This window comes from Halanaerobium polyolivorans, assembly GCF_020711195.1.
GTDB classification, from domain to species: Bacteria; Bacillota; Halanaerobiia; order Halanaerobiales; family Halanaerobiaceae; genus Halanaerobium; species Halanaerobium polyolivorans.
The window spans coordinates 57672-115342 of record NZ_JAJFAT010000009.1 but is presented as its reverse complement, the minus strand read 5'-3'; the positions used below and the strand labels follow the sequence as shown (position 1 = coordinate 115342).

The window sequence follows — 57671 nt, the reverse complement described above, 5'->3', positions numbered from 1 at the left end:
GAGAAAATGGAGTTATCACCGTTGTAGGCTCATGGTGGGATATTACAGAAGAGCGTCAGGAACAAAATAAAGAAATTAATGCTTTGCTATTTAAAGATAATTTAAGTGGATTACATAACAGAAAATTTTTCAAAAAGACAATGGCAGACTTTGATCTAAAAGATAATCTGCCTTCCAGTATAATTATTGCTGATATAAATGGTTTAAAGATCGTAAATGACAGCTATGGTTTTGAAAAAGGAGATCAACTTTTGAAAGAAACAGCTGCTATTTTAGCTAATTTTATTAGAGACAAAGATGTTTTAGCCCGCTGGGGTGGTGATGAGTTTATTATCTTAGTGCCGGGCAGCACTAAAGAACAGGCATTAAATATAATTAAAAGCTTAAAAGCACGTTTTGCAGCAAGTAAAAAAGTCAATATCCCTATTTCTATTTCTTTTGGTGTGGCAACAGCGGAAAAAGAATCTGCTGATTTTTCCGATTTATTACAGGCTGCGGAAAAGATGATGGACCAGAATAAATTATTAGAAAACAGCAGCGCTAAAAGCAAAATTGTAGAAAATATTTTAAGTACTTTAGGAGCCAAAAGTTATGAAAGCAAAGAGCATGCTCTTAGAATGAGTAGTCTTGCTCATAAATTAGGTAAAAGAGTGGGGCTTTCTAACTATGATTTAAATAGGCTGTCACTGCTGGCCAGACTGCATGATATTGGTAAAACAACAATTTCTGAGGCCATATTAACTAAACCAGGACGATTAACTGAGTCAGAATGGAAGATTATGCAGGAACATCCACGCAAAGGATTTGAAATAGCCTCAGCTATAGAAGAGTTTTCTGTAATCGCAGAAGAGATTTTGTCTCACCATGAACACTGGGATGGTAATGGTTATCCCCGTGCTTTAAAAGGAGAAGAAATTCCATTTTTAGCAAGGATAATCTCTATTATCGATGCTTATGATGTGATCACAAATGATAGACCATATACAAAAGCACAGCCTCCAGAAAAAGCTCTGGCAGAAATAAAAAGGTGTGCAGGTTCTCAATTTGACCCTCAACTTGCTCGAGATTTTTTGCTAATGATGGAAGAGAATTAATTAATTCCATTTAAAACAATCAAATAATGAATTTTTGCAACAGCTTTCTGTTTTTTGGAAGGCTGTTTTTTTTATTTTAAGCTAATTTCAAAAATAGAGCATATTGTTGAAAAATGTAGTTTTAAAGCAGATAACAATGCTAAAAGAATTTAATCACTTGTCAGAAGCTTTAAATTTTTTAAATTATAGCAAAAAATTCCGATAATTAATATAGCTCATGATAGGAGGTAAAATTCTATAAAAATTGCGAGGTATCAATCGAAAAAAGGAGGAAAGTTAATGTTTTCAAAAAAAGGGAATAAGAATAAAAAGGAAAAAATTAAAACTGACGGTTTAAGTTTTGCTTTTAAATTAACAGCTGTTTGTCTTTTGCTCAGCATTGTACCTGCCTTAGTAATAGGACTTCTAAGTTTAAATAATGCTTCTGATGCTCTAGAAGAACAAGCATTTAATAACCTAAGAGCTGTAAGGGGAATAAAAGCAAATCAAATAGATTCTTTTTTCAATGAAAGATTGGGGGATGTAGAAATATTAAGTGCTTCAGGTGATGTCGAGTCAGCTATGAATACTATTCCAAGTCTTTTTGCTTCAGGAGGTATTGAAGGAAGTCTATATGAGACTGTGGTAAGTCGCTTTGATGGATTTTTTAATACTTACATAGAAGAATATGGCTACTATGACTTGTTCTTAATCAATACTGAAGGAGATGTAGTTTACACTGTTGCCCGCGAAGATGACCTTGGCACAAATCTTCTTGAAGGCCCTTATAGTGACAGTAATCTGGCCCAGGCTTTTAGAGATGGTAGAAGTAATACTACTCTGGTAGATTATCAGTATTATGAACCTTCAGATGAACCGGCTATTTTTGTTTCAAGTCCTGTGATGGAAAATGGTGATTTAATTGGTGTTTTAGCATTACAAATTGCAGATGCAGATATCAATGCAATTATGAACGAAAGAACAGGTCTGGGAGAAAGTGGAGAAACCTATCTGGTTGGTTCAGACCAATTAATGCGTTCTAATTCAAGATTTTCTCAGCAAGCCACGATTTTAGATCAAAGAATTGACACAGATGCAGTTGATGAAGCTTTAGCAGGCAGGGAAGACAGCAGAGTAATTGAAGACTATAGAGGGGTAAATGTTTTAAGCTCTTATACACCTATAGAAACAAGTGGTTTTAACTGGGCTTTAATAGCAGAAATTGATGAAGATGAGGCCTTTGCAGCCGTAAATAATTTAAGAACATTTTTTATGTGGATAATGTTGATAGTTGTAATTGTCTCAGCTCTTACTGCTTATTTCTTCTCTAAAAGTGTTACCAACCCGATTATTAAGGCTGTTAATTTGGCCAATAATATTGCAGATGGTAACTTAAGAGCTGCTGATTTAAATATTAAACGTAAAGATGAAATTGGAGTTTTAGCCAATTCCTTAAATGCAATGAAGGCAGATTTGAATAAGATTATAACTAAGGTTGCCGATATTGCAAGTAATCTTTCTGCTTCAAGTGAAGAACTAACAGCCTCTGGAGAAGAAGTAGCTACAGCAGCTCAGCAGGTAGGGGATTCCATCCAGCAGGTAGCTTCTGGAGCAGAAGAACAATCTGCTCAAGTTGAAGAAACTAATTCTAAGATCAATGAACTGATAAATGAAATAGAAGCAGTAACTCTTATGTCTGAAGAAATGGATCAACAGGCAGATAATGTTATGGATAATATTGAAGCAGGTAATGATTCAATAGAGAATTCTGTTAACCAGATTGAAGATGTTAAAAGTAATTCAAAAGAGGTAGCTTTTACAATCAATAATCTAGGAGAGCTCTCCAATAAAATAGGTGAAATCGTACAGATGATCAATGATATTGCTGCTCAAACTAATCTTTTAGCTTTAAATGCAGCTATAGAAGCTGCTAGAGCTGGCGAAGCAGGCCGAGGTTTTTCAGTTGTTGCAGATGAGATAAGGCAGCTGGCTGAAGAATCCGAAGATGCCACCAAACAAATTGGTAGTCTGGTCAAAGAGATTCAGGGTGGGGTTAATAAAGCAGTAGATAAAATGGATAATACCGAAAATGTCGTAAATGATAGTGTTAATGCCATTCAAAATACTGGAGAATCTTTTGCAGAGATAAATAATGCTGCTCTGAGATTAAGAGATTTAATAGAAAATATCAATCAGCAGTCAGAAAAAGTTAACCAGAATGGAACTGAGGTCGAAGCAACGATTAGAGAGATTGCTTCTGTAAGTGAAGAAGCAGCCAGCAATTCAGAAGAGGTAGCTGCAGCAAGTGAAGAACAAAGTGCATCAACTGAAGAAATAGTAAATGCAGCTGAAGAATTAGCAAATATGGCAAATGATCTAACTGAATCAGTTAATAAATTCAATTTATAAAAACCAGAGAAATTTAAATAAAAAAGGTCAATACATTTTAAAATGTATTGACCTCTTTAGCTTAGAGAATTTAAATCATAGAAAAAACTTAGCATTTCAGCAATAACAAGATATAATTCTTCAGGGATTTCATCACCTATTTCTAATTTGGCTAAAACTTTGACTAGATCCTGATTGTTTTCGATCGGTATCTCCGCCTCTCTGGCTTTTTCAAGTATTTTTTGGGCAATCAGGCCCCTACCTTTGGCAGTTATTTTAGGAGCGTTGTCTTTTTTGTGATTATATTTTAAAGCAACAGCTTCTTTATTCTTTAAATTTATATTATACTTGTCTTTCTCTGACATGTTAAGTCCTCCAATCTAAAATTATTTAAGCTTTGATATCTAAGGGGGTGTATCTAATTTCAGTTTTACTTTCTTTAAATTCTGATAAAACAAGCTGATTAAAAAAATTCCTTTCATTTTGCTCTTTCTCAGCAAATTTTTCTATTTTAGGCTTATTAATTGTTAAGCCCTGGGCTTCTAGTTTATCTTTAAGTAGAGCAAAATTATTTCTTATAAGTTGAGCTGTCAAATCAGAGCTGCTGTAAAATGTTGTTGAAATATTTTTGGCTTTGATTTTAACAATGCTTTTGATGGTTCCTAAATTTGCAGTTTGTATAATTAGAGCAGCTTCATAAATTCTTTCAGCTTGATATTGTTCAGCTTTAGCTTCACTTTCTGCTTTGATTTTCAAAAAGACAGGTACAGTTTTTTCTCTATTTATAAGCAGCGGTATTTCTAAAGCAAGTAATATGGGGGAGCTGTTCTCCTGAAGGTCTAAATTTATTAATTTTTGACCAAGCAAATTATTGTATATTTCATTTTTATCCCCATCTTCTCTAAGATAGCTGTTGATAAAATCACTTATTTTATCAGTGAAATTTTTAAGTGCCTCTTTACTGTTATCATTAGAGATTATTATTTCTTTTAAAAGCAGGTCATCAATTAAAAGGGGGTCTTTTTGAGCAGCATTTGCCTGCAGCAAATTATTTAAAGAATCACTTAAAGAGCTTTTTTCTGCAAATATAGAACGGAGAGCATTTAAAAAAACCTCTGAATAAGGAAGGTTATTCATTTCTAAAAAAGCAAAGGCTTTAATAACTGATAGTTTATCATTCTTTGTATCAGCAGGATTGTCAGTTAAATATTGCAAAAGATTATCAATTGTTTTTTCATTCAAGACTAGCTCCATTTTAGCCCAGTTATCCAAGAGCATTTTTTGGGTATTGTCTTCTAAGGAGGCCAGCAGCCTAAATATTTCAGGCAGGTCTTGATGCTGCTTTTGAACAGAACTTTTTTCCTCTGAAGACAAATTCTCATTATTCAGCAGTTCTTTTAAAAGACCGATATCTATTTTTCTAATTGGAGGCAGAGCTGGTGTATGCATTTAGATCATCCTAATTAGTGATTTAACTTTCTTAGAATTAGTATAACATAAGAATTCAGTGTTATGCTAGAAAGATATTATTTACTTAGTCTTTTCAATAAAATTATAATTAAAAGCAAAAAGAAAATTAAAACTTTAATAAATTAATTAAATTTTTTAGGAGGTTAAAAAAGTGAATTTAGTAAATATATTTAGATTTTCCAATCTAATAATAATTTTAACTACAGTAATCATTACATATTTTGCTTTAAATTATTTAAATAATAAAGAATCAAAAACTAAGCCAAAAAAAGCAAATATCACTAAAGCAAAGAAATCAGATAATATTGGGTCAGATCTACTCGAACTATCTGAAGCGGTATCATTTAAATCTCAGAATTTAATCTGGGTTATTAAAGATAATAGTGCTGAAGCTGAAAAGCTGGCATATTTATTTGAAGATATAGCCAGGGCAGTAGAAAATAATGCTGCAAGTATTGAAGAAATTTCTGCTACCATAGAAGAACTTTCCGCTTCATCTGAACTTATCAATAAAGAAACAGATAAGGTGAGTCAGTTTACAGAAAATGCATTAGAGATTTCTAAGGAAAATAAAAAGTGGATTGAAGAATCAGCTTCAACCTTAATCGAACTTTCTGAAAATGTAAATGGTTCAGCCCAGTCTATCAAAACAGTAGATAAAGCACTACAGAATACCACCCAATTGTTAAAGGGAATTAAAGATATAACAGATCAGATCAACCTACTTGCTTTAAATGCTTCAATAGAAGCAGCTAGAGCTGGCCAAGCTGGCAGAGGATTTAAAGTTGTGGCAGGTGAGATAAAAAAACTTTCAGGTGAAACAGAAAAATTAACAGAGGAAATTTCAGAAGCTATCTCTCAGATGAAGCTTAAGCTTAATAATACTGAGGAAATAATTAGTGAGGGAATAGAAAATATAGCAGGGGTTGAAGAACTTGCAGCTAAATCAGTTAAGTCATTTTCTGAAATGAGCGAGAATTTAAAAAAGGTTGTTAACTCTACTGCAAAACTTTCTAATAATACCGAAAATCAGGCAGAGGCAGCCAGGCAATCTACTAAAGCTGTAGAATCAATTGCAGAAGAGTCACAATTGATTTCAGAAAATATAACAGATATCAATAATGGGGTTAGAAAACAAAGTGAAAACAGCAGCCAGATTTATGATCTTTCAGAAAGTTTAACTGATATATCATATAAACTGCATAATATTGCGGTAAAAAAGAAAGAAGAAAATATGCTTATCTTTGGAGTTAATCCCTTTACAAAACCAGAGCAGGTTAAAAAATTATATCTGCCGATCATAAATAAGGTAAGTGAATTGGCTGCTCGAAAAGCAAAAACAATTATAGTTCCTGATTATGAATCTTTGCTAGATTATATGGGAGAAGGCTTAATTGATTTTGCCTGGTTTTCACCAATGGCTTATGTACAGGCCAAAGCTAAATTGGAGATTATTCCTTTAGTTACCCCAAAAATAAATGGCAAAGCAAGTTATAACGGTTATATATTTAGCCGTAAAGATTCTCAATTCCAGCAATTAAGTGAACTACACAACAGCAGCTTTGCTTTTGTCGATAAGCTTTCAGCTTCAGGTTATATTTATCCTAAATACTTATTAAAAGAAGCTGGTATAGAAGTTGAAAGAGATTTAAAAGAAATTGCCTTTTTAGGTAACCATGATAAAGTTATCCAATCGGTAATAAATTCTAATTTTGATGCTGGAGCAAGCTATAATGAAGCTTGGGAAAGGGCAGCAAAAGCAGGTTTAAATCTGGACAGCTTAAAGATAATTAAAAAAACCGAAGCAATTCCCAAAGATGTTATTGCAGCTAATTCCAGTATTGAAAGTGAATTAAGAAAAACGATTCAAAATGCATTCTTGAAAGTTTCGACAAAAAAAGACATAGAGGAGGCCTTAAATCAGACTAATATAACAGATTTTATTAAAACTGAAGATCAGAACTTTGATGTGATCAGAAAATATCAACTTTAGCTCTTAATAAAACCTTAATTATACCTCCATAATTAACCTTTAAAAATAAAAAATTACAATAAATAAATAAATTGTTAGAAAAAACATCAAAAATAAAGCTAATTCTAAAAAAGTAAAATTATTTGTCGAAATTTCTGTATTTTTCTAAATAAATGTGTTAAAATGTAAAAAATCCAGAAAATAAATTATTTTATATTATTTGGGTTGATTTAACTTTAATATCTTAATTTGCTTTATTTTAAAACAATATAAGTTGTTGTAATAATTATCACAAACTAACAATAAATTAATTTATTTTAATATTTACAAAAAAATGCCTAAAAGAAATACTAATTGTGATTATTAAACATTAAGCAGCTGAGGATGGTTAATTATGGAGAAAAATCTTCATTATCAAAATGCTCTTTATTTAATCAAAAAAAATAATATTTCAGAAGCACTTAAGGAATTGAAACTATCTTTAAAGTTCAATCCTAACAGCACTGCTGCATTAAATCTGATTGCCTTAACATATTATTTAAAATGCAGATTTGATAAGGCTGAAAAACATTGGCGAAAAAGTTTAGAGATAAGGCCTGAAAACAATAAAGCAAGGGATTACATAGAACTAATTACAAAAAAAGATTTTTATGAACTTAGAAAGCAGTATAAAGAGATACTATTTAATGATAAATACTCAGGCCAGAAAAAAATTGACTTTTTAAAAGAAGTTATTTCTCAATACCCAGAACTTATAGAACCTTATATAATCTTGGGTGTCTTTTATAAAAAGCAAAGAAATTTTTCTAAAGCTCTAGAATACCTTTATCAGGCTTATGAACTAGATAGTGGTAATCAGAATATAAAAGATTATATTTTTGCTTCTGAAAAGCATAAAGAAGGTAATTTTAAATCTTTTTTGACCAAAATAAAAAATATAGATTTTTCTTTTCTTAAAAAAAGCCTTTATTTAACAGCTATTTCGGCTTTTATAGTTATATTTTTTATTTTTTCAATTTTTTATCAAATCAGTAGTGTTGATTCTTCAGAAAACAATTCTGCAGCAGGAGATAACAATAATACTGTAGTCCAGGAAGAAAATTTAGAAGCTAAAGTTGATTGGGATTCTGTGAGTTTTGAGCGGGACAATTATAACCCGATTTTAGATAATGATGATTTAGAGTTAGAAAATACTTTGCTGCAGCAAAGAATAAATGAATTAGAGCTTAAACAAGCTCAACTAAGCAGAGCTGAGCCAGAGAACATAAATGAGGAAAATTCAAAATATATAAGCTATCTTGAAGAGGGCAGAGAACAAGAGCTTTTCGAAATGGCAATGGAAGAATTTAGCCTTGAGAATTATCAACAAGCAGCTGAAATTTACAGTTTTATCCATGATGTCAGCAGTGTAAATTATTTGCAGAGAGAAAGCCTATTTTTGCTGGCGAGATCTCAAGAACATTTAGAAAATTATCAAGCTGCAGAAAAAAGCTATAGATTATTTTTAGAGCAGTATCCGGAAAGTAATTATTATGAAATAGTTTTATACAATCTGGGTTTGATGTTTTATAATGAGCAGCAAATATCAAAAAGCAGAAATATATTACTCAGATTAAGAAATGAAAAACCTGATAGTATTTACAATAACTCTAAGGTATATGAGATATTAGCAGAAAATTAACTTTTGTTTTAAAGCAGTTTTTGCTTACAAAATGGTGAGGAGTGATTTTTTGGAAATCATGACAAGAGATTTCGGTAAAATAGAAATCAATGCAGAAAAAATAATAGTCTTTCAAAAAGGGCTGCCTGGTTTTGAAACTATCAAAAAGTTCGTATTGCTGCCTTTTCCTGGAGATGCTCCTTTTGTTATTTTTCAGGCAATAAAAAAGAGAGAAGTTGCCTTTACAGCAGTTGATCCAGCAGATTTTTTTGCTAATTATCAATTCGAAATAAATGAGCAAACAGAAAAAGAATTAAAAATTAATTCTAGAAAAGATTTAATGATTTTAAATATTATTAACATAAAAGATGAGGTCAAAGAAAGCACAGTAAACTTAGCTGCACCTCTGGTAATTAATCTGAGAGAAAAGTTAGCCAAACAGGTTATTTTAGATGATAACACTTATCAGCTGCGCTGCAAGCTTTTTAATAGAGAGCAAATGCAGAATGAGGTGGCTGAATAATGCTTGTTTTATCAAGAAAACTAAATGAAAAAATAATAATTGATGGAAATATAGAAATTACTGTTTTAGCTGTAGAAAATGGTAGTGTAAAGCTTGGTATCAAGGCTCCTAAAGAAATAGAAATTCTCCGCAAAGAGCTTTTAGAAGAGGTTAAAGCTGAAAATAAAGCCGCAGTTCAAAACAAAAGATATTTAAAAAAGCTGGAAGATTTTTATGGTGGTTCATTGTAAACTATATCGATAATCTTATATAAATAAAAGGGAGGGATTGAATTGCAGGACAATGGATATTTAGATCTATTTTTTGCTGAAGCCAACGAATACATAGAAGTTTTAAATAATGGCATATTAACACTTGAAAATCAACCGGATGATGAAGATGCAATAGCTGCAGTCTTTAGAGCGGCTCATTCTTTAAAAGGTATGGCGGCTGCAATGGGTTTTGCTAATTTAACAGAATTAACTCATCAAATGGAAAACAAATTGGAAGAATTGAGGGCAGGAAAACTTGTTGTAACAACCGAATTGATCGACCTCTTATTTGCTGCTCTAGATAATGTTCAGCTTTTAGTTAAGCAGATAAAAGAAAATGAAGGAGAAGAGCCAGCAGAGTTTAATTTTGGTGATTTGATTGTTAAGTTGTCCGCCTATTCTGAAAACCACGAAAAAGAAGGCAGCAGTCAAAAGCAAGATTCAAGTACTGAAAAAAGTCTAACTTTAAGTTCTGAAGAGGAAAAAGAGCTTGCAGTTGAAAAGAAAGCTAAAGAAAAAATTTATCAGTTGGGTGTTTCAATAGCTGAAGCAGATTTTGCAAATGTTAGAGCCTTTATGGTTTTTAAAAAATTAGAAGAACTGGGAAGAGTATTTAAATCAAATATTGCTAAGGCAGAAGTAGAAGACTATGAAGAAGATATAGATGAGCTAGAATTTTATTTTCTTTCCTGGCTGGAAAAAGCAGAATTTGAAGCAGAGTTAGAGGCCCTCAGTAATGCCAGCCTTAATTATCTGCAGGAAGTTAAACTTCAAGATTTTCAAAGCAGTTCAGAAAGAGAAAGTGGAGAGCTTAAAAAAACAAATGCTTTGAATTCTTTTCAGAGTAATTCTACAGTTAGAATTGATATAGCAAAACTGGATAAATTAATTAATATGGTTGGTGAACTTTTGATCAACAAAACCAGGCTGCAGTCATTAAATATAGGGAAATCAAAATTCAATGAGATAATTCCTCAGCTGGATAGATTGACAATGGAATTACATCATATTGTAATGCAGATTAGAATGGTACCGGTTGGAGTTATGTTCAGCCGTTTTCCCAGGATGTTAAGAGATCTTTCTAATGATATGGGAAAAGATATAGATTTTATAATGAGTGGGCAGGAAACAGAATTAGATAGGTCGATTATTGATGAATTAGCAGATCCCTTAACCCATCTGCTTAGAAATGCTGTTGACCATGGGATTGAAGCAGCTGAGATTAGAAAAGAAAAAGGTAAAACTGAGCAGGGGAAAATAGAATTAAAAGCCTATCAAAAGGGAAGTGAAATTATCATCGAGGTGGTCGATGATGGAGCAGGTATAGATGCTGATAATATTGCTGCTAAAGCTGTAGAAAAAGGCATTATAAGCCAAGAAGAAGTTGAACAGCTTGATAAAAGAGAAATACTTGATTTTGTTTTCCATCCTGGTTTGAGTACTGCTTCAAAAGTTACAAATGTTTCAGGTCGGGGAGTGGGAATGGATATAGTTAGAAATACTGTTAAAAAATTAGATGGTCAGATAAGTATAGAATCTGAGCTTGGTAAAGGCAGCCGCTTTACTATCTCATTACCACTTACATTGGCCATTACTCAAGCTTTGATGATCAAAATTGCAGGTGATGTTTTTGCCATCCCCATTAATGCTGTAAGTGAGACCCTAACCATGGAGACTAAAAATATTAAACAGCTGCGGGGTAAAGATTGTATTGTTTTGCGGGAACAGACTATTCCCCTTGTTTCGGCGGCAGAAATCTTTGCTGAAGAAGACTTTGAAGCTCCAAAAGAGGAGACAGATAAGTTATCAGTAGTGATAATAAAAAATGCTGACCGTCAGATAGGTTTGATAGTGGATCAGCTTTTAAATCAGCAGGAAATAGTGATTAAATCTCTTGGTAATTACCTTCAAGATATTGACTGCATAAGTGGTGCTACTATTATCGGTGATGGTGATGTAGCATTGATCTTAGATGTAAGGGATATCATAGCATAATATTTGAAAAAAAGATAAGAAAGTGGGGTTGCAGATGCAGTTAGAAGCTCAAAATATTGCTTTAAAAAAAGCAAAAGAAGATAAAAAGGCCGGCAAAAATCAATATGTGGTTTTTAATATTGCTCAAGAAGAATATGGTGTAGAGATTTCTTATACAAGAGAAATTATTAAATCTCCACAAATCACAAGAGTTCCCAACTCAGCTCAACATATAATTGGAGTTATAAATTTAAGGGGAATTATAGTACCTGTGGTTAATTTACATGATCGTTTAGATATTTCAGAAGACAATTTGAACTTTGCTGAAGATGAAGAAAGAATTATAACTATAGAAATAAATGATTTAACCTTAGGCTTAAGAGTGGACTACATTGAGGGTATAGTCTGGCTGGATGAAAACAAAATTACTGATCCACCTGAATCAAGTGATGGTCCTCGCCGGGATTTTCTCAAAGGTGTATGTCCCCGCAATGAAAATCATCTCTTAATCTTACTCGATCTAGAAAAAACACTTATGTATGGGGGTGTGAACTTTGCAGATTGAAAATTTTGGCAGTCAAAGAGAACAGTACATAGTATTTCAATTAGCAAAAAAGAAATTTGGAGTTAGTATCACTCAAACCAGAGAAATCATTTCTGCTAAAGAGCTTACCTATGTTCCTGATAGTCCAGACTTTGTGAAAGGAATTATAAACCTTAGGGGAGCAGTGGTACCGGTTATTGATCTTCATCTGCGTCTGGATATAGAAGCAGATAAAGGTCAGCAAAGCAAAAAAATAATTATTATCGAACTTGATTCTTTAACTGCTGGGATGCTGGTAGATGATGTTGAGGAAATCAAGGGGTTAATGAAAGAAGAAATTTCAATCTTACCTAAAATTGCTAAAAAAATAGATAGTAATTATATAGAAGGTGTAGCCAGAACTGAAGCTGAGGAAGAACTGTTACTGCTGCTTGATTTAAACAATGTTTTAACAAAACAGCAAAAAGAAACCCTCAGATCAGTTGAAGAAGAAAGTACTGCCCAAGAGGTGCAGAATTGATGAAACTTAATCCGATTAGAAAAGATATGCTTAAAGAAGTTGCTAATATTGGAGCAGGTAATGCTGCTACTTCTTTCTCGAAAATGATCGATAAAGAGATTGCCATGTCTGTACCAGAAATTGAATTAATTGAAATGCAGGATCTACCCCTAATAACCGGTGATGAAGAAGATTATATAGCCTGTGTGATGATAAACTTTAAGGGAGAGATTCAGGGCAAAATATTGATTGTTTTAGAAATAGAAGCTGTAGAAAAAATTTTAAGGTATATGTTTTTTCTCGATTCAGAAGATGAACTTCCATCTGAAGATATGCAGCACTCGGCTTTAAATGAATTGAGCAATATTTTAAGTGGTTCCTACCTCAAAGCTATTAATGATTTTAGTGGTTTAGAGTTGAACCAGGAAATTCCTCTTAGTGCTTTTGATATGGCTGGTGCAATTTTGAGCTCTTCTCTAATCGATCTTTCAGAGAATGAAGATGAAATTTTGCTCTTGGAGACAGAATTCAGCCTGGCAAATGATAAAGTTGAATTATTTTATTTGTTTGTCCCAGAACAGGAGTCTTTAGAAATCTTATTTGATAAATTGGAGGGTGGTAGCTTTGTCTAATCTAGTTGATCTAGAACAGGCAGTGGAAAAAAAAGTTGTTAAAATGGCCGGTTATGCAGTAGCTGAAGATAAAATGCTCTTGGCCACCCTTGGACTTGGTTCTTGTATAGGAATTGCCTTATATGATAGATATCAAAAAATAGGGGCATTAGGTCACATTATGCTGCCTGAGAATCCAGGGGGTAAGATAATAACAAAATATGCAGATACAGCCATTCCTTTTCTGGTAAAAAAGATGGAAGAGCTTGGGGCAAAAAAAAGACGTTTAACTGCTAAGATCGTTGGTGGTTCAAATATGTTTAAAAGCGAAAATGGAGAATCTGTAATGAAAATTGGGCAGAGAAACATCGAAGCAGTCAAAAGATATTTAAAAAAAGAAAACATTTATTTAAAAGCCGATGATGTTGGCAGGGATTATGGCCGTTCAATGTATTTTTATACAGAAGATGGCAGGGTAGAAATTAAATCTTTTAAAAAAGAATTGATAGTAATATAAATATAAAATTATTAGCTAAGTGATTAAGGAGGTACAGACAAATGGCAGAGATTTTAATAGCCGATGATGCAGCATTTATGAGATTAAATCTAAAAAATATTTTAAAAGATGATTTTGAAATCACAGGTGAAGCCGAAAATGGTCAGGAGGCTGTAGAACTATATCAAGAATTAAATCCAGATATTGTAACAATGGATATTACAATGCCTGTGATGGATGGTTTAGAAGCAATTAAAGCAATTAAAGATATAGATCCAGATGCACAGATAGTAGTTTGTAGTGCTATGGGACAGCAGAAAATAGTAATTCAGGCCATAGAATTAGGGGCAAAAGACTTTATAGTCAAGCCCTTTAAAAAAGATCGTGTAGTAGAGTCATTAAAAAAATTACTTTAATGGGGTGATTATTTGAGTACTTATCTAAATTTACTTTCTTCTGCACTTGATGGTTCAGCCAAAAGAGGTGAATTAATAGCAAATAATATAGCCAATGTAAGTACCCCGGGCTATAAAAGACAGGATAATAATTTTAAGTCATATTTAGCTACTGAGCTAAATGGCAGCTCAAAGCTTCAATTAAGCCGCAGCACTAATAAACACTTAGCTGGAGGGGAAAAGCTTAATAATCAAAATAGAGCTGCTAATACTAGTTATAGAAATGATCAAAATAATGTGGATATTGAGGTCGAAATGGCTGAAATGGCAAAAAACACAATTTATTATAATGTTATCAGCACAAGGGCAGCAGCTCATTTTAGAACTGTCAATCAGGTTGTTCAGCAAGGGGGGTAATTAAAATTGTTTAAAGGTATAGATATCAGTGCTTCATCATTAACTGCTCAAAGACTGCGGATGGATACTATTTCTTCTAATATTGCTAATGTAGAGACAACCCGAGGTGAAAACGGAGAGCCCTACAGGCGTCAAATCCCGGTTTTCAGAGAAAAATTAGAGGCAGCAGCATTGAACAACAGCAGTAATAATAATTCCAACTTTAATAATGGTGTGGTGGTAGATGCTGTAATAGAAGATGAGAGCCCATTTAGAATTGAATACAGACCAGAACATCCAGATTCAAATGAAGAAGGTTATTTAGAACTGCCAAATATCAGTGTTATGAAAGAGATGGTAAATATGATAGATGCCAGTAGAGCTTATGAAGCAAGCATCCAGTCAATTTCTAATTATAAGGCGATGGCAAATAGCGCCTTAAATATAAGTACTTAAATGAGGTGAGAACTTGAATAATATCAATCCTGTTCAATTTCAAAATAATTTTTTTAACTTAAAGCAGAGTCAAAGTGAAGCACCGGAAAGTTCTTTTAGAGAAATGTTTAGGGATCAACTGATGCAGGTTAATCAGCTGGAACAAGAGGCGCAGACAATCACAGCCGATTTTGCTGCTGGTAAAGTTGATAATATCCATGATGTGACAATTGCTGGAGAAAAAGCAAATTTAGCAGTTAATCTAAGTACTGCAGTTCAATCTAAAGTTCTTTCTGCTTATGAAGAAATTATGCGTTTACAGGTTTAGCTAATTTTAACTTAATGAAAGAGGTATTCAGATGGCCGAACTTTTCGAAAAATACAAAAAAGAAATAATTGCATTTTGGGAAAAACTAAATAAAAGCAAAAAACTTATGCTAATAGCTCTTATTGTTGCCATGACTTTCTTTTTCGGCTATCTAATTATTCGGGGTAGTTCTTCAAATTATCAGGCTCTTTATAGAGACCTGACTGCAGCAGATGCAGGTGCTGTAGTAGATATATTAGAAGAGCAAAATGTAAGTTATCAAATTGAAAGCAATGGGAGTACAATCTTGGTTCCCGAAGCGGAGCTTTATCCACTCAGATTAGAGCTTGCCAATCAGGGCCTACCCAGCCAGGGTGTTGTGGGTTTTGAAATATTCAACAGCAGTGAATTTGGCAGCACCGAATTTGAGAGAGAGGTCAATTATTATCGAGCTCTGGGGGGAGAATTGAGTCGTTCTATTCAATCGATATCTGGAATTTCTTTTGCTAGGGTTCAAATAAGTCCACCTGAACAGAGTCTTTTTCTGGCAGAGGAAAAAGCGGCCAGTGCATCTGTGATTCTCGATTTAGAAAGAGGTTTCAATATTGACAATAATCAGGTACAGGCTATTCAAAACCTGGTTGCAAGTGGTGTGCAGGATTTAGCTGTAGCAGAAGTAACAATAGTTGATACAAGTGGTGCTCTTTTATCAGCTAATAGTTCAAGTGATGAATGGGGCAGCAGTTCTGACCATTTTGCTTTAAGTCAAGAATTTGAAAATTCTTTGGAAAATGATCTTTCAGTTTTATTGAATAGAGTTTTAGGTCCGGATAATTTTGTGGTAAAGGTTAATGCAGATTTGAACTTTGATCAGCTTGAATCAGAATCAACTACCTTTACACCTGTGGTTGATGATGAAGGCATTATCCGCAGCCAAGAAATGACAAGCCAAAGTCAAAGTGGGGGTATGACAGGTGGAACACCAGGTACTGACAGCAATATTCCCCAGTATCAGGCAGTAGAAGGTCAGGAGAGCAGTTCCGAAAGTCAAAGCACTATCACCAATTATGAGATCAATCAGCGCATTGAACGACAGGTTTATGCACCAGGTGAACTGCAGAGACTTTCTGTTTCGGTTATTGTTGATGAAGAAACAGATCAGCAGACAATTGATCAAATAAGGGGTGCTGTTTCAGCTGCAGTTGCTTATGATGAAGGACGGGGAGATGAGCTTAATGTTTCGGCAATTAGATTTGATAGGTCTCTAGAAAGAGCGGTAGAAGAAGCTAGACTTGCCCAGGAAGAATCACAAAGAAGAGAAAATTATATTTATGGTGGATTAATAATCTTTATTTTAGTTATTACAGCGGGCTTAATAACCTTCCTATATCGCAAAAGATCTGCTCAGCCTCAAAAAGGAACTCAAGTTGATTTAAGGGCTGCAGATGAAGAGGCAGAAGAAGCACTATTCCAAAAAGATGCGGAAGCAGAAAAAACAGCAAAGGTAAAAAGGGAGTTAGAAAATATGGTTCATGCTGACCCAGAAAGTGCAGCTAAACTTTTAAGAGGTTGGTTAGCAGAAGATTAAAAACAGAGGAATATAAAGGGGTATTTTTATGAGGGAAGAATTAGATGGAAAAGAAAAAGCAGCAATTTTGCTAATATCATTAGGACCTGATGTCTCATCAGATATTTTTAAACACCTTGATGATGAAGAAGTAGAAAAACTAACTTTAGAGATAGCAAATAAAAATAAAATAAAGCCAGAATTAAAAAAGAAGGTACAGGAAGAATTTTTAGAGCTGCAGAGGGCCAATGATTATATTAATTCTGGAGGGATTAGTTATGCTAAAAAGGTGCTGGAAAAATCCTTCGGTAAAGAGAGAACAAAAAATATAATCAACCGTCTAACTGCTACTCTTCAGGTACGACCTTTTGATTCTATTCGCAAAACCGAGGCAGCTCAAATTTTAAACTTCATTCAAGAAGAACATCCTCAAACTATTGCCTTGATTTTAGCTTATTTGAGTCCCAGCAAAGCCTCACAAATTCTTTCTGCTCTACCGGCAGATGTACAGAGCAAGGTTGCCAAAAGAATTGCTGTAATGGATAGAACTTCTCCGGAGATAATCAAAGAGGTAGAGAGGGTCTTAGAGAAAAAGCTTTCTTCAGTTGCAGCAAACGAATATGCTAGAGCGGGAGGAATAGAGTCAATTGTAGATGTGCTCAATAATGTTGACCGCGGAACAGAAAAAAATATTTTAGATAAGTTAGAAGAAGATAATCCAGACCTTGTCGAAGAAATCAAAAAGAGAATGTTCGTTTTCGAAGATATTGTACTGCTTTCTGATCGGGCAGTTCAGCTTGTACTGCGTCAGGTGGAAACTCATGATCTGGCCCTGGCCCTTAAGACATCAAGTACTGAAGTAGAAGAAATAATCACAGGAAATATGTCCAAAAGAGCTGCTGAGATGCTGCAGGAAGACATAGAATATATGGGTCCTGTAAGGATTAGAGAGGTAGAAGATGCTCAGCAGAGAATCGTAAATGTAATTAGAGAGCTAGAAGAAAGTGGAGAGATAGTAATTGCAAGAGGTGGGGAGAGTGAATTAATTGTCTAAAATAATTAAAGCAGCAAAAATTAATGGTAAAAATAAAGAGATAAACCTTAATAGTTTTATTATTGAAGACGAAAATGAAAATAGCTCTAAAGATTCTTCTGTCCCAAATAAAGCAGCTGAAACAGAAGAAAAGCTTTCTGAAGCAAAACTGAAAGCAGAAAAAATTATTAAGCAGGCGGAAGAAGAAGCTGCTGCAATAATTGCTCAAGCAGAGGCAAAAAAGGCAGAGCTTATGGCAGAAAGAGAAGAACTATATCAAGAAATTAGCCAAAAAGCAGAAGAAGAAATTAGGCTAGAAAATGAGAAAAAAATTAAAAGCCTAACACAAAACTTTCAACAAGCAACTGCGGAGATCAGTTCAAGTTTTGCCAAAAAACAAAAAGCTTTTAAGGTGGAAACGGTAAACTTAGCAATAAAGATTGCAGCTATGATTATTGATTATAAAAATGAAGCTGAACCGGAAATGATAAATAAGATTGCGGCCTCAATTTTTTCTCAGTTAGATGAGACCCACAGCAATATAAAAGTGAAGGTAAATCCAGAGCTGACAGCTTATCTTGATAAAAGCAAATACTTACAGAGAGATCATTTAGATGAGGTTGAATTAATCGCTGACCCTTCTCTTAAAAAAGGAGATTGTATTGTTAAAACTAATCTAGGTGGCAAAGAATCAATTATAGAACATAAATTAGAGCTGATAAAAAAAGAACTTTTAAAAGAGGTAAAAGCAAATGCTGGATATTGATTTAAACAAAATTGAAGCTAAAATCTCTGCTCAGGATATGACCAGAGATTTCGGAAGGATCAGCAGGGTGATTGGTCTGGTAATAGAATCAATTGGCCCCCAGGTTTCGATTGGGGAACTCTGCTTTATAGAAGGGAAAAAACGGATCAAGGCAGAAGTTGTTGGATTTGATGATAATAAAGTTTTGATGATGCCGATCGGTGATATGGAAGGGATCAGACCTGGCTCAAAGGTTATTGCAACCGGGGAAAAACTGAAGGTTAAAGTAGGTAGAGAGCTTTTAGGGAAGATCTTAGATGGTAGTGGTAATATTTTGAATGGGGAAGAAATCAAAAAATATTCTGAAGTAGAAGTGAACCAGAATCCTCCAGATCCTCTGCAGAGAAAAAGAATCAAAAAGCCCCTTTCACTGGGGATAAGAAGTATCGATGGTTTTTTGACCTGTGGCAGGGGGCAGCGATTAGGTATCTTTGCCGGGAGTGGGGTTGGTAAATCAACTCTATTAGGTATGGCAGCCCGCAACACTAATGCAGATATTAATGTAATTGGTTTAATCGGTGAAAGAGGTAGAGAGGTTAGAGATTTTATAGAAAGAGACTTGGGTGAAGAAGGCTTGCAAAGATCTATAGTTGTTGTTGCAACATCTGATCAGCCGGCTCTGCTCAGAGTAAAAGCAGCTAATATAACTACAGCTATAGCAGAATATTTCCGTGATCAAGGAGAAGATGTGCTTTTGATGATGGATTCTGTAACCAGGGTGGCTATGGCCTTAAGAGAGGTAGGACTTGCAGTTGGTGAACCGCCAGCAACTAGGGGATATCCCCCCTCTGTATTTGCCAAATTACCAAAACTTCTGGAAAGAAGTGGTACAAATCAGACGGCTTCGATTACAGCCCTTTATACTGTACTGGTTGAAGGTGATGACTTCAATGAACCGGTTGCTGATACGGTAAGGGGAATCCTTGATGGGCATATTAGTCTTGCTAGAGAACTGGCAGAAAGCAGCCATTATCCAGCTGTTGATATTTTAAGCAGTATCAGCAGGATCATGAAAGATATGGTCAGCAAAGAACATATAGAGGCTGCCGAAAAGCTCAAAAAAATGATTGCAGTCTATAATCAATCTAAAGATTTAATTGATATCGGTGCCTATCAAAAAGGCACAAACCCCGAACTTGATAAAGCAATAGCCAAAATTTCTGATATAAATGATTTTTTAACTCAGGGCATAAATGAAAAGGCAGAATATAAAAAAACATTGAGCAGGCTTAAAAAATTAGCTGCCAAATAAGAACTAAAAGCTTAAAAAATACTTTATTCTAAGATTATTTTAAAAAAGAGATAAATTAAAATAAGCAGGGTGATTAATGATGAATAAAAATTTTAAATTTGCCAAATTACTTAATATTAAAATAAGGCAGGAAGAAATAGCCGAAAAAAAATATCTGGCTCTTAAAAAAGAAATTTTAAGCTTAGAGGACAAAACAGAAGCTTTAACAGCAGAACAGCAGCAGCTTTATCAAAAAATGAGGGAAGAACAGGCAAAAATTACGCAACAGTCTCAATGTCAGAGGTATTTAAAAAAATTGCGTCAGCAAAAAAGAGAATTAATACAGGCTAAAAAAACTAAAGAAAAAGAACTAGCAAAACAGATGAATGTACTGCTGCAGCGGAAAAAAGAGCGCAAAACTTTTGAAAAGCTGGAAGAAAAAGCTGCTCAAAAAGAATTTGAATCTTTTTTAAAAAAAGAACAAAAAGAATTAGATGAGCTTGGTAGATGTGCAGCCTTAGGTGGTAGTTTAAGCTGATGAAGAAAACAATTGTATTTTTAAGCTTATTTTTAATCCTATTTTCGATGTTAAGCTGGTCCTTTAATGCCTTAGGAATTATAGATGTTAGATCAACCGCCTATGAAATTGCAGATCGAGTTCCCATTTTAAATAATTATCTGCTCAGCCGTGAGGAAATGACTCAACTAGAAACTAGAAACGATGAACTTGAGGCAGAACTTAGGCAAAAAGAAGCAGAACTAGCAGAAAAAGAGAGAGAAATAATTAGCTTAGAAGCTGAAATAGAACAGAGAAAAGATCTTTTTGCAAATTTAGAGTCAGAATATGATCAACTTTCAAATCAGAAGTTATCAAGACAGGAACGTTTAGCTAAAATAGCTAATATTTATCAAGAAATGGATGAAGCTGCAGCAGCAGCTGTAATCCAGGAATTAGAAATTAGCTTTGCTGTAGAAATTTTAAATGAACTTTCTGAAGAAGAAGCAGCCCATATTTTAGAACAGATGCCCCAGAATATTGCTGCAGAATATATCAATCAACTGCAGAATATATAAAATAAAGTAAAATGGGAGTATTAAAGTGGAAGGGGGTGAAAAAATGCAGGCGGTGCCCTTAGTGGAAAATTTCAATTTTCCCGAAGCCAGAGATTCACAGCTAGAAAAAGGTCCAGCAAAAGATATTCAGAACTCACCTTTTTCAGAGCTGCTGCAGCAGCAGTCAGCAAAAAACTCTTCATCTGAGCAAAAAGAAAGCAGAGAGCTGCAGTCTTTTTTAGCTGATTTTAAAGAGCAGTTAAAAGCAAGTTCAAAAGAAGAAGATCAAGCAGCGGCTGAAAAAGCAGCTGAACTCCTAGCTGGACTTGAAAATGGCAAGCTAGAACTTGCTGAATTGGAGGAGTTTATCGAATTAGCTTCTGAGATAAACTTAAGCCCAGATCAAAACTTAGCTCTTTTAAGAGATATATTATCTCAAAAAGTCTTGTCAGAAGCTCAAAAGCTGGATAGTAAAGAGATTGAGTTTAAAGAAGAACTACTAACTGAAGCTGAGACAGAAAAGCTGAATGATAGTGAAATAGCTGCAGAAGAATTTTCAAAAAAAGAGCAAAAGCTGCTTGAAATTAAGGCTGAAGTTGTCCGAGAGAGAGAGCTTAATCAGGCGGAAGAGATTCAATTGGAAAAAGAGTTATTTAAGCTCTTTGGGGATTTGAAAAAATTAGATTCAGCTGAAATCAGTGAAAATGAGCCAAATAGTGCAGATTTGCTTTTAGAAGATTTTGATTTGCTTGATCAAAAGATTCTAATTAAGCTTTTAGATTCTGAAAGCTTAGAGCTGATCAATCTAGAAAGAGATAAAGCTATCAATGAACCATTACTTGATCTAGAAAATAAGGCTCACTCAGAACTAAATTTAGACTTGGAAGATAGCAAAGCAGAAGCTGAAAGAGAAAGTTCTCAAGCTAATTTAGAATCTGAAAAAGCAGAAATCTTTAGCCAACTGCAAAAAACAAAGCAAAAAATGAGTGCTTTTGCAGAGCTTGAAGATTTAGAAATTGATGATCTAAAAGAGAGCAACTTTTTAAATCAGCTAGCTGATCATGATTCAAGCCAAGCAAGTTCTAAGCTCAATTGGCAGCAGCTTGAGATTAGTGCAGAAAGTGAAGTCTATCAAAATGCAGATGTTGAAACTCAAATTATTGAAGGCTTTAAAGCTCAATATTCGGCTGAGACAAAAGAGATGAGCATTCAGTTGGAACCTGAATCATTGGGAAAAATAGAACTCAAACTCTCTCATCAAAATGATAATTTAAGAGCTGAAATTTTAGTGGAAAACGAATCGATTAAAGCCAATTTAGAAGAGAGTTTAAACAGCCTAAAAAATGATCTGATCAGAGACGGAATTAATATCGAGGAGTTTAGAATAGAACATTCTCATTCTGCTCCTAGAGAAATTGAAAATCAGGCTGGCTTTTCTTTGAGTTCACAACAGCACAACAATGGTCAAAGCAGCCAAAATCAACAGCAGAACTGGCAGCACTTTAAAGGGATCTATTATCCTGAGCAAAGAGCTGGTGCTGAGCCCAGTTATTCTGAACTAAAAGAAAGTTCTAATCAACTCAGAAGAATTTATGGGAGTTCAACCTTAAATCTATTAGCTTAAAGGAGGTAGAGAATGATTGATCTAGCCACAGATAATAGTGTAGAGATAGCTCAAAGTCAGCAGAATGAAGAAAATCAATTTGATAATCAACAGGAACTAGGTCAGGACGTATTTTTTGAGCTTTTAATAACTCAGCTCAATAATCAGGATCCTTTAAAACCGATGGAAAACACAGAATTTGTTTCCCAGATGGCAGAATTTAGCAGCTTAGAAAAAAGTGAAAAGATATATCAATTATTAGCAGACAAATTAGACACAAATCAAGTCTTAAATAATGCTAATCTGATCGGCAAAGAAATAGCTGCAGAGTTTAATGGCATAGTTTTAAAAGGTGAGGTAACTTCGGTCATGGCCAAAAATGATCAGACAGTGGCAGTTTTAGACGATGGCTCAGAAATAGAAGTGGAAAATATTAAAGCAGTAAGTGCCAAAGAACAAGGGTGATAAAAATGGATAACCGAATTAATATTAACCATCCGTTAAAAATAAATCAGAAGCAAAAGACAGAACAGAAGAATAAGCAAAATGAAGTTTCAGATTCATTTAAGGATATTTTAGAGCAAAAAATAGCAAAAAAAGATCTATCTTTTTCTAAACATGCTAAAAAAAGGGTAAACAATCGTCCTATTCCCTTTACAAAAAGCGAGTTCAATAAACTGCAGAGCGGTGCAGAAAAGGCAAGGGCAAAAGGAGCCAAAGATTCACTGATAATGGTTAATAATACTGCCTATATTGTCAGCATCGAAAATAATAAGGTGATTACTGCAGTTGATGAAGAAAGCATGGAAGATAATGTTTTCACCAATATCGATAGTGCGGTATTTATGAAATAAAAAAAATAAAGTTATAAAGCTGGAATGAGCTGGACCTTTTTCAGGAAGCTCTGTGCTGCTGTCGACTACAGCAGGACCCGCTTTGATACTGAGGAGGAAAATAATAATGCTAAGATCAATGTATGCTGGTGTTTCTGGTTTAGATTCACACCAGGAAATGATGGATGTAATCGGTAATAATATTTCAAATGTTAATACGGTGGGCTTTAAAAGCAGTCGGGTAACCTTTCAGGAAATGCTAACCCAGACAATACAGGGTGCTTCAGCAGCCGATGATGCCAGGGGAGGAACAAATGCCCAGCAGGTAGGTCTGGGAACCTCTGTTGCTAGTATAGATAATAATATGACTTCAGGTAATCTTGAATCAACAGGCCAGGGCTCAGATGTTGCTATTCAGGGTGATGGATTTTTCGTCTTAAGAGAAGGCCAGACCCAATCTTATTCAAGAGCCGGTAATTTCGGTTTTGATGAAAACGGTAATCTTTACTCACTCAGCAATGGTAAATTAGTTCAGGGTTGGCTGGCAGATGCAGATGGTGAATTTGGTGCTTTTAATAATGATAGTTTAGGTGATATAGTTCTGCAAAATTCCATCAATGCCCAACAAACAAGCCGGATCGATTATGGTAGAAATTTAGACTCTGCTTTAGAAAATGAGCTAAATGTTGTCAGTCAGAACCTCAATTTAGAGGCCAACGGTTTAGAAGATAGCTTAAGATTTTCTCTAGAGCCGGCTGATAATTCGGAATTCAACGAGTGGAACTTCAGTTTAGAGGCAGATGATGAAAATACAGATATCAATGGGAATGTAAACCCTTTGACAGGAATTATCAGACTTGATGCAGATGGTAATTTGCTCAGCTTTGCAGATGATGATGGTAATGACCTAATAGATAATATCGAAGTAACATTAAGTGATGGTACTACAACAGGAGATATTGACCTTAATACCGCTGCCATTGATGAATCTTTAAATGCTGGCAGCTTACTGGAAGTTGATGGTGATCCTGACAGCAATTTGGAACTAGGCTATCAGTTAAATACCGAGCGTAATATAGCGGTAGATGTTTATGACAGTCAGGGTGAAAAACACACTGTAGAACTGCTGATCAAAAAAACTGATAATAACACCTGGGAAATAGAAGATGAAAGTTTAGAAGTAAGTGGGACAAATGATGGTTCAGTTGAATTAGAGGGTGGTAACCATGAGATTATCTTTAATGATAATGGTAATATTATCTCTGGTGAAACAGCCAATATCGCATTTATTCCTAATGGACCCGAGGTGGAACAGAATATAGAGCTTGATTTCAGCCGCTTAACCCAATTTGCAAATTCTATGACAGCAACTTCGGAAAATGTAAATGGTAATTCAAATGGAGTCTTAGAATCATTTTCTTTTACTGAAACTGGTAATATCGAGGGTTCTTATGATAATGGCTTAAATCAAACTCTGGCCAAACTGGCCTTAGCCGATTTTTCTAATCCTTCAGGTCTGCAGAGAAAAGAAGGAGTTTTTGAAGATTCAGCTAACTCTGGTGATCCAGATATAGGAGCTGCAGCTCAGGATGGCAAAGGTAGTTTAGCTCCTGCTAATCTTGAGATGTCAAATGCAAATCTCTCCGAAGAATTTACAAATATGATTACTGCCCAGAGAGGTTTTCAGGCAAATTCTAGAGTTATCACAACCTCAGATGAAATGCTGCAGGAACTGGTAAATCTGAAAAGATAAATAACTTCAGTCAGGCTGTAGTTTGCTTTTGTAAATTACAGCCTGAAAGAAAAGGAAGTGGAGTATGATAAAAGCAACTAGAACAGATGACAGAGAATTAATCATCAATGCTGAGCTAATTATTGAAATCCAGGAAACTCCCGATACTATAATTACGATGAGCAACGGCAAAAAAGTGCTGGTTAAAGAAAAAGCAGCAGAAATCGTAAGCCGGGTAATAGAATACAGACAAAAAATTATGAATGGTATTGAGAAAGCAGGGGAGGTATAGGCATGGATATTGCAACGATATTGGGTTTTATAGCAGGAGCTATAATATTTTCTACAGTAGCTATTTTAGGTGGAAATGTAATTATTTTTGTTAGTATCCAGTCTGTTCTGGTAGTTTTGGGAGGAACCATGGCTGGAATATTAATCAGCTATAATTTCACTGCCTTAAAAAAGATTCCAGATCTGCTCAAGGTTGCTTTCAAAAATGATAATGTCGAGTCTGAAAGAGTTATAGAAGAATTGGTTTCTTTTGCTGAAAAAGCAAGAAGGGAAGGTCTGCTGGCTTTAGAAGATGATGCAGCAGAAATGGAAGATGAATTTTTGAAAAAGGGAATACAGCTGGTAGTAGATGGTACTGATCCTGAACTTGTGCGTAATATTCTGGAAACCAAATTAACCTTTTTGGCAGAAAGACATTATAAGGGGAGAAGTATCTTTTCTACCATGGGACAGCTGGCTCCAGCCTTCGGGATGATAGGTACTTTGATCGGTTTGGTGCAGATGTTAAGTCAGCTGGATGATCCAGATCAGCTTGGCTCTGGAATGGCTGTGGCTTTGATCACAACACTATATGGAGCCTTGCTTGCTAACTGGATATTTATCCCTCTTGCTAAAAATCTCCAGACCCAAAGCAACCATGAAATTCATGTTAAAGAGGTAATAATTGAGGGAATACTTTCTATACAGGCTGGAGAAAATCCAAGGATTGTCAAAGAAAAGCTCAATGCCTTTCTTTCCGAAGGTGAAAAAACAGAGGTTGAAGAAAGAATAGGTGCTGAAATGGGAGCTGCAGAAAATGTCTGATAATAATAATACATATAATAAAAATGAAGAAGATCAGGGAGGTGGCTCACCTGCCTGGATGACAACTTTTGGAGATATGATGACCCTGCTTTTAGTTTTTTTCGTGCTGCTCTATTCTTTTTCTGTGATGGACTTAGATAAATTTCAGGGTTTTATATCTGCTCTGCAGAATCAGCTAGGGGTTCTAGATGGTGGGAGAACGGTAACTGATCATCCCAATATAGATGCTGGAACCATAGATGATAATTTTGCCAGGCCCTTAGAAAATATTACAGAGATAATGCAGGAGATGGAAAGCTATATAGAGCAAAATAATTTAGAAGGTATGGTAGATATTGAAGTAAAACGCAAAGGTTTGGTGATCAGCTTCAGAGGTGAAATATTATATGAGATCGCCAAAGCTGATTTAAGACCAGAAGGCAGGGAGGTTTTAACTAGAATCTCGGCTAACCTACTTGAGATCCCCAATGATATTATGGTTGAAGGCCATACAGATAATCTGCCCATTAATACAGATGAATTTCCCTCTAACTGGGAACTTTCAACTGCCAGGGCTGTAAATGTTGCCAAATATTTGATTGAAGAAAAAGGCTTTGACCCCAATCGTTTATCTGCAGCTGGCTATTCAGAATATAGGCCTATCAGTGATAATGATACTGCAGAAGGCAGGGCCGAAAACAGAAGGGTTGAAATTGTTGTTTTAAATTCAAGCTATTTAGCTCAGAGTGGGGAAGCAAGAGACAGTTAATTTTTTCAAAGGAGGAAGTTAAAATGGCAGAGGGAAAAAGGGATATTAAGAAAATAATAATCTTGGCTCTTTTGATCATTGTAATTTCAGGGGTGGCCAGCTTTACATTTTTCACTTATTTTTCATTAGCCCAAGATGAGGGAAATGAAGAAAGTATTGATGATATAAGTCCCAATTATAATGCCGGCAGTTTTGTTGTAAATATAACCGATAATAATCGGCTTAATTATGTTAAAGCAAGTATTGTTTTTGAATTAGAAAGTTCAGATTTAGTAGATGAATTAGAGAGAAGAGAAGCTCAAATTAGAGATAGAATTATCACGGCCTTGCGTAATCAAAACGAAAGTATTTTAAGAGATGCGGAAGCCAAAGAGGTTAGAAATGCAATCAAAGCAGAAATAAATGGACTATTGATATCAGGACAGATAAAAAATGTCTGGTTTACAGAATTAATGTTCCAGTAAGGGGGATTAATGTGGCAGATGTATTAGATCAAAATGAGATTGATTCACTTTTATCTGCTATCAGCAGTGGTAATTTAGATGTAGAAGAAGCAAAAGAACAATCTGAAGAAAGGGCTGTTAAAGATTATGATTTCAGAAGGCCTGACAAACTATCTAAAGAGCAGATGAGAACCCTGCAGATGATTCATGAAAATCTAAGCAGGATATTTACCACAACCTTATCAACGAAATTAAGGACCATGGTAAATTTTGAGATAGCTTCTATAGAACAGCTTTCCTATTCAGAGTTTATTAATTCTCTGCCTGAACCAACCATTATTGGGATCAGTGATTTAGAACCTTTGAGCGGTCAGTTCATATTTGAAATCAATCCTGAAATAGGATTTGCAATTATAGATAGGCTTTTCGGAGGTTTTGGAAAAGCTATTAGCAAGGTCAGATCTTTTACAGATATAGAACAGGTTGTAATCAAAAAGGTAATGAAATGGCTTTTAAATGATTTTACAGAAGCCTGGCAGAACATAGAGCACCTCACACCAGAGCTTTTAGAATTGGAGTCCAATCCCCAGTTCACCCAGATAGTACCTGATAGTGATATGACGATTATCATAACCATAGAAGCTAATATAGGTGAAAGTGATGGTTTGATAAATATATGTTTGCCCTATATTATGATCGAGCCGATAGTGGGGAACCTTAATGCTCAATCCTGGTTTTCTGCAACTAGAGAAAAACAGACCCCAGAACATATTAAGAACTTAAAGCGGAGATTAAATCAAGCTTTGGTTGAGGTTGAAGCTGTACTGGGGAGTGCAGAATTAACAGTAGATGATTTTCTCCATTTAAGACCTGGAGATGTGATCAGATTAAATAAAAAACTGAAAGAAAATGCAGAATTAAAAATTGGCAGCAGCAGAAAATATAAAACGGTTGTCGGAACTAAAAATAATCATAAAGCAGTTCGTGTAGTTGGTGTAGCAGAGAATGTTTTAGAGGAGAGTGAAAATGATGAGTAATGATGGTAGTTTTTTATCACAGGAAGAAATAGATGCCCTGATGAATCAAGATGATGAAAGTACAGCCTCAGATAGTGCTGAAGAGCAGGAGATCAGCCTAAATGATGAGGAAAAAGATGTGATTGGAGAAATAAATAATATAGCAATGGGCTCATCTGCTACAGCTTTATCAACTTTATTAGACCAAAAAGTTTCAATTACAACTCCTAAGATAGAGGTAGTAGCTTTTCAAAAAATTATCGAAGAGTATAATAAACCCTGTGTATTGGTTAAGGTAGAATATGTTGAGGGTATAGAGGGTTTAAGCCTTTTAGTTATAGACACTAAAGATGCAGGCATTATTGCCGATTTAATGATGGGTGGCAATGGTTTAGATGATATGGATGAAGAGATGTTAAATGAAATTTCCATTAGTGCAGTTGGTGAGGCAATGAACCAGATGATGGGAGCTGCTTCAACTGCGATGTCTAGTATTTTAGATACCCTGGTCAATATTTCTCCTCCAACAGCAGAACTGATAGAGCTTGATGATGTAATAGATGAGGGGAGAGATTGGTTTGATCCTACTGAGGAGATTGTAGTGACCTCCTTTAATTTAAAAGTAGGAGAATTGATAGATAGCTCATTTAAACAGCTTTCTTCTTATAATTTTATTAAAAAATTAGCTAATTCACTTTTAGTTGGCCAAACAGGTTTGATTAATAACAGCACAGATGAAATGCAGAGTGAGAAAAGAGAAGATTCAGCTAAAAGTGCAGCTGAAGAAAATATTGAAACAGAAAAAAGCCAACAGCCTCAAACAGAAAAAAACCTTGGCCAAAGTTCTTCCCCGGCAGCAAATACATCTTCCGCTCAAAACAAGAGCGGTCAACAGCTAAATCAGGCTGCTGAAGAGCAGAAAAGTGCTGATTATACCCAGCTGCAGGCAGAAGAAGAAAAAATCGATATCCAGTCTGCTCAATTTCCTAACTTTTCGGAGAGTCAAGCCCAACCACTGCCAAATAATATGGAGCTGATCAAAGATGTTCCCCTCCAGGTTACTGTAAGATTGGGTAAAAGCATCATGAAGATCAGGGAAATTCTTGATCTGGGTGATGGCTCTATAATAGAACTTGATAAGTTGGCTGGAGAACCGGTAGATCTTTTGGTTAACGGTAAATTGGTTGCCAAAGGTGAGGTTGTTGTGATCGACGAAAACTTCGGTTTCAGGGTTAAGGATATAATTAGTCCTTCTGAACGTTTAAATAAAATTTAGGCTGGTGATTTAATGAATTTTTTCTGGGAAATGTTTAAGATTACTTTTTACCTTATTTTAATAATTGCATTTATACTGGTTGTATATTATTTTCTTAAAAATCGGGTTAACTTTAACAAAACTAAAGAGATGGAAGTTTTAGATAGTATGAGGTTGGCCAATGGAGAAACCCTTTATCTGCTCAAAATATTCGATGAGATCATCCTGCTTGGTGGGACCAAAGAGAGTTTGCAGAGGCTTTATTCATGGCCTGAAGCTGAGCTGGATATCGATTTTGAAGAAGATTCAACTTCTGAAGAAAAAAGCTTTAATTTTAAGCAGACCTTTTTAAATAAGCTGCAGGGTTTTGATAAAGAAGAGATAGTTAAACGGAAGCAGGAAAGTGATCTGGATGAAAAATAATATTTTAGTTCTTTTTTTACTGCTGATCATGCTCTTAAGTTTTGTCAGAGTCGGAGAGGCTCAGGAATTTAATCTGCCCGAGTTTTCTTTTGAGATGAATACTGGAGAAGCACAGGAAGGTGAAGATCTGGTATTATCTTTGAGGATTTTAATTTTGCTGACAGTTTTGTCACTGGCCCCGGCAATTATCATCCTATTTACTTCTTTTACCAGGATAATAATAGTCTTTGGGATTTTAAAAAGAGCTCTGGCTCTGCAGAATATGCCGCCTAATCAGGTTTTGATTGGGATAGCAATATTTTTGACAATCTTCATAATGGCTCCGGTCTGGCAGGGGGTTGATCAGCAGGCAATACAGCCCTATTTAAATGAGGAAATTGCCATGGATACAGCCTTTGATAATGCAGTTCAGCCTATGAGAGGCTTTATGTTAGATCAGGTTGATGAACGATCATTAACCCTCTTTGTTAATCTAGCCGAAATTGAGAGACCGGAAACGGCTGCTGATATTCCTACTCATATTTTGATTCCAGCCTTTTTGCTGAATGAGCTTAAGATAGCTTTTCAAATTGGCTTTTTGTTATATATTCCTTTTTTGATGATAGATATGATAGTTGCCAGTATTTTGATGTCGATGGGAATGATGATGCTGCCACCGGTAATTATTTCATTACCCTTTAAAATATTACTTTTTGTTTTAGCAGATGGCTGGCATCTGCTGCTTGCCTCGATGGTAGAAACCTTTAATTAAAAATTTAAATGTGTTCACTTTTTTAAAAATCTGATGACTTTTGGTAGGGGGTTAGTTTGATGAGTGAAGGATTGATTTTAGAAATAGGCCAGAATGCTATATATACTGTTTTGCTTGTTGTTGCGCCAGTATTAGGTGCTGGTTTAATGGTTGGCTTAATGGTAGCAATATTTCAGGCAACAACGCAAATCCAGGAACAGACACTGGCCTTTGTGCCCAAAATATTTGCCGTTTTAGGGGCTTTAGCCCTTTTAGGTAGCTGGATAATGCGGACAGTAGTAGAATATTCTATTAACCTTTTTTCTAACCTGGCCCTATATATAGGGGGCTGATCAGTTTTGCCTGCAGTTTTAGAGATTAATAATTATCTATATTTGTTTTTTTTAATATTTAGTCGCTATCTGGGTATGATGATGATAACCCCAATTTTTAGTTCTCAGGTGATACTTTATCGAATCAAGGTGCTGCTGGTCTTAACACTTTCTGTTCTAACATTTCCAATTCTTCTCGGGAGCTTTGAGGCAGCTTATCCAAATTCAAATCTGGTCTTGATAATGGAGTTGATATCAGAAGCAGCTGTCGGTTTTTTGATGGGCTTTTTAGTTTTTTTAATCTTTTCTGCGGTTCAATTTGGCGGCCAAGTTGTTGATATGCTGATGGGCTACAGGATCGCCAATGTTGTTGACCCTTTTAGTGGTTTTAACTCACCTGTTATCGGTCAATTTAAGAATATCTTACTGACCCTGATCTTTTTGGCGGTTAATGGCCATCTTTATTTGATCAGATTATTACATGAATCATTTTTGATAATACCACCTAGGGGAATATTTTTTACTAATCAGCTCTGGCAGTTTTTTTTCCGCCGCAGTGCAGATATGTTCGTCTTAGGTTTAAAAATAGCTTTACCGATTGCAGGAGCCATTTTCTTTTTAGATATTGTTCTGGCTTTTTTGGCCAGAACAGTCCCTCAGATGAACCTTTTCGTAGTTGGTTTGCCATTAAAGATATTAGCGGGCCTGCTTTTGCTCTATTTATTATTACCTGTTTTGAACACCTTTTTTAGAGAGATTATTTTTGAGCTGATCCATGATATACCAGATTTATTTAGAATACTAAGTTTAGAGTAGAGGAGTTATAATTATGCCTGATGATGGAACAGGAGAAAAAACAGAAGAGGCGACCCCTAAACGGAAAAGAGAAGCCAGAGAAGAAGGTAATGTTGCCAATGCCAAAGAGATCAATCAGGCGATAACCCTGCTGACAAGCTTTGCCGTACTTTATGTTTTGATGCAGCGGATTATTTTTCAGCTCTTAGGTGAAATTAGATATTATTTTAGTGATTTTATTGTCCAGGGTTTGAGTACTTTTAGTGCTTATCAAATTTTATATGAAGCTTTTTTTAAGCTGGTGATGATAATTCTTCCCATCATGGCATTTACTGCTCTAGCTGGAGTTGTGGCTAATTTTATTCAGATTGGTGCCCTTTTTACAGCTAAACCGCTGGTCCCAGATCTTAAAAAAATAGATCCGATTAAAGGGTTTAAGAAAATATTTTCTCTCAGAGGTCTGGTAGAACTATTAAAATCACTTTTCAAATTAGCTTTGATCAGCTTTGTAGCTTATAGACATCTGATCAATAACCTTGAAATTTTTGAAAAAAGCACTTTGCTGGGTCTAGAAGAATCTTTAGTTAATATTGCAGCTCAAATCAGCAGGATGGGTTTTAATATTATTGCTCTGCTGATCATCTTAGGGATCTTTGATCTGCTTTATCAGCGCTGGCAGCACAATAAAGACCTAAAAATGTCAAAGTATGAGGTTAAACAGGAGCGTAAAGAGATGGAAGGTGATCCCATGCTGCGTCAGAAAAGAAAACAGAAACAAAGGGAAATGAGTATGAACAGGATGATGAGCAATATCCCTGATGCTGATGTAGTGATTACAAATCCTACCCATATTGCTGTGGCCCTGAAATTTGATCTAGAAGAGATGGAAGCACCTGAGGTTATAGCCAAAGGTGAAGGCTTAATTGCTCAAAAAATCAAGGCCAAAGCTCGTGAGGCCGAGGTAGAAATAGTTGAGAATAAGCCCCTGGCTCGTTCTCTCAACGAGATGGCAGAAATAGGAGATCAGGTACCTGTAGAACTATATCAGGCAGTTGCCGAAATTTTAGCCAGAATTTTTAGAGAAAAAGACCGCTATTAGTTTGAATTTAACAATTTAAGCTGACAGCCATCTTAAAATTTATTAGAGTTATGGAGGTTTACTTTACTTTTGGATAATACAGCAGTACTTTCTAATATTACAAATAATATGGATATAATTTTTGCTTTAATGGTGGTCAGCATCATTGTTATGTTTATCATCCCGATGCCGACTGTTTTGATGGATATGCTCTTAGCTGCCAATATAACATTTTCTATGGTAGTTATTCTGGTCAGCATCTATACTGTAGAGCCTTTAGATCTTTCTGTTTTTCCATCATTATTATTATTTGCCACCCTTTTTAGGCTGGGCCTAAATGTTTCAACAACCAGATTGATCCTAGGTCAGGCATATGCGGGAGAAATAATAATGAGTTTTGGAGATTTTGTAGTTGGAGGTAATTATGTTGTTGGTCTGATCATCTTTTTAATCCTGGTCATTATTCAATTTGTGGTAATTACCAAAGGTGCAGAAAGGGTTGCAGAAGTTGCAGCTAGGTTTACCCTTGATGCTATGCCTGGTAAACAGATGAGCATCGATGCAGATTTAAATGCAGGAGTTATTGATGATAAAGAGGCCAAAAGAGAAAGGGAAAAAATCCGTCAGGAAGCAGATTTTTATGGAGCTATGGATGGTGCCAGTAAGTTTGTTAAAGGTGATGCGATTGCAGGGATAATTATTACCTTTATCAATATTATCGGTGGCCTTGTAATTGGAGTTCTGCAGCAGGATATGAATATTGCCCAGGCCTCACAAACATATATTTTATTAACAGTTGGAGATGGACTTGTTTCTCAAATTCCAGCCCTTTTAATCTCTACTGCAACAGGTATGGTAGTTACCAGGGCTGCTTCAACAAAAAATATGGGAAATGAGATGACAGAACAACTTTTAAAACAGCCGAAAGCTCTTTTAGTAGCTTCGGGAGTGCTCTTGGTTCTGGGCTTTGTACCCGGGCTGCCAACTCTACCCTTTATTGTCTTGTCGGTCTTAATTGCTTCGATTGCCTATTTATTAATTCAAAAAGCTCCAGCAGAAATGGAAAAAGAAGCAGCAGAAAAAGATCAGCAGACTCAACTGACAGCTGCAGAGCAAAAAGAAAGAGAAGCTAGAGAAGTAAAAGAGCTGATCAAGGTTGATAAATTAGAAATAGAGGTCGGCTATAATTTGATTCCTCTGGTTTTACCTGAACAGGGGGGAGATTTTCTGGATAGGGTCAATAATATCAGAAAACAAATTGCAGTTGAATTAGGTATAATACTGCCTTCGGTCAGGATAGTAGATAATCTACAGCTTAATCCTAACACCTATAAGATCAAATTAAGGGGGGTAGAGATCAGCCAGTATAAAATTCAGGTTGATAAATTTTTAGCCATGGATCCAGGTAATACCTTAGAAGAAATCGAGGGTATAGAAACTGAAGAGCCTGCTTTTAATACTCCTGCCCTCTGGATAGATTCAGAACAGAGAGATAGGGCTGAGATGGCAAACTATACTGTTGTTGATCCAGGCTCGGTGATGGCAACTCACCTAACCGAGATTATCAGAAAACATGCCTCAGAACTTTTAGGTAGAGAAGATGTTAAAAAGTTAATAGATAATGTTAAAGAAGATAATGAGGCGGTTGTTAAAGAACTAATACCTGATTTGATGAACTTAGGTCAGATTCAGAAGGTTCTGCAGAACCTGCTTTGGGAACAAATTCCGATTAAAAATTTGGTTTTGATTTTAGAAACCCTTGCTGACCATGCAGGCAGAACAAATGATATCAATATTTTAACTGAATATGTAAGGCAGGGTCTATCGAGACAGATCAGCAATCAGTTTAGCAAAAATAATTTGCTTAACGTATTTACAATCGATCCAGAAACAGAAGAAGAGCTTATCAATTCTTTGGATCAATCAGATCAGGGTAATTATTTATCTTTAGCCCCAGCTCAGGCCCAAAATTTGATCAATAAAATAGTCAATCAGGCCAAAAATTTATTAGAATCTGGCTATGAACCGATCATTTTAACTTCACCGATGATCAGAAAGCCGCTTAAAGAGCTGGTTAATAGAAGTTTTTCCGAATTAATTGTACTTTCTTTTAATGAACTAGAGCCTTCGATTGATCTACAGGTACAGGGAGTGGTCAAGTAAATGAAAGTAAAAAAATACAGTGGAGAAAATATGCAGGATGTAATCTTTCAGGTTAAAGCCGATCTGGGACCAGAGGCGGTTATCATAGAAAAAAGAAAATATAACAAAGGTGGTATTTTCGGTTTTTTTGGTAAAACAGTTTTTGAGGTTCTGGCAGCTTTAGAAGAGCCAAAAACAGCCAACCCGAATCCAGAATCAAAAAATGCGATCAAAGAGTTTATCGATGAGATCCAAAACACTGAAATGGGAGCAGAGAAAAAAAATGAGCAAAGTGAGACAGATACAATAGAAATTTCTGGCTCCAAAAAAAGCAGCCGTGATTTCAAAAAAGCTATGGAACATTATCGAGCAGAAGAAAAAGCTAAAAACACTAGAAGAGAAAAGCAGCAATCTAATTCCAAAAAGCAAAAAGTTAAAGCTAAAAGCACTGTTAATGATTTTAAAGATATTCAGCTCCAGGATGAAAATCAGCTCTATAATTATCTTTTAGAACAGGGAGTTGAAAGCAGAATTGTAAACAAATTGATCAGAGAGATCAAAGCAGGAAGTTCTGTCGAGGGAGAGGATTTCAAAACCGAATTAAAAGAGTTTTTTAGAGATTATTTTATCCAAGATCTAAATAATTCTAAAACAGCTCAGAAGGTGATTGCTCTAGTTGGACCTACAGGAGTAGGGAAAACAACAACTATGGCTAAATTAGCAGCAGATTTTGTGATCAACGAAAATAAAAAAGCGGCTTTAATAACAGCTGATACCTATAGAATAGCTGCTGTAGAACAGCTGAGAACCTATGCTGATATATTGGATATAGCTTTTGCGGTCTGTTACAGCAGTTCTAAATTGGAGAAGATGATCAATGAACGTTTTAAAGATTATGACATAATACTTGTTGATACACCTGGTAGAAGCTGGAGAAAAGAAGAACAATTAGCAGAGTTAAAAGCATATACAAGGCCTGACTTGATAGATGAGGTTCATCTGCTTTTAAGTATGAGCACCAAAAGCAGAGATTTAAAACATATTATCAATTCCTTTAGTGAGGTCAGCCCTGATAAAATACTGCTGACAAAACTAGATGAAACAAGGAGCTATGGTGATATTATCAATATCAGAGAGAATTATCAACTTCCCTATTCCTATTTAACCTTCGGCCAGGATGTGCCAGAAGATATTAAAACTGCTGACGCAGAAAATCTTTTCGAATATTTATTCGATGATATTTATGGCTAATCAGGCAGCTAAGCTAAAAGAAATTGTCAACGAAAAAAATAGGGAAGCAATACTAAAAGGAATGAACAGTAATGCCAGAACCATTGCTGTGGCAAGTGGTAAGGGTGGAGTGGGCAAATCAACTTTTACGGCTAATTTCGCCTACCAACTCAGCAAAATAGGCAAAAAAGTTCTGGTTATTGACAGTGATATAGGGATGGCCAACCTTGATATATTACTCGGGGTGCAGCCCTCCTATGATTTAGGGCATCTGCTGAGGGGAGAATGTAGTTTAGAAGATGCTCTGGTAGAGGGACCGGCAGGGATAAAACTTCTCAGTGGGATCACAGGTGATGACAGCTTTATCAATGTTCAGAATAAAACCGTTCATAAATTAATGAATATCGGAGCTGAACTGGAAAAAGATTTTGATTTTGTTTTAATTGATCTTGGAGCTGGAGCATCACAGAATATAATCAGCACCATCCTGGCTGCAGAAGAGCTGATTATGATCTTAACAACAGAGCCTACCTCAATTATGGACAGCTATAGTTTGATTAAAATACTTTCTAATCATGATTATAAACGCTCAGTTAATATTTTGATCAATCAGAGTGAAAAGAAAAGTCAAGCTGATAAGATAAGCAAAAGAATGAAAAAAACGGTTGCAAGGTATTTAGAATTAGAGCTCGATGTCCTGGGTATAATAGCCTATGATAGGAATATGAGCAAGGCTGTTCATAAACAAGAGCTTTTCTGTGAGATCTATAAAAATTCTGATGCGGCAAAAGAGATAGAGAGAATAGCCTATCAACTAACTGGCGAAAAAAAACAAAGGGCCGGGATCAAAAGCTATTTTTTCAAGATGCTTGGTTTTTTAAAGAAAAATAATTAACAGCTGCTGGAGTTGAGATAATGGATATTTTAGAGATAAATCAAAAAATAGAAGTTGAAGTTTTGACAGGCAATTATAAAGGAACATATCTGTCTAAACTGGCTGATATCATAGAAAAAGGGATTATCATAACCGGTCTTTTTAAAGATGGGTTACCATTGGCGATCAAAAAGAACCGCAGAATCAGGGTTTATTTAAAAACAGAAAGAGCAGTCTATAAATTTGAGTCAAAAGTTTTAAGAAGAAGCAGTAAACCCCTGGCCCTACTTTTGATCGAAAAGCCAAAATCTTATCAGAGAATTCAGCGCCGGGACCATTTCCGCTTAGAGATAAGTGGGAGAATAGATATTTATCAAGCAGATCAAGAAAAAAGCTTTAAAGCTGAGATATTAAATATTAGTGGTGGTGGAGTAGGTATTAAAAGTCAGAAAAAATTTGCTGAAGGAGAAGAACTGCTCTTGGATCTAAAGAGGATGACATCTAATGACAAATTGATTGAAGCAGTAATAGTTAGAAAAAATATTATTAATATTAAAGAATATAATTATGGTCTGGAATTTAAAGACATTGATCGTCAAAGCAGAGAAAATATCATTCAGTGGATATTTGCCTACCAGAGAAAAAATAGGCAAAAAGGTTTGAATTAAGATGGTCTTGAATTCGCTCGTTGGAGCCTTATTATTTTATTCAAGCTCGATTATCTATCAGCTCTTAAATTTTAGAAATTTGAAGTTAGTTTTTTTAAGCGGAATTCGCTATTTTTTAACTGCGTTTATATTATTAAGTCTTCTCCAACTGCTGTATTATTTATATAAAGACTATCAGAGCAGTGCTGAGCTTAAAAGCGAGGAGCTTAAAGAAGAAATAGATACTGAAGATCAAAAAGTTGATAATGTTGATCAATACAAATTTGATTAAAGGAAGATAATTATGGCTATAGAAAGAGAAAAATGGCATAAATTTAAAGAGCAAAATGATGCTTCAGCCAGAGAAGAATTAATTTTAAAACATCTTAATCTGGTTAGATATGCAGTTGGCAGGATAATGATCATGCTGCCAGATCATATCAGAAGTGAAGACCTGGAAAGTTATGGGATTATCGGTTTAATAGAAGCAATCGATAATTTTGATCCCAAAAGAGGACTTCAGTTTTCTACCTTTGCCTTACCCAGAATCAAGGGTGAAATATATGATTACTTAAGAGATAAAGACTGGCTGCCCAGCAATATGCGGCGGGAGCTTAAAATACTTAAAGAAAAGAAAGAAGAATTCAAGGCAGAAAAAGGTAGGCTGCCGAGTGAGGCCGAATTGGAGCAGATAAGTGGGATAAAAAAGAAGAGAATTAAAAAAATAGAAAGAAAGAAATTGATGTCAGAATGGCTTTCTTTATCCAAAGAATATGATGGGGTAGAACTGATAGATCTTCTTTCTGCTCCTGAAGAGAGTGCTATCAAATCTTTAAATAAACAAGCAGCTATAAAACTGCTGGCTGAAAAAATAGATCTTCTCTCAGAAAGAGAAAGATTAATTTTAAGCCTTTATTATTATGAAGAATTAACCCAGGCAGAAATAGCTGAAATTCTTGAGCTGTCAACTGCTAGAATATCACAAATTCACAGCAAAACTATCAGACGGCTGCGGGGAATGCTGTCTAGATCTAAAGAGTATTTTTAATTGCTGAGCTTAGAGGAGGATAGAGAGCGATGGAAGATAATAAAGCAAAAAATAATGAAGATAAGCTAGAAATAGAGGTTGATGATGAAATAGAATTGAAGCTTTCTCAAGATAAAATGCAGCTTAAAATAGATTTTAGTCCCGGTCAAAATGGTGAGAAGATCAGTTTAGAATCTATTCAGGAACTGCTGGCCGAAAAAGGCATTAAATATGGGATTAAAGAGGAGACCATCAAAGAAATAGTTAAGAGAAGAGATCCGGTGCTCGATAAGTTAATTGCAGAAGGTAAAAAGCCAATAAAAGGTGAAGATGGTAAGTTGATTTATCACTTTCAAGAAAAAGAGAAAAAAGCCGGCATAAAACGTGAAGATGGCAGTATCAATTATTTTTCTCGTGATCTTATCAATAATGTCAGGGTTGGTGAAAAGATAATCACAAAAATTGATCCAGTACCTGGGGAAAAAGGTATAAATATTTTTGCTGAAGAGGTAGATCCACCACCACTCAAAGAAGCTAAATTACCTAAGATAAAAAATACAGTTAAAAAAGAGCAGAGTATTTATGCGGCCAAAGATGGTCAGGTGGTAGTAAATAAGCAGAAGGTTAAATTAAGACCTATCTTCCAGGTCAATGGAGATCTTGATCTAGAAACAGGTAATATTGATTTTGTAGGTAGTGTTAAAATCAATGGTAATGTTAAAGCAGGTTTTGTCATCAAAGCAGATGGAGATGTAGAAATAGCAGGTAATGTTGGGGCCTCGAATATCGAGGCAGGAGCTAATGTACTGATCAAAAAGGGCTTTATAGGCAGAAATAAAGGAAAAATTAAAGCAGAAGGAGATCTTAAGGCAGGTTTTATAGAAAATGCAGAGGTCAAGGCAAACAATGTCACGGTCTACAAGTCGATCATGCACAGTCAAGTCAGAGCCAAAGATAGTGTTGAGGTTACTGCAGGTAAAGGGGTCATAGTTGGTGGTAAGGTGACAGCTAGAAATAAGATAGAAGCTAATATTATCGGTTCTAACCTTGCTACTAAAACCAAAATAGTTATCGGTTTAGGCTCAGAAATGAAAAACACCTTAAGTGAAAATGAAAAAGAACTGGCAAAGCTCTCGGAGAACTTAGAGAAGATAGCCAAAAGCCTTAATATTTTAAAGGAAGCAGTAGAAAAGGGGGTTGAGCTATCTCCCCAAAAAATAGAGTTATTTAAAAAACTAAATAAAACAAAATTAGAAATGGAAAAAAGAAAAAATGAACTGCAAAAAGAAAATAAAGAATTAAAAGCTGAGTTAAAAAGCTCCCAGAAATCGATTATTAAGGTTAATCAAATCATATATCCAGGTGTACAGCTTTTAAGCAAAAGAGATAAAATGATAATCAGTAATAAAACTTCAAGCTCTGTTTTCAGTGAGGTCAACAAAGAACTAAGACAGATTGTAGAATAAGGAGGTGAAAAAAGATGATCAAAGGTCTATATACAGCAGCTTCAGCGATGAATCTTTTAGAAAAGAAATCAGACATAACTGCCAATAATCTGGCCAATACCGATACAGATGGATTTAAAAGACAGGATACTGTTAGTGCATCTTTTCCAGAAATGCTCTTAAACAGAATCGATAGTGAAGGTGCACAGACTCTTAATTCCATTTCCACCGGTGCTTTTCTCGACCACAGCTTTAGGGACAGCAGCCAAGGCCATCTTAAAGCAACAGGCAATAAACTTGATCTGGCAGTTCAGGGTGATGGCTATTTTATGCTGGAAACAGAAGCTGGTATCCGCTACAGCAGAAATGGTAATTTCAGCTTAAACAGCAGTTCTGAGATAGTTAATCAGAACGGCCAGGCTCTCCTAGACACTAATGGTCAGCGCATACAGCTCATAGATGGAGAAGACTTCATAATTTCGGCTAATGGAGAAATTACTTTTAATAATGGTCTAGAAGGCAGTCAGATAGCCTTAATGAGCTTTGCAGATCAAGATCAACTTATCTCAGAGGGGAATAACCTTTTTCAACTGCCGGAAGAAGCAGAGCCTCCTCAGCAGTCAGAAGCTATAATAGTCCAGGGACACTTAGAGAACTCTAATGTTGAGATAGTTAAAGAGATGGTTAATATGATCAAAACAACCAGGCAGTACGAATCAAATCAGAAGGTTATTCAGAGTATCGATGATAATTTAAATATGGCTATCAATGAACTTGGACAGGCCTAATTTATTATCACTTAAGATTTAAAAAATTATTTTGGGCCGGACCTGAAAAGGAAGCCCTCACCTGCCGTTGACCGATAGATACGGCAGAATTTTAAAAAAATTAAATTAGGGGTGTAAAATATGATAAGTGCATTATGGACAGCATCAACCGGAATGAATTCTCAACAGACAAATATAGATGTTATTTCTAATAACCTGGCAAATGTTAATACAGGTGGATTTAAAAAATCAAAGCTTAATTTTGCTGATTTGATCTACAGTAATCTCCGCCAGGCAGGTACACCAAATGCTCAGGGAGCAGAAATACCCACCGGTACAGAGATGGGACATGGGGTTAGAATCAACAGTACCCAAAAAATATTTTCCCAGGGTAATATCACAAATACTGATAATGATCTGGATATGGCTGTAGAAGGAGATGGCTTTTTTAGGGTGGAAAGACCTGATGGAAGCTTTGCCTATACCAAAGATGGTTCTTTTAAAATAGACAGTAATGGTCAGGTAGTTACTTCAGATGGTTACAGCCTTTCACCACAGATAAATATTCCTCAGGATGCAAGGGAAATCACTATTACCTCAGATGGTTCGGTTAATATTATTAATTCAGCCGGACAAAGTCAGAATGTTGCCCAGTTAGAGCTCTATAATTTCTCCAATCCTGCAGGGCTTTCCAGTGATGGTAGGAACCTTTATACAGAAACTGCAGCTTCAGGCCAGGCTCTGGCAGGTACTCCGGGCCAGGAAGGTTATGGAACTGTTTTACAAGGTTTTTTGGAGATGTCAAATGTTAAGGTTGTAGAAGAGATGGTAAATATGATCGCAGCCCAAAGAGCCTATGAATCGAACTCAAAAACAATCCAGGCTTCAGATGAAATGCTGCAGACTGCCAATCAGATAAAACGCTGATCATAAAGGGGTAGATAAAGTTGAAAAAAATAATTGTTTTAACCCTAATTATGCTCTGTTTAGCTTTACCGGCAGCTGCCTTTGAAATAAGGATTGCAGCTGTAGAAAGGGTGAGCAAAGATCAGATAACCTTAGCAGAAATAGCTGCAGTAAGTTCTTTTTCAGGAGAAAAAGCAGAACTAGAAGAACTGCAGAGACTTGAAATTTCAACAGCTCCTAGAGCTGGTTATGCCAAAAATATTAACAGGGTTTTAATTGAACTTTCGATCAAATCACTTGGTTATTCAGAGGCTGATTTTGAGCTTTTAATGCCCAAACGGGTTAGGGTTGAGCGGCAGAGCCAGATAATTGAAGCAGCAGAAATAGAGTCTTTTATCAAATCTTATCTAGAATCTGAAGTGAAGCGAGAAGACTCTCAAGTTATTATAGAAACCATAAGTGAACTCAAAGATGAGCAGATTGCTGCTGGTGATTATAGGTTCAGGATAGCAGATAATTTTTCTGCTTCATTTGGTAGAAATAATCTTCCCCTGGAAATAGTGATTGGGGAAAGGGTAGAAAAACGCCTTTTTTATAATTTCAAACTTGGCCTTAAAACAACTGCTTTAACTGCAGCTCGGAATTTAGCTTATGGAACTATAATCACAGAAGCTGATTTTATCAGTGAAGAAAAAAAGCTTTTTGCTAATGCTGATGAGCAGCTGAGAGAATGGAATGATGCTCAGCTGACCGGTCAAGAATTGAGAAGAACACTTCGCAAAGGTGATCTGCTCAGTTTGAGAGATCTCAAAGACCCCTATGTTGTTGAGTGGGGAGATAAATTAAGGCTAAATATGGAGCTCAATAGTGTCAGCCTCAGTGCCACTGTAGAAGCAAGGGGCAGGGGGACTGTTGGAGATTTGATAACTGTAGAAAATATTGATAGTGGATACAGGTTTCAGGCCCGGATAATCTCTGCTTCAGAGGTTGAAAAGGCCCATTAAATAAATCGAGGTGAGTTTATGTTAAAGAGAAAAAGCTTGATCATGATCTTAATCATTGTTTTTTTAGCTGGCAGCTCTGTTTCAGCAGTATCACTCTGGAGTGAAGAAGCTAGTGGCTTATATCAAGATTATCCAAATTATAATGTTGGTGACATAATTACCGTAGTAATAGAAGAAAATGCAAATGCAGTGCAGAGTGCAAATTCAGATGCAAGTCAGGACAGCAACTACTCTTCAAGCAGCTCTGGTCTGCTGGATTTTATCCCGTTTTTTGATTTCAGTTATTCTGATTCTCAATCAGCAGATGGTGCTACTCAGCGCAGTGGTACCTTAGAAGCGGATATTACGACCCGGATCACAGAATTACAGGAAAATGGTAATCTAAAAATTGTCGGCACCAAGACTGTTAAGATAAATGGAGAAATTCAGGAGATAAAACTAGAAGGAGTTATCAGAGCCAATGATATCAACTTCAATAATGAGGTTTCTTCGAAAAGGGTTGCCGAAGCCAATATAGAATATCAGGGAGAAGGTACAGTAGGAGATAAACAGCGTCAGGGACTCTTAAGCAGATTTTTTAATAGAATTTTTTAACTTCGCTTAAAGTTAAAGTAGAGATTGCTTTGCTTTTTAAATAAAGTTTTTAAGTCCTTAGGGAAAGAGGGGATATTTTGCAAGCAAACAAAAGCAGATTTTTATTAAAGCTATTTATAATATCGTTCATTTTTTTGCTCTTCAGTTCTTCAGCCGCAGCCAATAATCCCCAGGTGGAAATAGGTAATATTACCAGATTAAAGGGGATGCGCAGCAATCAGCTGATCGGTTATGGGATTGTTGTCGGTTTAAATGGTAGTGGTGATTCGTCCCGCAGTCAATCAACACTTCAGAGTATTGCCAATATGCTGCAGAACTTCGGTGTTTTTGTGGGAGAAGACCAGATTGTCAGCAATAATATAGCAGCTGTGATGGTTACAGCATCATTAGACCCTGTTGTTCATCAGGGAGATGAGATAGATGTTAATGTAAGTTCAATCGGTGATGCCAACAGCCTCCAGGGTGGAACCCTGCTTTTAACTCCACTGCAGGCTCCAAATGGTGAGGTTTTTGCCTCAGCTCAGGGCCCAATTAGTATTGGTGGCTATAATATTGAAGCTGGTGGGGCAGCTCAAAGAAAGAACCACCCTACTGTAGCCAAGATACCAGGTGGAGCTATTGTAGAGAAATCTCTTAATTCGGTTTTAGATGCCAACAATATTAGCTATATTTTGGCCAATCCTGATTTTAAAACAGCATCTAGAATAGCCGAAAGCATCAATGATAATTTTGACAGTGATGTGGCCCAGGCTGAAAATCATTCTACGGTTAATCTCAGTATGCCGGCTGATTATAGGGGTGGAGTTGTTGAATTTGTAGCAGAGGTTAACAGCCTTAGGGTAAGGCCAAATCTGATGGCTAAGGTTGTGATAGATGAAAAAACAGGAACTGTTGTTTTTAGTCATAATGTGCAAATTTCAACTGTGGCGGTTGCCCATGGTAATTTATCGGTTAGGATTAGAACCGAAGAAACGGTAACTCAACCATTACCTTTTACTGATGGAGAAACCGTGATTACAGAAGATGTAGAAATCGAAGTTGATGAGGGTGAAGAAAGCAATCTGATAGTTGTTAGACAGGATAATGCTATCGATGATCTGGTGGCTGCCTTAAATGCGATCGGTGCAACCCCCAGAGATATAATCTCAATTATTCAAAAAATTGATAATGCTGGAGCCCTACATGCAGAATTAGAACTACAATAAATTAGACTTTGATCAGGTCTTAGCCTTTTTAATAAGGCCTGATCGAAGTTTTTAAAATTAGATGATTATGCTAAAGGAGGAGAAATGGTGGAGATTAGAAATGACCTACAGGCTTTAAACTTTGAGCGGCAGCAGGTAGAAAACAAGGCTTTAGAAAAGAAAGTTCAGACGAAAAGTGGTGATCAGGCAGAGCTGGAAGAAGCGGTTGAAGAGTTCACTTCTGTTTTGATTCAGCAGATGTTTTCTGCTATGAAAAATACTTTAAACGATGAGAATAGACTTTTGGATGGTGGTTATGCAGAAGAGGTTTTTGATGATATGCTTTACAGGGAGTACAGTAAGATGGCTGGCCAACAGAGCCTGCTTTCAGAACTGAACAGAGCTCTGCTAGAACAGCTGCAGAGTAAATAATTTAGCGGTAGATATAAAAGGACTGATAAAGTTTTTCTAGCCCATATTTTTTGGGATTAAAGATATATTCTGTATTACCAAGAAAGAGATAACCTTCTTCATTTAAAACATTGATGAATTTTTTGATCAGCTGATCTTTCATTTCTTTGGTCAAATAGATAAAAAAGTTGCGGCTTAAGATCAGATCCCAGTTATCAGCGAAGTCTTTATTGATCAGATCACGCTGTTCAAAGCTGACCTGACTTTTTATTTCAGGGCTCAGCTGATAGTTTCTTTTATCTATTTTTTCAAAATATTTATTTAAGAGTTTTTTAGGCACATTTTTGATAGAGCTTTCCTTATAAACTGCCTTTTTGGCTTCTTTGAGGATTGTTTTATCAAGATCACTGGCAACTATTTCGAAAGAGCTTGATCTAATATTCAATTCCTTTAAGATTATGGCCAGGGTATATGGTTCAGAGCCATTTGAACAAGGGGCACTCCAGATTCTGACCTTTCTTTTTTCGGCAAAAAGCTTGGGGAAAATCTTTTTTTCTAAAAAATTAAAGTTCTTTGGATTTCTAAAAAACTCAGAGGTATTGATGGTAAAATGATTTAAATAGGCATCTCTAAATTGATCATCACTTTTGATCAGTTCAAGACATTCACTAAAATCTTGGATGTCGTGGCGGTTCATCAGGCTTTTGGTTCTTCTTTCTACCCGATCTATCTTATAACCGTCAAAATTTATCTTCAAAACTTTTTTGGCCTGGTCTTTAAATTCACTAAATTCTATGCTCATTATTTTATCCCTCCACTAATTCTATGATTCTGCTGGCGATATTATCTAAGGGTTGGATTTCATCATAGGCATCAAGCTTGGCTGCAGCAGCAGGCATACCATAAACAAGGGCTGTTTCTCTTGACTCGATTATTCCATAGGCACCTTGTTCGATAAGGTTTTTCATACCTTCTGCTCCATCATGACCCATTCCGGTTAAGATTACCCCTAAAAGCTGGGGACCGGAAAATTTTCTGCTTAAACTTGTCATCATATAGTCAACACAGGGACGGACCCCATGTTTGCGGGCTTTTTTGTTCAATTCAACCCTTCCTTTAGCATCAAATTCCAGGTGGTAATCACCAGGTGCTAAAAGAGCGGTACCTGCTTTGATCTTATCTCCTTTTGCCGCCTCTTTTATTTTAAGGCCTGAGATCCTGTCTAAGCGCTCGGCCAGGGTTTTGGTAAAACCTGCCGGCATATGCTGGACGATTACAAAGGCAGCTGGAAAGTTATTTGGGATTTCAGAAAAAAGTTTTTTGAGGGCCTTTGGTCCTCCAGAAGAAGAACCAACAGCAACAACCTTGATCTGACTTTGTTTTTGGGGGCTGGATTGTTTTTCTTTTTTATTTGTATGTGCCTTACTGCTTTTGAGGGCAGCTTTGATCTTTCTCAAAAGCTCATCTTTAATCGAATCTATATTGAGTGAGGTAGTACCAGAAGGTTTTGCTATAAAATCAAAGGCTCCCAGGTCTAGAGCTTTAAAGACATTTTCTCTTTCATCAAGAGCACTGACCATTATAACAGGCAGCTGAGGATATTCAGCCTTTATTTTTTCTAGGGTCTGCAGTCCATTTAATTTGGGCATCTCAATATCCAACAGCACCAGATCTATTTTTGTTCTTTTTAGTTTTCTCAGAGCATCCTGACCATTAAAAGCCTTTATTTCGGCCACCAGTTCAGGATCTTTTTCTATTGTATCGGAAAAAATTTTTCTCATAAATGCCGAATCATCACAGATCATTATTTTATACATAGCCTACCTCCTCAACTTTAAGCCTTAAAAATATCTAGCAATAAAAAACTCTTATTGAATATTATTCTATATTTTTGTCGAAAAACCTCTAAAAAAATACTATTTTAAGCAATTAAATTAAAAAGGAGCTGAAAAAGATGGGATTAGCAAACTGTAAGGAATGTGGTAAACTCTTTAATTCCACTACCTCTAAGGTCTGTCCTGACTGCAGAGAAAGTGAGGAAGAAAAATTCGAGTTGGTTAAAGAATATCTTTATGAAAACCCCAAGTCAACAATAGAAGCGGTTGTAGAAGGAACTGGGGTGGAGAGGGAGCTGATTATTAAGTTCATGCGGGATCAGAGGTTAGAAGAAACAGGTATAGAGCTTAATCACAGTTTAAACTGTAAACGCTGTGGAGCCCAAATAAGCTCCGGTAAGTTCTGCAGCAGCTGTAAAAACAAGCTGATCAGTGAGATAGACCAAAGTAATAAAGCAGAGGATAAAGAAAAAAAGAAAAAAGGTAGTGAGATGTTTTTAAGAGATCGTTTTAAAAGAAAATGATATTTGGCTAAAATAAAGAGAAATATTAAGCAAAAAGGGTTTAAAACTTAGTTAAAGTCATTTAAAGTCTGCTTAAAGCTCGAATAAAGTTTTTAAAGCTGTAGTTTTTATTTAACAAAAAACAAAGACTGACGATAATGTTAATAGAAAGTTAAAGTGAAAATGTAACACGGGAGGTTATAAGGATGAAAATTGATAATAATAACCACAACCTCAATTTGAATAAAATTACTCAATATTTAAAACAGAGTCAGCAGAATGAAAATACGGCAGACAAAAAGGTGCAGAATGATAAAATGCAGATTTCAAAAGAAGCAAAAGAAATCATTACAGCTAAAAAAGAACTTGCTAAACAGCCTCAGCTGAGAAAAGAAAAGGTCATGGCTATTAAAGCAGAGCTTGATAACGGTACTTATGAGGTCGACAGCAAAAAAATTGCTGAATCTATCTTAAAAAAAGATGAGTAGGTGTAAAAATGAGTGAATTAAAAACAAGGCTGGCAGATATCTTAAGAGTAGAAAAAGAACTTTATCAAAAGCTTTTTCAGGCGGCTCAAGCTAAAAATGAGGCCCTTTTGAATAATGATATAGACCAGCTACTTGAAGAGGTAGAGATAGACAAAAAGATAATACCTCTGATTGAGGACAAAGAGTTAGCGAGAACAAAAACAATTGCAGAGATTAAAAAAGCCTTCAAGATCGAGGAAGATAAGGACAGCTATTCAGCTTTATTAAAGGAGCTGCCTGCAGATTGGTCGGCAGAGCTTAATCCTTTAAGGGAAGAACTGCTTTCTTTAACCGAAGAATTTAATTCTTTAAATAAGCAGAATCAGCTGCTTTTAAAACAGGCTTTAGAGCTTAATCAGCTTTCACTGCAGAGTATTTTAAATAATTTAGAAGATCAAACAACCTATTCCAGACCAACAGCAGAACAAAACCAACCCCGGATTTTAAATCAGCAGGGTTAAAAGGGAAGGACGATTAAGATGAGTACTTTTGGTGGCTTAGAGATCGGTTTAAGGGCCTTAGAAACCCAGCGTAAATCGCTTGATATTACCGGTCATAATATGGCAAATGCAAATAATGAACACTATAATAAACAGCGTGCTGTTCAGTCAGCTACTGATCCCTATACAAAACCCGGTCTTAAAACTTCTTTTTCTAATGGACAGATGGGAACTGGGGTAGAGATTGAAAATATAGAGAGGGTTAAAGATAATTTTATCAATTCTCAGCTGGCATCTGAAAAACAGAGTTCAGCTTATTGGGAACAGATGAACCAGGGTTTAGAAAGAGTTGAATTTATTTTAAATGAACCATCTGAATCGGGAATCAGTACTTCTATCGATGAGTTCTGGAATGCTATTCAGGATTTAAGCAATAATCCCGATGATAGTGCAGCCCGCAACATGGTCAGAGAAAATGCTAAAACAATGATAGATGCTTTTCAGAGTGTTGATAAACAGCTGGCTGATTATCAAAGCAGCCTTGATGATAATCTCAGTAATGCTGTAGATGAGATCAATTTAACCACCAGTAGAATTGCGAATTTAAATAATCAGATCATCTCTGTTAAGGGTTCAAATCAAAACCCCAATGATCTTTTAGATGAGAGGGATGCCCTTTATCAAGAGCTAAATGAACTGCTTAATGTACAGAGCAGAGAAGATGAGCTTGGTAATCTAATCATTTCAACTGATGGCAGGGAGATAGTTAATGGTGCTGATAACTATGAACTTAAGGCAGAGGCTGGTGAGGGAGAAAACCAGACCGAGATAGTCCACAGCCGCTCAAATGATGAGCTTAAGATCACAGGTGGTAAAACAGCAGCTATGCTGCAGCTGAGGGGTGAAGATGAGATAGGTTTTTACCGGGCTGAATTAGAAAAGCTGGCTGAAGCCATAGTTGGAGAATTTAACCAGCGCCACAGCTCAGGTTATGATAGTGAGGGTAATCAGGGAGCTAATTTCTTCCGCGATATTTCTCAGCTTGAAGAGGGGAATAGGGTTGCAGGTTTAGAGATCAGCAATCAGATTCAGCAGGAAGGTGGCTTAAGTAAAATAGCTGCTGGTAATTACAGCAGTGACCCGGCCAAATTGACTGTAGAAAATCTAAGTCCTGATACAGCAGGAGATTATACGGTTGATATTAAAGATAATGGGCAAGAATTTGAGATCACTATTTCAGAACTGGCTGGAGAGCAGTTAGATACAATTACCGTTGAAAAAGGAGCAAGCACAGCTTTTGATTCTGAACAAGGGACTTTTGTTGAGCCTGGTCAAGGAGACTTTGATCTGATTGCTAAAGAGCCGGGCAGTGTTGAGATAGGCACAACCTCTTTTTCGGGAAGTGGTGACAATGCCAGCTATTTAGCAGATCTTTTTTCTGGAGAAGAGATAATAGAGGGTACAACAGCAGAAGGATATTTTAGAACTATCATCTCTACTGTGGGGGCAGAATCAAAAAGGGCCCAGGAGATGCAGTCCAATCAGGAAGCTGTGATCAAACAGCTGACAGCCCTTGATAGAAGTATTTCCGGTGTTTCACTGGATGAAGAGATGGCAAATTTGATTAAATACCAGCAGGCCTATAATTCGGCTGCTAAATATATAAGCAAAGTAGATGAGATCTTAGCTACATTGATCAATATGGTTTAAAAGAAGGGAGTGCAGTTAATGAGGGTAACTAATTCGATGATGGTCCGCAATATGCTGGACAATCTCCAAAACAATCTAGATAATTTAAGTGATTTAAATCAAAAGCTCGGTTCAGGTAAGGTCTTCCAGAAACCTTCTGATGGCCCGATCGAGGTCTCAGATAGCTTGAACTATAAATCTATTTTAAACCGCAACTCCCAATATCAGCGCAACTTATCTCAGGCAGATAACTGGTTAAGTGCCAGTGAAAATGCTTTAAATAGTGCCACAGATGTCATTCAGAGGTCTAGAGAGCTGACGATTTATGCAGCTACAGACAGCTTAACAGCTGCTGATAGAGAACAGATTGCAGCTGAGTTTAAAGAACTTAGAAATGAGATGATCGATATCTCAGAAACTAAACTGGGTGATAACTATATCTTTTCCGGGCAGAACTTAAAAGAAAAACCCTTTACAGTTACAGAAAACCCCGATTTTGAGCTTGAATACCAGGGAGATAATAGGGGGATAACCCGCCAGTTAAATGATGGTGTGCAGATGAAGATAAATTTAAGTGGAGAAAGGGTATTCCAAGATGATATCGAGCTTTTAAATGATATTTATCAAGAGCTCTCAAATGAAGAAGCAGGTGCAGATGAGATAGGCGAATATATAGCTGATGTAGAGGCAAGTTTAAATGATTTTACAAAACTTAGATCTGAGTTAGGTGCAAAAACAAAAAGGATCACCATGACAGAATCACGCTTAGAAGCAGAAGAATTACAGATGCGTAAGCTGCAGTCTCAAAACGAGGATGCAGACCTAGCAGAGGTAATCACAGAACTGATGATGCAGGAAAGCGTATATAATGCTTCTTTAGCTTCAGGTTCTAGGATCATGCAGCAGTCACTGGTGGACTTTATTAGATAAATATTGGTGATTGTTATAAGTTTGGAATCTTAATTCTAAACTTGTAATGGTTACTGAAACTCTGCTGCCGGCAGCACTAGCGGCCGAAGTGCTCAGGTGGTGGTGTATAAGCAACCAAGAAAATGGAAGAAGGAAAGGATTCCTGCTTCCAAAAGACAAAATACTAAAAAATTCATCAAGGAGGATGAAATTAATGAGAATTCAAACAAATGTAGAATCACTTAATGCTTATCGTAACTTGAATAACACAAATCGTTCAATGAGTAGGTCTATGGAAAGATTATCATCAGGCTTTAGAATCAACCGTGCATCTGATGATGCAGCTGGTCTGGCTATTTCCGAGAAGATGCGTGGACAGGTAAGAGGTTTAGACCAGGCGGTTAGAAATGCTCAGGATGCTACTTCTATGATCCAGACAGCTGAGGGTGCTTTAAACGAGTCCCACGAGATACTCCAGCAGATGCGAGAATTGGCTGTACAGAGTGCTAATGACACCAATACTGCTGAAGATAGAGCAGAGATCCAGGCTGAGGTAGATCAGCTATCTGCTGAACTGAGCAGAATCGCTGACACCACAGAATTTAATACCCAGAATCTTTTGGATGGCTCTTTAGAGAGTATCTTCCAGATCGGTGCTAATGAAGGCCAGAGTATTGATCTTGAGGTTGATGATATGAGTGCAGATGCTTTAGGAGTATCTGGTGATGGTACTGGTGATGCATTAGTTGAAATAGAAATAGAAGATGTTGATAATGAAGGTGATATTGCTAATACTGGATTGGTAGAAGGAGAACAGGAACTAGATGTTGTAGATGTCGATAATATAACTTTAGCTGATGATAGTTTAGCCAATTATGGTCTGGCCAATGATGATGGGGAAATTGTTGCAGTAAGCAGCGATGGACAAACATTTAATCTTCTTGATGGAGCCTATGATGAATCAAATCTCTCATCTGCAAGTCATGCTTCGGATGAAGATGAAGCTATTGATTTTGGTGAAACAATTACTGGTACAGTTTCTCTAGAAGCAAATTCAGATGCTGATTTAAGTGAAATAACAGCAACAGCATCCATTGAGACTGAAGGATTGGAGACTGGGACGTATACTAATGTTGAAATAGATGATGCCAACTATGCTGATTATTTCGGTGAAGAAGGTATTGAAGTTGGAGACAATTGGAATCATGAATCAATAGAAAATGTGTTAGTTAATGAAAATGGTGAGGTTGTTGCTGTAGATCTTGCTGATGCAGTAGAGAATGTAGAAGCAGGAGAATATTATGCAACTGATGATATTGATTTTTCAGTAGATTATGATGCAAATAATGCTGAAGGTGCTGTAGCAGAAGATGCAGAAGCAGTAATGACAACAGCCAATCTAAATGATGGAGATACATTAGAAGTAGCCGCTGAAGGTGGAATAGATGTTTCTTCTCAAGAAGCTGCAGATAGCGCCATTTCAACCATCAATGAAGCTATCGAAACTGTTTCTTCACAGCGTTCTGAACTAGGTGCTGTCCAGAACAGACTAGACCATACTATCGCTAACCTTGAAGTGGCTTCTGAGAACCTACAGGCTGCTGAATCAAGAATTAGAGACGTTGATATGGCACATGAAATGTCAGAGTTCTCCAAACAGCAGATCTTAGAGCAGGCTGGTACAGCTATGTTAGCTCAAGCTAATCAGGCTCCTCAATCTGTACTTCAGTTATTAGGCTAAATAATAATCCTTTAGCTAAGATAAGCATTGGATTAAACTTAATTAGATAAAATAAGGCCGGCTTTTAAAGGTCGGCCTTTTATAAAAAAGAGGTGAAAGTTATGCGGGTAGATGGCAGTGAGCCTATTCAAGCCTCCTCAAGAGATAATGTTAGTCAATCAAAAGGAAACAGAGCTATCGCTAACAAAGAAATAAAATTATTAGAAGAATCTAAAGAGACCGAAATATTTTTAAGTGAAGAAGAAATAGCTTATCACTTAGAAAAGGTCAATGATACCATGCGTACCTTTGATAAGGGCTTAAACTTTGAGCTGCATGAAGATTCGGGTAGATATATGGTACAGGTGATGGATTTGGTTGAAGAGGAGATCATCAGAGAAATACCACCTGAAGAAGTACTTAACATCTCGGCTAGGATTAACGAGATGATCGGTTTGGTCTTGGATGTAAGAATTTAATTTTATTTCTTTATCTTTTAAAAAAGAGAGGTCAGAGATGATCTCTTTTTTTGAAGAGATTTAGAGCTCTTTTTAAATATAGAAATCAGGAATGATTAAAATGACATCAAAGCTCAAAAGATTGGCAAAAGAAATTGAAGCGATCAGCAAAGGTCTTAAAATAACTTTTGGCAATAATAAAGATAAAAAGATAGATTTGAGAAAAGAAAAAAGGCGTTTGGCTGAGCTGGAGGTAAAGTTGAGAGCGATGAAGGTTTTGGCTAAAAGGATAAGAGATGAAGATTTAAGCCAGGAAAAAGAAGCCGAACTTAGAGAATATTTTCTGTATCTTGAAAAAGAACTAATCGGGTTAGGGCTAAAATTTCGTCGGCTTTCTAAAAATAGATCTATTCAAAAGTATAAAGATTATACTCAGAGCATCTATTATTAAAGCTTATTCTAAGTAGCTTGTCTTTTAGTTTTTTTTGCTTAAGTTGAACCAAAAATATTGGCAAAACTAGGGTTGATAAAATGCAGATAAAAACCAGAGAAATTCTTGCAAAGATCAAAGAGCTGAGAAGAGAAATAGATGCTAAACTAAAAGCTGCTCAAGAAAAAAGCGCTGTAGTACAGAAAAAGAAAAGACAGCTGGCTGCAGCAGAGCTCAAGCTAAGAAGTATGAGGGCAGCTGCAGTAGAGATCAGAGCTGGAAAATTATCAACCGAAAAAGAAAAAGAACTAAAAGAATACTTTGATTATCTCAAAGCTGAGCTGGATGATTTAGGAGTTAAGATCTAAATAAAGAATTGATATCAACCTATGTCTTTTGTTAAGGGCATAGGTTCTTTTTTTTTGGCAAATAAAGCTATTGAAGAGCTTGAAGCTTTTAATAAGAGTATATTTAAGCTAATCTTTAATCTTTAGCTTTTATGATGCTTAATAAATAACAAAGATTATCGATAATGATATTAGAAATTAAGTATTAAAATATAGAAAATAGCTTTTGTTTATATTTTTGAGCCGCTTTAGAATAAAATTAAATAAGGTGAGAGGTGAAGTTGATGAGAATTGATAAAAATTATGCTCAGAATCCGATTAATAAGCATCAAGAGCAAAATGTGCGGGCAGAAAAAGTTGAGGCAGAAGAGATCAAGAAAAATAATTCAGGTGATCTGGTTGAGGTAGATTTAGAGGCTTTAGCAGAGGTGAAGCAAAAGGCTGAAGCTGCTAATTCTAGATTGAAGGCATTAGTTAAAGAACTTTTAGCAAGACAGGATATGACTTTTAAAACTGCTCTAAAAGATTCAGAAGAGCTGGAAGTTGATCAAAAAGCGGCTCAAGAAGCAGAAGCATTGATTGCAGAAGATGGTGAATATGGTGTAGAGGCTGTAAGTGATCGGATAGTTAGTTTTGCCAAAGCAATCTCTGGTGGAGATAAAAGCAGATATGAGACCTTAAAAAAAGCAGTTGCAGATGGTTTTGCTGAGGCTAAAAAAGCATTGGGTGGTTCATTACCTGAAATATCAGAAAGAACTTTAGAATTAACAATGGAGAAATTAGAAGCTTGGGCCAGTAGTTAAATAAAACTCTGAAACCGCTGCTTAAAATGGGCGGTTTTTTGCTTATTTAAAATAATGAGCAAAATTAATTAAGCTTAATTAAGAGTTTAAAAGCATAAAACAGAGTATTTATGTTCTAATCTTCTTTAAAGCTCTTTTTTGCTGTTTAAAATAAAATGGAAATTTTCGATAATAAATATAGAAAGTAATGATACTTAGAGAATCAATTTAGGAAGGGTGATTATAATGGTACAGGGTATATCTCTTTCCGGTTTAGCATCAGGTATGGAAACAGATAATATGGTTGAAGAACTAATGGCAATAGAAAGAGCACCTATTAAGAGAATGGAATTAGAAAAACAGCAGGTAGAAGTTAAAAGAGAACAGTGGCAGCAGATAAATCAATTTATGCAGGAAATAGAGGGCAGCTTTAATGAACTTAGAAGCAGGGGAAGCTATAGGGAGATGGAAGCAAGCTCAACAAATGAAGATTTGCTGACCGTTAGTGCCTCAAGTTCTGCCGATAGAGCTAATTATGAAGTGAGGGTAGAACAGCTGGCCAGGGGCCACAGCATCCATTCTGATCGAATTGATTCTGCCTCTGAACCACTTGCTTTAGAAGTCTTTGGGGCTGCTGAAGAAGAGCTTGATACATTTAGTGAGACTTTTATAATTGATGCTGCTGATTCTGAGCAAAGCTTTGCTTTTGAAATAGATGGTAGCACTAATCTTCGAGAATTAAGAAATATGATCAATGCCGAAGAAGATTTGGATATCTCAGCCTCTGTGGTAGATAATAGGCTGGTTTTAGAGAGCAAGGAAATGGGAGCAGATAATATTATCGAGGCAGAGCGTTTTAGTGCTAACTTTGCAGAATTGGGAATCTTAGCTGAGCAAGGAGAAATAGCCTATCAGATGCAGTCAGCTCAGGATGCCATTTTTTCTATTAATGGTATGGAGGTTGTTCGTTCCCAAAATGAAGGCTTAGATGATGTAATAGATGGTCTAACAATAGACCTTCACGGCTCTTCTGAAAATGAAAGCTTTAATTTAAGTGTTAATAGGGATAATTCACAGCTTGAAACAACCCTTTCCGATATGGCTGAACAGTATAATAATCTTGCAACCTTTATGGGGGAATTAGGTAAAGAAGATGGACTGCTGCAGGGTGATGGTACCTTAAGAAGGCTTCAGAACAGCCTCAGGAGGCAGATTACCAACAGTGTAGGAATAGATAATCCCATCACAAATATTCAGCAGCTGGGGATAGATATAGATCAAGATGGTGTGATGTCCTTTGACAGTTCAGAATTAAATGATGCTTTAAGAGAAGATAGTGGAGCAGTGGAGAAATTTTTTAGAGCTTCTCAGGCAGATGATGGTGCAGATGGCTTTGGGAGAAGAATGTATGATTTCAGTCGGGATTATATTAGGTTTGGGGATGGCGTTTTAAGCCGCCAGGACAACAATTTCGAATCCCGTTTAAACAGAATAGATAGGAGAATAGAATATCGGGAAAATCGTTTGGAAACTAGAGAAAGATCACTTCAGCGTCAATTTGCAGCTATGGAAGTAGCTTTAAATGATATACAGGGCCAGTCCAGCTGGCTGCAGGGACAGCTGCAGGGTCTTAATTCAAATAACAATTAGCTTGAGGAGGCTAAATCATGAATGTAAGTCAACAATATGCCCAGACAAAGGTACAGACAGCATCACAGGGTGAATTAATAATAATGCTTTATGAAGGTTGTATTAAGTTTCTTCGTTTTGCCAAGCTTAATATAGAAGATGAAGATCATTCTCAGGCCAATGAGAACTTGATTAAAGCTCAAAATATTGTGCTGGAACTTCTCAGTACCTTAGATGGAGAAAAGGGAGGAGAACTAGCTCAAAATCTGGCAGCACTTTATGAGTTTATTTATAAAAGATTGGTCAAAGCCAACATGAAAAAAGATAAAGAGATGATTGCTGAAGTAGAAACAATGCTGAATCAACTCTTAGAATCCTGGCGAGAAGTTGTAAAAATCGATGGCAAAGCTCGTGCTAAGCAGAGATCAATTGGTTAAGATGGAGGTAATAAAATGAGGGCAGTCCACAGTTATTACAGACAGCTTTTAGCTTTAGCTGAAGAGTTAAACAAGCAGCTTAAAAGAGAAGCTCCAGATCAACAAGTGATTGCAGATCTCTTTAAAAAGAGAAAAGAGCTGCGTAAAAAAACTAAAAACTTTGCTTTAGAAGCAGAAATAGCTAAAAGTGATAATGCTGCTCAAAGTAGAGAAAAACACTTAAAACTTTTTAAAAAGCTGGAAATTTTAAATCAAAACAATCAAAAGCTGGCTGAAGAAAAAATAGCTGCATTGAAAAAAGATTTGGCTCAAACTAAAGCCGAAAAAGAAAACAATGCTAAATTTATGCAGGGGGTCAAAAACCCGAGGTTAATCGATTTTGAGGGTTGAAATAAATTTTTAAGGGGACAGCAGGATAGCAGTCCTGCTGAGAGGTAGAAATCAAAATAAGAGGTGATAGATAGATGAAGGATTTTTTGACAAGACTATCTTATAAAAAGCTATTATTACTGATTATCAGTCTTAGTATGATAATTATCATATCTTTGATCAGCTATTTTATTTATTCATCTATGTCGGCAGAAATAATAACTCAGGAAGAAGAAAGGCTCGAATCATATGCGGCTTCTATCAACATGAAATTAGATGATATTGTTGAAGAAGCAGAGGTTGCTGTTACCTTAATCGCAGAAAACAATGAGATCAGGGAAGCTTTTGCAGCCAGAGATAGAGAAAGATTAACAGCTATGCTTTTAGGCTCTTATCAGAGTATATCTGATACAATGGCTCAGTTTCAGTTTCATTTACCTGATTCAACTTCCTTTTTAAGACTACATAGTCCGGATAATTATGGTGATGATCTTTCTGGATTTCGCTTTACTGTCAATCAGGCCAATCGAACTCAAGAGTTGGTGAGTGGGATAGAAGAAGGCCGAGGTGGTTATGGTTTTAGGATTGTTTCACCGGTT

General features: G+C 36.0%; 67 protein-coding genes (2 of these 67 cut by a window edge). 63 read left to right on the top strand and 4 right to left on the bottom strand.

Annotation, left to right across the window (positions count from 1 at the left end; genetic code table 11):
- Both LJ207_RS07800 and LJ207_RS07795 read left to right on the top strand, forming a co-directional pair.
- Positions 1-1094, top strand: the 3' portion of a protein-coding gene (locus LJ207_RS07800) for an HD domain-containing phosphohydrolase (protein ID WP_229345814.1). The gene continues 1072 nt to the left of window position 1, outside the view; only the last 1094 of its 2166 coding nucleotides appear in the window; its start codon lies off the left edge, out of view; the stop codon is at positions 1092-1094.
- A 279-nt stretch (positions 1095-1373) separates the two neighbouring features.
- On the top strand, positions 1374-3482 hold the full coding sequence (locus LJ207_RS07795) for a methyl-accepting chemotaxis protein (RefSeq protein WP_229345813.1): 2109 nt from the start codon (positions 1374-1376) through the stop codon (positions 3480-3482).
- Between the two features lie 56 nt (positions 3483-3538).
- Here LJ207_RS07795 and LJ207_RS07790 read toward each other — a convergent pair whose 3' ends face one another.
- A complete protein-coding gene (locus LJ207_RS07790; protein WP_229345812.1) occupies positions 3539-3826 on the bottom strand; it encodes an EscU/YscU/HrcU family type III secretion system export apparatus switch protein in 288 nt (95 codons plus the stop codon).
- Between the two features lie 25 nt (positions 3827-3851).
- A complete protein-coding gene (gene fliK / locus LJ207_RS07785; RefSeq protein ID WP_229345811.1) occupies positions 3852-4910 on the bottom strand; it encodes a flagellar hook-length control protein FliK in 1059 nt (352 codons plus the stop codon).
- A 172-nt stretch (positions 4911-5082) separates the two neighbouring features.
- Here fliK and phnD point away from each other — a divergent pair, with 172 nt between their 5' ends.
- The 47 genes from phnD (at position 5083) to LJ207_RS12510 (ending at position 45018) form a co-directional block, all read left to right on the top strand.
- On the top strand, positions 5083-6924 hold the full coding sequence (phnD, locus tag LJ207_RS07780) for a phosphate/phosphite/phosphonate ABC transporter substrate-binding protein (RefSeq protein ID WP_229345810.1): 1842 nt from the start codon (positions 5083-5085) through the stop codon (positions 6922-6924).
- Between the two features lie 373 nt (positions 6925-7297).
- Positions 7298-8584 carry a tetratricopeptide repeat protein gene (locus tag LJ207_RS07775; protein WP_229345809.1) on the top strand — a complete coding sequence of 429 codons (1287 nt, stop codon included), beginning with the start codon at positions 7298-7300 and terminating at the stop codon, positions 8582-8584.
- Between the two features lie 58 nt (positions 8585-8642).
- A complete protein-coding gene (gene fliW, locus LJ207_RS07770; protein ID WP_229345820.1) occupies positions 8643-9086 on the top strand; it encodes a flagellar assembly protein FliW in 444 nt (147 codons plus the stop codon).
- Positions 9086-9316, top strand: a complete 231-nt coding sequence (csrA, locus tag LJ207_RS07765; protein ID WP_229345808.1) for a carbon storage regulator CsrA — start codon at positions 9086-9088, stop codon at positions 9314-9316. The genes fliW and csrA overlap by 1 nt, the downstream gene beginning before the upstream one ends.
- Before the next feature lie 42 nt (positions 9317-9358).
- Entirely contained in the window at positions 9359-11332 is a 1974-nt protein-coding gene (locus tag LJ207_RS07760) for a chemotaxis protein CheA (protein WP_229345807.1), read from the top strand.
- A 34-nt stretch (positions 11333-11366) separates the two neighbouring features.
- On the top strand, positions 11367-11876 hold the full coding sequence (locus LJ207_RS07755; protein WP_229345806.1) for a chemotaxis protein CheW: 510 nt from the start codon (positions 11367-11369) through the stop codon (positions 11874-11876).
- Positions 11866-12375 carry a chemotaxis protein CheW gene (locus LJ207_RS07750; RefSeq protein WP_229345805.1) on the top strand — a complete coding sequence of 170 codons (510 nt, stop codon included), beginning with the start codon at positions 11866-11868 and terminating at the stop codon, positions 12373-12375. The genes LJ207_RS07755 and LJ207_RS07750 overlap by 11 nt, the downstream gene beginning before the upstream one ends.
- Positions 12375-12986 (top strand): chemotaxis protein CheC, encoded by a 612-nt coding sequence (locus LJ207_RS07745; protein WP_229345819.1) that lies wholly within the window; start codon positions 12375-12377, stop codon positions 12984-12986. The genes LJ207_RS07750 and LJ207_RS07745 overlap by 1 nt, the downstream gene beginning before the upstream one ends.
- On the top strand, positions 12979-13482 hold the full coding sequence (locus LJ207_RS07740) for a chemotaxis protein CheD (RefSeq protein ID WP_229345804.1): 504 nt from the start codon (positions 12979-12981) through the stop codon (positions 13480-13482). The genes LJ207_RS07745 and LJ207_RS07740 overlap by 8 nt, the downstream gene beginning before the upstream one ends.
- A gap of 41 nt (positions 13483-13523) precedes the next feature.
- The gene (locus LJ207_RS07735) at positions 13524-13877 is read left to right on the top strand and encodes a response regulator (protein WP_229345803.1); all 354 of its coding nucleotides are present in this window, start codon (positions 13524-13526) and stop codon (positions 13875-13877) included.
- A 12-nt stretch (positions 13878-13889) separates the two neighbouring features.
- Positions 13890-14273, top strand: a complete 384-nt coding sequence (flgB, locus tag LJ207_RS07730; protein WP_229345802.1) for a flagellar basal body rod protein FlgB — start codon at positions 13890-13892, stop codon at positions 14271-14273.
- A 6-nt stretch (positions 14274-14279) separates the two neighbouring features.
- Complete coding sequence (gene flgC / locus LJ207_RS07725) at positions 14280-14708, top strand: flagellar basal body rod protein FlgC (protein WP_229345801.1); 429 nt, start codon at positions 14280-14282, stop codon at positions 14706-14708.
- A 13-nt stretch (positions 14709-14721) separates the two neighbouring features.
- Complete coding sequence (gene fliE / locus LJ207_RS07720) at positions 14722-15015, top strand: flagellar hook-basal body complex protein FliE (RefSeq protein WP_229345800.1); 294 nt, start codon at positions 14722-14724, stop codon at positions 15013-15015.
- 31 nt (positions 15016-15046) lie between these two features.
- Entirely contained in the window at positions 15047-16582 is a 1536-nt protein-coding gene (fliF, locus tag LJ207_RS07715; RefSeq protein ID WP_229345799.1) for a flagellar basal-body MS-ring/collar protein FliF, read from the top strand.
- Positions 16583-16610: 28 nt separating this feature from the next.
- Positions 16611-17615: a flagellar motor switch protein FliG gene (gene fliG / locus LJ207_RS07710; protein WP_229345798.1), complete on the top strand. Its 1005-nt coding sequence runs from the start codon at positions 16611-16613 to the stop codon at positions 17613-17615.
- On the top strand, positions 17608-18360 hold the full coding sequence (locus LJ207_RS07705; protein ID WP_229345797.1) for a FliH/SctL family protein: 753 nt from the start codon (positions 17608-17610) through the stop codon (positions 18358-18360). Before fliG ends, LJ207_RS07705 begins: the two co-directional genes overlap by 8 nt.
- A complete protein-coding gene (gene fliI, locus LJ207_RS07700) occupies positions 18347-19651 on the top strand; it encodes a flagellar protein export ATPase FliI (protein ID WP_229345796.1) in 1305 nt (434 codons plus the stop codon). Before LJ207_RS07705 ends, fliI begins: the two co-directional genes overlap by 14 nt.
- Before the next feature lie 76 nt (positions 19652-19727).
- Positions 19728-20168 carry a flagellar export protein FliJ gene (locus tag LJ207_RS07695; protein ID WP_229345795.1) on the top strand — a complete coding sequence of 147 codons (441 nt, stop codon included), beginning with the start codon at positions 19728-19730 and terminating at the stop codon, positions 20166-20168.
- Positions 20168-20704 carry a MotE family protein gene (locus LJ207_RS07690; protein ID WP_229345794.1) on the top strand — a complete coding sequence of 179 codons (537 nt, stop codon included), beginning with the start codon at positions 20168-20170 and terminating at the stop codon, positions 20702-20704. The genes LJ207_RS07695 and LJ207_RS07690 overlap by 1 nt, the downstream gene beginning before the upstream one ends.
- Positions 20705-20747: 43 nt before the next feature.
- Positions 20748-22307 carry a flagellar hook-length control protein FliK gene (locus tag LJ207_RS07685; RefSeq protein ID WP_229345793.1) on the top strand — a complete coding sequence of 520 codons (1560 nt, stop codon included), beginning with the start codon at positions 20748-20750 and terminating at the stop codon, positions 22305-22307.
- Between the two features lie 12 nt (positions 22308-22319).
- Entirely contained in the window at positions 22320-22751 is a 432-nt protein-coding gene (locus LJ207_RS07680) for a flagellar hook capping FlgD N-terminal domain-containing protein (protein WP_229345792.1), read from the top strand.
- Between the two features lie 5 nt (positions 22752-22756).
- Complete coding sequence (locus LJ207_RS07675; RefSeq protein WP_229345790.1) at positions 22757-23140, top strand: TIGR02530 family flagellar biosynthesis protein; 384 nt, start codon at positions 22757-22759, stop codon at positions 23138-23140.
- 106 nt (positions 23141-23246) lie between these two features.
- Positions 23247-24872 carry a flagellar hook protein FlgE gene (locus tag LJ207_RS07670; protein WP_229345788.1) on the top strand — a complete coding sequence of 542 codons (1626 nt, stop codon included), beginning with the start codon at positions 23247-23249 and terminating at the stop codon, positions 24870-24872.
- 64 nt (positions 24873-24936) lie between these two features.
- Positions 24937-25143 (top strand): flagellar FlbD family protein, encoded by a 207-nt coding sequence (locus LJ207_RS07665; protein WP_229345787.1) that lies wholly within the window; start codon positions 24937-24939, stop codon positions 25141-25143.
- Between the two features lie 2 nt (positions 25144-25145).
- Positions 25146-25946: a motility protein A gene (locus tag LJ207_RS07660; RefSeq protein ID WP_229345785.1), complete on the top strand. Its 801-nt coding sequence runs from the start codon at positions 25146-25148 to the stop codon at positions 25944-25946.
- Complete coding sequence (locus LJ207_RS07655; protein ID WP_229345784.1) at positions 25939-26694, top strand: OmpA/MotB family protein; 756 nt, start codon at positions 25939-25941, stop codon at positions 26692-26694. Before LJ207_RS07660 ends, LJ207_RS07655 begins: the two co-directional genes overlap by 8 nt.
- A 23-nt stretch (positions 26695-26717) precedes the next feature.
- The gene (locus LJ207_RS07650; protein WP_229345782.1) at positions 26718-27158 is read left to right on the top strand and encodes a flagellar basal body-associated FliL family protein; all 441 of its coding nucleotides are present in this window, start codon (positions 26718-26720) and stop codon (positions 27156-27158) included.
- 11 nt (positions 27159-27169) lie between these two features.
- Complete coding sequence (fliM, locus tag LJ207_RS07645) at positions 27170-28174, top strand: flagellar motor switch protein FliM (protein WP_229345780.1); 1005 nt, start codon at positions 27170-27172, stop codon at positions 28172-28174.
- Complete coding sequence (gene fliY, locus LJ207_RS07640; RefSeq protein ID WP_229345818.1) at positions 28167-29429, top strand: flagellar motor switch phosphatase FliY; 1263 nt, start codon at positions 28167-28169, stop codon at positions 29427-29429. Before fliM ends, fliY begins: the two co-directional genes overlap by 8 nt.
- A 12-nt stretch (positions 29430-29441) precedes the next feature.
- Positions 29442-29831, top strand: coding sequence for a FliO/MopB family protein (locus tag LJ207_RS07635; RefSeq protein WP_229345779.1), 390 nt, complete (start codon positions 29442-29444; stop codon positions 29829-29831).
- Positions 29821-30582, top strand: a complete 762-nt coding sequence (gene fliP / locus LJ207_RS07630; protein ID WP_229345777.1) for a flagellar type III secretion system pore protein FliP — start codon at positions 29821-29823, stop codon at positions 30580-30582. The genes LJ207_RS07635 and fliP overlap by 11 nt, the downstream gene beginning before the upstream one ends.
- A gap of 59 nt (positions 30583-30641) precedes the next feature.
- Complete coding sequence (fliQ, locus tag LJ207_RS07625) at positions 30642-30914, top strand: flagellar biosynthesis protein FliQ (protein WP_229345776.1); 273 nt, start codon at positions 30642-30644, stop codon at positions 30912-30914.
- Positions 30915-30920: 6 nt separating this feature from the next.
- The gene (gene fliR, locus LJ207_RS07620; protein ID WP_229345774.1) at positions 30921-31709 is read left to right on the top strand and encodes a flagellar biosynthetic protein FliR; all 789 of its coding nucleotides are present in this window, start codon (positions 30921-30923) and stop codon (positions 31707-31709) included.
- Positions 31710-31722: 13 nt separating this feature from the next.
- Positions 31723-32787: a flagellar biosynthesis protein FlhB gene (gene flhB, locus LJ207_RS07615; RefSeq protein ID WP_229345773.1), complete on the top strand. Its 1065-nt coding sequence runs from the start codon at positions 31723-31725 to the stop codon at positions 32785-32787.
- Between the two features lie 108 nt (positions 32788-32895).
- Positions 32896-34929, top strand: coding sequence for a flagellar biosynthesis protein FlhA (gene flhA, locus LJ207_RS07610; protein WP_229345817.1), 2034 nt, complete (start codon positions 32896-32898; stop codon positions 34927-34929).
- Positions 34930-36159, top strand: a complete 1230-nt coding sequence (gene flhF, locus LJ207_RS07605; protein WP_229345771.1) for a flagellar biosynthesis GTPase FlhF — start codon at positions 34930-34932, stop codon at positions 36157-36159.
- Positions 36152-37033, top strand: a complete 882-nt coding sequence (locus LJ207_RS07600; protein ID WP_229345769.1) for a MinD/ParA family protein — start codon at positions 36152-36154, stop codon at positions 37031-37033. The genes flhF and LJ207_RS07600 overlap by 8 nt, the downstream gene beginning before the upstream one ends.
- 20 nt (positions 37034-37053) lie before the next feature.
- Positions 37054-37680 (top strand): flagellar brake protein, encoded by a 627-nt coding sequence (locus LJ207_RS07595; RefSeq protein ID WP_229345767.1) that lies wholly within the window; start codon positions 37054-37056, stop codon positions 37678-37680.
- A gap of 1 nt (position 37681) precedes the next feature.
- Complete coding sequence (locus tag LJ207_RS07590; protein ID WP_229345760.1) at positions 37682-37951, top strand: hypothetical protein; 270 nt, start codon at positions 37682-37684, stop codon at positions 37949-37951.
- 12 nt (positions 37952-37963) lie between these two features.
- Positions 37964-38707: a sigma-70 family RNA polymerase sigma factor gene (locus tag LJ207_RS07585; protein ID WP_229345759.1), complete on the top strand. Its 744-nt coding sequence runs from the start codon at positions 37964-37966 to the stop codon at positions 38705-38707.
- Positions 38708-38736: 29 nt separating this feature from the next.
- Positions 38737-40152 (top strand): flagellar assembly protein A, encoded by a 1416-nt coding sequence (locus LJ207_RS07580; protein WP_229345757.1) that lies wholly within the window; start codon positions 38737-38739, stop codon positions 40150-40152.
- A gap of 14 nt (positions 40153-40166) precedes the next feature.
- Positions 40167-40919, top strand: a complete 753-nt coding sequence (gene flgF, locus LJ207_RS07575) for a flagellar basal-body rod protein FlgF (RefSeq protein ID WP_229345756.1) — start codon at positions 40167-40169, stop codon at positions 40917-40919.
- A gap of 120 nt (positions 40920-41039) precedes the next feature.
- A complete protein-coding gene (gene flgG, locus LJ207_RS07570; RefSeq protein WP_229345754.1) occupies positions 41040-41825 on the top strand; it encodes a flagellar basal-body rod protein FlgG in 786 nt (261 codons plus the stop codon).
- Positions 41826-41845: 20 nt separating this feature from the next.
- Positions 41846-42808, top strand: coding sequence for a flagellar basal body P-ring formation chaperone FlgA (flgA, locus tag LJ207_RS07565; RefSeq protein ID WP_229345752.1), 963 nt, complete (start codon positions 41846-41848; stop codon positions 42806-42808).
- A gap of 18 nt (positions 42809-42826) precedes the next feature.
- Positions 42827-43402 carry a flagellar basal body L-ring protein FlgH gene (locus tag LJ207_RS07560; protein WP_229345751.1) on the top strand — a complete coding sequence of 192 codons (576 nt, stop codon included), beginning with the start codon at positions 42827-42829 and terminating at the stop codon, positions 43400-43402.
- Between the two features lie 77 nt (positions 43403-43479).
- On the top strand, positions 43480-44607 hold the full coding sequence (locus tag LJ207_RS07555; protein WP_229345749.1) for a flagellar basal body P-ring protein FlgI: 1128 nt from the start codon (positions 43480-43482) through the stop codon (positions 44605-44607).
- A gap of 87 nt (positions 44608-44694) precedes the next feature.
- Positions 44695-45018: a rod-binding protein gene (locus LJ207_RS12510; RefSeq protein ID WP_229345747.1), complete on the top strand. Its 324-nt coding sequence runs from the start codon at positions 44695-44697 to the stop codon at positions 45016-45018.
- A gap of 1 nt (position 45019) precedes the next feature.
- Here LJ207_RS12510 and LJ207_RS07545 read toward each other — a convergent pair whose 3' ends face one another.
- Complete coding sequence (locus LJ207_RS07545) at positions 45020-45799, bottom strand: CheR family methyltransferase (protein ID WP_229345746.1); 780 nt, start codon at positions 45797-45799, stop codon at positions 45020-45022.
- A gap of 4 nt (positions 45800-45803) precedes the next feature.
- Complete coding sequence (locus LJ207_RS07540) at positions 45804-46814, bottom strand: protein-glutamate methylesterase/protein-glutamine glutaminase (RefSeq protein ID WP_229345744.1); 1011 nt, start codon at positions 46812-46814, stop codon at positions 45804-45806.
- A 137-nt stretch (positions 46815-46951) separates the two neighbouring features.
- Between LJ207_RS07540 and LJ207_RS07535 the strand changes: the two genes are divergently transcribed.
- From LJ207_RS07535 to LJ207_RS07465, 14 genes are all read left to right on the top strand, one after another.
- The gene (locus LJ207_RS07535) at positions 46952-47356 is read left to right on the top strand and encodes a flagellar protein (RefSeq protein WP_229345743.1); all 405 of its coding nucleotides are present in this window, start codon (positions 46952-46954) and stop codon (positions 47354-47356) included.
- Positions 47357-47541: 185 nt separating this feature from the next.
- Positions 47542-47823: a flagellar biosynthesis anti-sigma factor FlgM gene (gene flgM, locus LJ207_RS07530; protein ID WP_229345741.1), complete on the top strand. Its 282-nt coding sequence runs from the start codon at positions 47542-47544 to the stop codon at positions 47821-47823.
- Positions 47824-47831: 8 nt separating this feature from the next.
- Complete coding sequence (locus tag LJ207_RS07525) at positions 47832-48323, top strand: flagellar protein FlgN (RefSeq protein ID WP_229345739.1); 492 nt, start codon at positions 47832-47834, stop codon at positions 48321-48323.
- 18 nt (positions 48324-48341) lie between these two features.
- Positions 48342-50012: a flagellar hook-associated protein FlgK gene (gene flgK / locus LJ207_RS07520; protein ID WP_229345737.1), complete on the top strand. Its 1671-nt coding sequence runs from the start codon at positions 48342-48344 to the stop codon at positions 50010-50012.
- An 18-nt stretch (positions 50013-50030) separates the two neighbouring features.
- Positions 50031-50921: a flagellar hook-associated protein FlgL gene (flgL, locus tag LJ207_RS07515; RefSeq protein ID WP_229345736.1), complete on the top strand. Its 891-nt coding sequence runs from the start codon at positions 50031-50033 to the stop codon at positions 50919-50921.
- Positions 50922-51114: 193 nt separating this feature from the next.
- Positions 51115-52641, top strand: a complete 1527-nt coding sequence (locus LJ207_RS12455; protein ID WP_305038484.1) for a flagellin N-terminal helical domain-containing protein — start codon at positions 51115-51117, stop codon at positions 52639-52641.
- A 101-nt stretch (positions 52642-52742) separates the two neighbouring features.
- Entirely contained in the window at positions 52743-53099 is a 357-nt protein-coding gene (locus LJ207_RS07500; RefSeq protein ID WP_229345734.1) for a flagellar protein FlaG, read from the top strand.
- Positions 53100-53199: 100 nt separating this feature from the next.
- A complete protein-coding gene (locus LJ207_RS07495; RefSeq protein ID WP_229345732.1) occupies positions 53200-53529 on the top strand; it encodes a hypothetical protein in 330 nt (109 codons plus the stop codon).
- An 80-nt stretch (positions 53530-53609) separates the two neighbouring features.
- Positions 53610-53876 carry an Atg14 domain-containing protein gene (locus LJ207_RS07490; protein ID WP_229345731.1) on the top strand — a complete coding sequence of 89 codons (267 nt, stop codon included), beginning with the start codon at positions 53610-53612 and terminating at the stop codon, positions 53874-53876.
- A gap of 263 nt (positions 53877-54139) precedes the next feature.
- Positions 54140-54658 carry a hypothetical protein gene (locus tag LJ207_RS07485; RefSeq protein ID WP_229345729.1) on the top strand — a complete coding sequence of 173 codons (519 nt, stop codon included), beginning with the start codon at positions 54140-54142 and terminating at the stop codon, positions 54656-54658.
- Positions 54659-54883: 225 nt separating this feature from the next.
- Positions 54884-56287 carry a flagellar filament capping protein FliD gene (fliD, locus tag LJ207_RS07480; RefSeq protein WP_229345728.1) on the top strand — a complete coding sequence of 468 codons (1404 nt, stop codon included), beginning with the start codon at positions 54884-54886 and terminating at the stop codon, positions 56285-56287.
- Positions 56288-56304: 17 nt separating this feature from the next.
- Positions 56305-56703: a flagellar export chaperone FliS gene (gene fliS / locus LJ207_RS07475; RefSeq protein ID WP_229345726.1), complete on the top strand. Its 399-nt coding sequence runs from the start codon at positions 56305-56307 to the stop codon at positions 56701-56703.
- Positions 56704-56718: 15 nt separating this feature from the next.
- Positions 56719-57093: a hypothetical protein gene (locus tag LJ207_RS07470; RefSeq protein WP_229345724.1), complete on the top strand. Its 375-nt coding sequence runs from the start codon at positions 56719-56721 to the stop codon at positions 57091-57093.
- Positions 57094-57167: 74 nt separating this feature from the next.
- Positions 57168-57671, top strand: partial view of a methyl-accepting chemotaxis protein gene (locus LJ207_RS07465; RefSeq protein ID WP_229345722.1) — the beginning only. The gene runs 1689 nt beyond the window's last position; the window shows 504 of its 2193 coding nt (coding positions 1-504); the start codon lies at positions 57168-57170; its stop codon lies off the right edge, out of view.

Bases quoted from the DNA above. Each gene is read 5' to 3' on its own strand.
- LJ207_RS07635 (WP_229345779.1), top strand. From the start codon at position 29,442: ATGAATTTTTTCTGGGAAATGTTTAAGATTACTTTTTACCTTATTTTA.
- LJ207_RS07660 (WP_229345785.1), top strand. From the start codon at position 25,146: ATGGATATTGCAACGATATTGGGTTTTATAGCAGGAGCTATAATATTT.
- LJ207_RS07495 (WP_229345732.1), top strand. From the start codon at position 53,200: ATGACATCAAAGCTCAAAAGATTGGCAAAAGAAATTGAAGCGATCAGC.
- LJ207_RS07525 (WP_229345739.1), top strand. From the start codon at position 47,832: ATGAGTGAATTAAAAACAAGGCTGGCAGATATCTTAAGAGTAGAAAAA.
- LJ207_RS07545 (WP_229345746.1), bottom strand. From the start codon at position 45,799: ATGAGCATAGAATTTAGTGAATTTAAAGACCAGGCCAAAAAAGTTTTG.
- fliQ (WP_229345776.1), top strand. From the start codon at position 30,642: ATGAGTGAAGGATTGATTTTAGAAATAGGCCAGAATGCTATATATACT.
- fliY (WP_229345818.1), top strand. From the start codon at position 28,167: ATGAGTAATGATGGTAGTTTTTTATCACAGGAAGAAATAGATGCCCTG.
- LJ207_RS07735 (WP_229345803.1), top strand. From the start codon at position 13,524: ATGGCAGAGATTTTAATAGCCGATGATGCAGCATTTATGAGATTAAAT.
- fliD (WP_229345728.1), top strand. From the start codon at position 54,884: ATGGTACAGGGTATATCTCTTTCCGGTTTAGCATCAGGTATGGAAACA.
- LJ207_RS07490 (WP_229345731.1), top strand. From the start codon at position 53,610: ATGCAGATAAAAACCAGAGAAATTCTTGCAAAGATCAAAGAGCTGAGA.
- LJ207_RS07690 (WP_229345794.1), top strand. From the start codon at position 20,168: ATGAAGAAAACAATTGTATTTTTAAGCTTATTTTTAATCCTATTTTCG.
- flhB (WP_229345773.1), top strand. From the start codon at position 31,723: ATGCCTGATGATGGAACAGGAGAAAAAACAGAAGAGGCGACCCCTAAA.
- fliF (WP_229345799.1), top strand. From the start codon at position 15,047: ATGGCCGAACTTTTCGAAAAATACAAAAAAGAAATAATTGCATTTTGG.
- LJ207_RS07685 (WP_229345793.1), top strand. From the start codon at position 20,748: ATGCAGGCGGTGCCCTTAGTGGAAAATTTCAATTTTCCCGAAGCCAGA.
- flgF (WP_229345756.1), top strand. From the start codon at position 40,167: ATGATCAAAGGTCTATATACAGCAGCTTCAGCGATGAATCTTTTAGAA.
- fliP (WP_229345777.1), top strand. From the start codon at position 29,821: ATGAAAAATAATATTTTAGTTCTTTTTTTACTGCTGATCATGCTCTTA.
- LJ207_RS07560 (WP_229345751.1), top strand. From the start codon at position 42,827: ATGTTAAAGAGAAAAAGCTTGATCATGATCTTAATCATTGTTTTTTTA.
- LJ207_RS07795 (WP_229345813.1), top strand. From the start codon at position 1,374: ATGTTTTCAAAAAAAGGGAATAAGAATAAAAAGGAAAAAATTAAAACT.
- flhF (WP_229345771.1), top strand. From the start codon at position 34,930: ATGAAAGTAAAAAAATACAGTGGAGAAAATATGCAGGATGTAATCTTT.
- fliI (WP_229345796.1), top strand. From the start codon at position 18,347: ATGCTGGATATTGATTTAAACAAAATTGAAGCTAAAATCTCTGCTCAG.
- LJ207_RS07695 (WP_229345795.1), top strand. From the start codon at position 19,728: ATGATGAATAAAAATTTTAAATTTGCCAAATTACTTAATATTAAAATA.
- LJ207_RS07500 (WP_229345734.1), top strand. From the start codon at position 52,743: ATGCGGGTAGATGGCAGTGAGCCTATTCAAGCCTCCTCAAGAGATAAT.
- flgK (WP_229345737.1), top strand. From the start codon at position 48,342: ATGAGTACTTTTGGTGGCTTAGAGATCGGTTTAAGGGCCTTAGAAACC.
- LJ207_RS07470 (WP_229345724.1), top strand. From the start codon at position 56,719: ATGAGGGCAGTCCACAGTTATTACAGACAGCTTTTAGCTTTAGCTGAA.
- flgL (WP_229345736.1), top strand. From the start codon at position 50,031: ATGAGGGTAACTAATTCGATGATGGTCCGCAATATGCTGGACAATCTC.
- LJ207_RS07485 (WP_229345729.1), top strand. From the start codon at position 54,140: ATGAGAATTGATAAAAATTATGCTCAGAATCCGATTAATAAGCATCAA.
- flgM (WP_229345741.1), top strand. From the start codon at position 47,542: ATGAAAATTGATAATAATAACCACAACCTCAATTTGAATAAAATTACT.
- LJ207_RS07670 (WP_229345788.1), top strand. From the start codon at position 23,247: ATGCTAAGATCAATGTATGCTGGTGTTTCTGGTTTAGATTCACACCAG.
- LJ207_RS12455 (WP_305038484.1), top strand. From the start codon at position 51,115: ATGAGAATTCAAACAAATGTAGAATCACTTAATGCTTATCGTAACTTG.
- LJ207_RS07595 (WP_229345767.1), top strand. From the start codon at position 37,054: ATGGATATTTTAGAGATAAATCAAAAAATAGAAGTTGAAGTTTTGACA.
- LJ207_RS07580 (WP_229345757.1), top strand. From the start codon at position 38,737: ATGGAAGATAATAAAGCAAAAAATAATGAAGATAAGCTAGAAATAGAG.
- LJ207_RS07655 (WP_229345784.1), top strand. From the start codon at position 25,939: ATGTCTGATAATAATAATACATATAATAAAAATGAAGAAGATCAGGGA.
- LJ207_RS07745 (WP_229345819.1), top strand. From the start codon at position 12,375: ATGAAACTTAATCCGATTAGAAAAGATATGCTTAAAGAAGTTGCTAAT.
- LJ207_RS07585 (WP_229345759.1), top strand. From the start codon at position 37,964: ATGGCTATAGAAAGAGAAAAATGGCATAAATTTAAAGAGCAAAATGAT.
- flhA (WP_229345817.1), top strand. From the start codon at position 32,896: ATGGATATAATTTTTGCTTTAATGGTGGTCAGCATCATTGTTATGTTT.
- LJ207_RS07675 (WP_229345790.1), top strand. From the start codon at position 22,757: ATGGATAACCGAATTAATATTAACCATCCGTTAAAAATAAATCAGAAG.
- csrA (WP_229345808.1), top strand. From the start codon at position 9,086: ATGCTTGTTTTATCAAGAAAACTAAATGAAAAAATAATAATTGATGGA.
- LJ207_RS07600 (WP_229345769.1), top strand. From the start codon at position 36,152: ATGGCTAATCAGGCAGCTAAGCTAAAAGAAATTGTCAACGAAAAAAAT.
- LJ207_RS07535 (WP_229345743.1), top strand. From the start codon at position 46,952: ATGGGATTAGCAAACTGTAAGGAATGTGGTAAACTCTTTAATTCCACT.
- fliG (WP_229345798.1), top strand. From the start codon at position 16,611: ATGAGGGAAGAATTAGATGGAAAAGAAAAAGCAGCAATTTTGCTAATA.
- LJ207_RS07775 (WP_229345809.1), top strand. From the start codon at position 7,298: ATGGAGAAAAATCTTCATTATCAAAATGCTCTTTATTTAATCAAAAAA.
- LJ207_RS07590 (WP_229345760.1), top strand. From the start codon at position 37,682: ATGGTCTTGAATTCGCTCGTTGGAGCCTTATTATTTTATTCAAGCTCG.
- LJ207_RS07540 (WP_229345744.1), bottom strand. From the start codon at position 46,814: ATGTATAAAATAATGATCTGTGATGATTCGGCATTTATGAGAAAAATT.
- fliW (WP_229345820.1), top strand. From the start codon at position 8,643: ATGACAAGAGATTTCGGTAAAATAGAAATCAATGCAGAAAAAATAATA.
- LJ207_RS07665 (WP_229345787.1), top strand. From the start codon at position 24,937: ATGATAAAAGCAACTAGAACAGATGACAGAGAATTAATCATCAATGCT.
- LJ207_RS07680 (WP_229345792.1), top strand. From the start codon at position 22,320: ATGATTGATCTAGCCACAGATAATAGTGTAGAGATAGCTCAAAGTCAG.
- fliK (WP_229345811.1), bottom strand. From the start codon at position 4,910: ATGCATACACCAGCTCTGCCTCCAATTAGAAAAATAGATATCGGTCTT.
- LJ207_RS07790 (WP_229345812.1), bottom strand. From the start codon at position 3,826: ATGTCAGAGAAAGACAAGTATAATATAAATTTAAAGAATAAAGAAGCT.
- LJ207_RS07650 (WP_229345782.1), top strand. From the start codon at position 26,718: ATGGCAGAGGGAAAAAGGGATATTAAGAAAATAATAATCTTGGCTCTT.
- flgG (WP_229345754.1), top strand. From the start codon at position 41,040: ATGATAAGTGCATTATGGACAGCATCAACCGGAATGAATTCTCAACAG.
- fliS (WP_229345726.1), top strand. From the start codon at position 56,305: ATGAATGTAAGTCAACAATATGCCCAGACAAAGGTACAGACAGCATCA.
- LJ207_RS07755 (WP_229345806.1), top strand. From the start codon at position 11,367: ATGCAGTTAGAAGCTCAAAATATTGCTTTAAAAAAAGCAAAAGAAGAT.